Source organism: Pseudomonas sp. TWR3-1-1, assembly GCF_049896545.1.
GTDB classification, from domain to species: Bacteria; Pseudomonadota; Gammaproteobacteria; order Pseudomonadales; family Pseudomonadaceae; genus Aquipseudomonas; species Aquipseudomonas weihenstephanensis.
The window spans coordinates 1-56,132 of the sequence record NZ_JAFCUO010000005.1; the positions used below are offsets into that span (position 1 = coordinate 1).

General features: G+C 55.0%; 50 protein-coding genes, 1 tRNA gene and 11 pseudogenes (1 of these 62 running past the window's edge). 40 read left to right on the forward strand and 22 right to left on the reverse strand.

Going from position 1 to position 56,132, the window contains the following annotated elements:
• The 11 genes and pseudogenes from ACP7A4_RS12620 to ACP7A4_RS12670 all read left to right on the forward strand — a co-directional run.
• Window positions 1–1,066: RHS repeat-associated core domain-containing protein (locus ACP7A4_RS12620; RefSeq protein ID WP_426247155.1), on the forward strand; the 1,066-nt coding region annotated here is incomplete at its 5' end.
• A 1-nt stretch (window position 1,067) separates the two neighbouring features.
• The gene (locus ACP7A4_RS12625; protein ID WP_426247157.1) at window positions 1,068–1,430 is read left to right on the forward strand and encodes a hypothetical protein; all 363 of its coding nucleotides are present in this window, start codon (window positions 1,068–1,070) and stop codon (window positions 1,428–1,430) included.
• Between the two features lie 83 nt (window positions 1,431–1,513).
• Window positions 1,514–1,777 (forward strand): annotated as a pseudogene (locus ACP7A4_RS12630) (PAAR domain-containing protein).
• A gap of 55 nt (window positions 1,778–1,832) precedes the next feature.
• A pseudogene (locus ACP7A4_RS12635) lies at window positions 1,833–2,615 on the forward strand (RHS repeat-associated core domain-containing protein); the annotation flags it as partial.
• A 397-nt stretch (window positions 2,616–3,012) separates the two neighbouring features.
• Entirely contained in the window at window positions 3,013–3,603 is a 591-nt protein-coding gene (locus tag ACP7A4_RS12640; RefSeq protein WP_426247159.1) for a hypothetical protein, read from the forward strand.
• 56 nt (window positions 3,604–3,659) lie between these two features.
• Window positions 3,660–3,923, forward strand: a complete 264-nt coding sequence (locus ACP7A4_RS12645; RefSeq protein WP_048365530.1) for a PAAR domain-containing protein — start codon at window positions 3,660–3,662, stop codon at window positions 3,921–3,923.
• A 151-nt stretch (window positions 3,924–4,074) separates the two neighbouring features.
• Window positions 4,075–4,482: a hypothetical protein gene (locus ACP7A4_RS12650; protein ID WP_426247161.1), complete on the forward strand. Its 408-nt coding sequence runs from the start codon at window positions 4,075–4,077 to the stop codon at window positions 4,480–4,482.
• 173 nt (window positions 4,483–4,655) lie between these two features.
• Window positions 4,656–6,290 (forward strand): WG repeat-containing protein, encoded by a 1,635-nt coding sequence (locus ACP7A4_RS12655; protein ID WP_426247163.1) that lies wholly within the window; start codon window positions 4,656–4,658, stop codon window positions 6,288–6,290.
• A 101-nt stretch (window positions 6,291–6,391) separates the two neighbouring features.
• A complete protein-coding gene (locus ACP7A4_RS12660; RefSeq protein WP_426247165.1) occupies window positions 6,392–8,716 on the forward strand; it encodes a hypothetical protein in 2,325 nt (774 codons plus the stop codon).
• A complete protein-coding gene (locus ACP7A4_RS12665; RefSeq protein WP_426247167.1) occupies window positions 8,707–9,918 on the forward strand; it encodes a hypothetical protein in 1,212 nt (403 codons plus the stop codon). Before ACP7A4_RS12660 ends, ACP7A4_RS12665 begins: the two co-directional genes overlap by 10 nt.
• A gap of 133 nt (window positions 9,919–10,051) precedes the next feature.
• Entirely contained in the window at window positions 10,052–10,585 is a 534-nt protein-coding gene (locus ACP7A4_RS12670) for a DUF1266 domain-containing protein (RefSeq protein ID WP_238936056.1), read from the forward strand.
• Window positions 10,586–10,623: 38 nt separating this feature from the next.
• On the opposite strand, the gene ACP7A4_RS12675 is transcribed toward ACP7A4_RS12670, so the two are convergent.
• Window positions 10,624–11,043, reverse strand: coding sequence for a helix-turn-helix domain-containing protein (locus ACP7A4_RS12675; RefSeq protein WP_426247169.1), 420 nt, complete (start codon window positions 11,041–11,043; stop codon window positions 10,624–10,626).
• A gap of 79 nt (window positions 11,044–11,122) precedes the next feature.
• Between ACP7A4_RS12675 and ACP7A4_RS12680 the strand changes: the two genes are divergently transcribed.
• Window positions 11,123–11,608 carry a DUF2938 domain-containing protein gene (locus ACP7A4_RS12680; protein WP_203302652.1) on the forward strand — a complete coding sequence of 162 codons (486 nt, stop codon included), beginning with the start codon at window positions 11,123–11,125 and terminating at the stop codon, window positions 11,606–11,608.
• On the opposite strand, the gene umuC is transcribed toward ACP7A4_RS12680, so the two are convergent.
• Complete coding sequence (umuC, locus tag ACP7A4_RS12685; RefSeq protein WP_059763225.1) at window positions 11,605–12,885, reverse strand: translesion error-prone DNA polymerase V subunit UmuC; 1,281 nt, start codon at window positions 12,883–12,885, stop codon at window positions 11,605–11,607. The two genes, ACP7A4_RS12680 and umuC, sit on opposite strands and share 4 nt — an antisense overlap.
• Complete coding sequence (locus tag ACP7A4_RS12690) at window positions 12,875–13,303, reverse strand: LexA family protein (RefSeq protein ID WP_426247172.1); 429 nt, start codon at window positions 13,301–13,303, stop codon at window positions 12,875–12,877. Before ACP7A4_RS12690 ends, umuC begins: the two co-directional genes overlap by 11 nt.
• A gap of 153 nt (window positions 13,304–13,456) precedes the next feature.
• Here ACP7A4_RS12690 and ACP7A4_RS12695 point away from each other — a divergent pair, with 153 nt between their 5' ends.
• From ACP7A4_RS12695 to metC, 3 genes are all read left to right on the forward strand, one after another.
• Window positions 13,457–13,603 carry a hypothetical protein gene (locus ACP7A4_RS12695; RefSeq protein ID WP_426247174.1) on the forward strand — a complete coding sequence of 49 codons (147 nt, stop codon included), beginning with the start codon at window positions 13,457–13,459 and terminating at the stop codon, window positions 13,601–13,603.
• A gap of 9 nt (window positions 13,604–13,612) precedes the next feature.
• Window positions 13,613–13,828, forward strand: a complete 216-nt coding sequence (locus tag ACP7A4_RS12700; protein ID WP_426247176.1) for a helix-turn-helix domain-containing protein — start codon at window positions 13,613–13,615, stop codon at window positions 13,826–13,828.
• A 241-nt stretch (window positions 13,829–14,069) separates the two neighbouring features.
• Window positions 14,070–15,248, forward strand: a complete 1,179-nt coding sequence (gene metC, locus ACP7A4_RS12705; RefSeq protein WP_426247178.1) for a cystathionine beta-lyase — start codon at window positions 14,070–14,072, stop codon at window positions 15,246–15,248.
• Between the two features lie 18 nt (window positions 15,249–15,266).
• On the opposite strand, the gene ACP7A4_RS12710 is transcribed toward metC, so the two are convergent.
• Entirely contained in the window at window positions 15,267–15,728 is a 462-nt protein-coding gene (locus ACP7A4_RS12710) for an Lrp/AsnC family transcriptional regulator (RefSeq protein WP_426247180.1), read from the reverse strand.
• 234 nt (window positions 15,729–15,962) lie between these two features.
• Here ACP7A4_RS12710 and ACP7A4_RS12715 point away from each other — a divergent pair, with 234 nt between their 5' ends.
• A complete protein-coding gene (locus ACP7A4_RS12715; RefSeq protein ID WP_048365519.1) occupies window positions 15,963–16,343 on the forward strand; it encodes a RidA family protein in 381 nt (126 codons plus the stop codon).
• Between the two features lie 249 nt (window positions 16,344–16,592).
• A complete protein-coding gene (proP, locus tag ACP7A4_RS12720; protein WP_048365518.1) occupies window positions 16,593–18,098 on the forward strand; it encodes a glycine betaine/L-proline transporter ProP in 1,506 nt (501 codons plus the stop codon).
• Between the two features lie 71 nt (window positions 18,099–18,169).
• Here the strand turns inward: proP and ACP7A4_RS12725 are convergent, their stop codons facing one another.
• Together ACP7A4_RS12725 and ACP7A4_RS12730 are read right to left on the reverse strand one after the other, a co-directional pair.
• A complete protein-coding gene (locus ACP7A4_RS12725; RefSeq protein WP_426247183.1) occupies window positions 18,170–18,865 on the reverse strand; it encodes a tRNA (adenine(22)-N(1))-methyltransferase in 696 nt (231 codons plus the stop codon).
• 346 nt (window positions 18,866–19,211) lie between these two features.
• Window positions 19,212–23,693: a dermonecrotic toxin domain-containing protein gene (locus tag ACP7A4_RS12730; RefSeq protein ID WP_426247185.1), complete on the reverse strand. Its 4,482-nt coding sequence runs from the start codon at window positions 23,691–23,693 to the stop codon at window positions 19,212–19,214.
• A gap of 297 nt (window positions 23,694–23,990) precedes the next feature.
• On the opposite strand from ACP7A4_RS12730, the pseudogene ACP7A4_RS12735 reads away from it, so the two are divergent.
• A pseudogene (locus tag ACP7A4_RS12735) lies at window positions 23,991–24,271 on the forward strand (FAD-dependent oxidoreductase); the annotation flags it as partial.
• A gap of 854 nt (window positions 24,272–25,125) precedes the next feature.
• Here ACP7A4_RS12735 and ACP7A4_RS12740 read toward each other — a convergent pair.
• The gene (locus ACP7A4_RS12740) at window positions 25,126–26,226 is read right to left on the reverse strand and encodes a hypothetical protein (RefSeq protein ID WP_426247187.1); all 1,101 of its coding nucleotides are present in this window, start codon (window positions 26,224–26,226) and stop codon (window positions 25,126–25,128) included.
• Window positions 26,227–26,600: 374 nt separating this feature from the next.
• Here ACP7A4_RS12740 and ACP7A4_RS12745 point away from each other — a divergent pair, with 374 nt between their 5' ends.
• From ACP7A4_RS12745 to ACP7A4_RS12765, 5 genes and pseudogenes are all read left to right on the forward strand, one after another.
• Entirely contained in the window at window positions 26,601–27,395 is a 795-nt protein-coding gene (locus tag ACP7A4_RS12745) for an aminoglycoside phosphotransferase family protein (RefSeq protein ID WP_426247189.1), read from the forward strand.
• 224 nt (window positions 27,396–27,619) lie between these two features.
• Window positions 27,620–28,795, forward strand: coding sequence for a MerR family transcriptional regulator (locus tag ACP7A4_RS12750; RefSeq protein ID WP_426247191.1), 1,176 nt, complete (start codon window positions 27,620–27,622; stop codon window positions 28,793–28,795).
• A 47-nt stretch (window positions 28,796–28,842) separates the two neighbouring features.
• Complete coding sequence (locus ACP7A4_RS12755; RefSeq protein WP_059763235.1) at window positions 28,843–29,100, forward strand: YjhX family toxin; 258 nt, start codon at window positions 28,843–28,845, stop codon at window positions 29,098–29,100.
• Between the two features lie 14 nt (window positions 29,101–29,114).
• A pseudogene (locus ACP7A4_RS12760) lies at window positions 29,115–29,672 on the forward strand (HD domain-containing protein); the annotation flags it as partial.
• A gap of 3 nt (window positions 29,673–29,675) precedes the next feature.
• Window positions 29,676–30,182 carry a GNAT family N-acetyltransferase gene (locus tag ACP7A4_RS12765; RefSeq protein WP_426247527.1) on the forward strand — a complete coding sequence of 169 codons (507 nt, stop codon included), beginning with the start codon at window positions 29,676–29,678 and terminating at the stop codon, window positions 30,180–30,182.
• A 221-nt stretch (window positions 30,183–30,403) separates the two neighbouring features.
• Here ACP7A4_RS12765 and ACP7A4_RS12770 read toward each other — a convergent pair whose 3' ends face one another.
• Window positions 30,404–31,240 (reverse strand): MliC family protein, encoded by an 837-nt coding sequence (locus ACP7A4_RS12770; RefSeq protein WP_426247192.1) that lies wholly within the window; start codon window positions 31,238–31,240, stop codon window positions 30,404–30,406.
• A gap of 570 nt (window positions 31,241–31,810) precedes the next feature.
• On the opposite strand from ACP7A4_RS12770, the gene ACP7A4_RS12775 reads away from it, so the two are divergent.
• From ACP7A4_RS12775 to ACP7A4_RS12785, 3 genes and pseudogenes are all read left to right on the forward strand, one after another.
• On the forward strand, window positions 31,811–32,632 hold the full coding sequence (locus ACP7A4_RS12775; RefSeq protein WP_426247193.1) for an SDR family oxidoreductase: 822 nt from the start codon (window positions 31,811–31,813) through the stop codon (window positions 32,630–32,632).
• A gap of 213 nt (window positions 32,633–32,845) precedes the next feature.
• Window positions 32,846–33,187, forward strand: a complete 342-nt coding sequence (locus ACP7A4_RS12780) for a hypothetical protein (RefSeq protein ID WP_059763238.1) — start codon at window positions 32,846–32,848, stop codon at window positions 33,185–33,187.
• A gap of 355 nt (window positions 33,188–33,542) precedes the next feature.
• Window positions 33,543–33,641, forward strand: a pseudogene (locus ACP7A4_RS12785) (DNA adenine methylase); the annotation flags it as partial.
• An 18-nt stretch (window positions 33,642–33,659) separates the two neighbouring features.
• Here the strand turns inward: ACP7A4_RS12785 and ACP7A4_RS12790 are convergent.
• The 6 genes and pseudogenes from ACP7A4_RS12790 to ACP7A4_RS12815 form a co-directional block, all read right to left on the reverse strand.
• Window positions 33,660–34,208 carry a glycoside hydrolase family 19 protein gene (locus ACP7A4_RS12790; RefSeq protein ID WP_426247195.1) on the reverse strand — a complete coding sequence of 183 codons (549 nt, stop codon included), beginning with the start codon at window positions 34,206–34,208 and terminating at the stop codon, window positions 33,660–33,662.
• Window positions 34,165–34,815: pseudogene (locus ACP7A4_RS12795) on the reverse strand (phage late control D family protein); the annotation flags it as partial. The gene ACP7A4_RS12790 and the pseudogene ACP7A4_RS12795, both read right to left, overlap by 44 nt.
• A 118-nt stretch (window positions 34,816–34,933) precedes the next feature.
• Entirely contained in the window at window positions 34,934–35,317 is a 384-nt protein-coding gene (locus tag ACP7A4_RS12800) for a hypothetical protein (RefSeq protein WP_059763241.1), read from the reverse strand.
• Window positions 35,314–36,669 carry a hypothetical protein gene (locus ACP7A4_RS12805; RefSeq protein ID WP_426247197.1) on the reverse strand — a complete coding sequence of 452 codons (1,356 nt, stop codon included), beginning with the start codon at window positions 36,667–36,669 and terminating at the stop codon, window positions 35,314–35,316. The genes ACP7A4_RS12800 and ACP7A4_RS12805 overlap by 4 nt, the downstream gene beginning before the upstream one ends.
• Window positions 36,670–36,834: 165 nt before the next feature.
• Window positions 36,835–37,041, reverse strand: a complete 207-nt coding sequence (locus ACP7A4_RS12810; RefSeq protein ID WP_426247199.1) for a tail protein X — start codon at window positions 37,039–37,041, stop codon at window positions 36,835–36,837.
• Window positions 37,016–37,726: pseudogene (locus ACP7A4_RS12815) on the reverse strand (phage tail protein). The gene ACP7A4_RS12810 and the pseudogene ACP7A4_RS12815 overlap by 26 nt, the downstream one beginning before the upstream one ends.
• A 1,201-nt stretch (window positions 37,727–38,927) precedes the next feature.
• On the opposite strand from ACP7A4_RS12815, the gene ACP7A4_RS12820 reads away from it, so the two are divergent.
• The 3 genes and pseudogenes from ACP7A4_RS12820 (at window position 38,928) to ACP7A4_RS12830 (ending at window position 41,611) form a co-directional block, all read left to right on the forward strand.
• Complete coding sequence (locus ACP7A4_RS12820) at window positions 38,928–39,839, forward strand: bifunctional GNAT family N-acetyltransferase/nucleoside diphosphate kinase regulator (RefSeq protein ID WP_059763389.1); 912 nt, start codon at window positions 38,928–38,930, stop codon at window positions 39,837–39,839.
• Window positions 39,840–39,934: 95 nt separating this feature from the next.
• A pseudogene (locus ACP7A4_RS12825) lies at window positions 39,935–40,494 on the forward strand (DDE-type integrase/transposase/recombinase); the annotation flags it as partial.
• Window positions 40,495–40,549: 55 nt separating this feature from the next.
• Window positions 40,550–41,611 (forward strand): endonuclease, encoded by a 1,062-nt coding sequence (locus ACP7A4_RS12830; protein WP_256209855.1) that lies wholly within the window; start codon window positions 40,550–40,552, stop codon window positions 41,609–41,611.
• On the opposite strand, the pseudogene ACP7A4_RS12835 reads toward ACP7A4_RS12830, so the two are convergent.
• Window positions 41,604–41,850: pseudogene (locus ACP7A4_RS12835) on the reverse strand (AAA family ATPase); the annotation flags it as partial. The gene ACP7A4_RS12830 and the pseudogene ACP7A4_RS12835 overlap by 8 nt on opposite strands.
• Before the next feature lie 49 nt (window positions 41,851–41,899).
• Window positions 41,900–42,472 (reverse strand): nucleotidyltransferase family protein, encoded by a 573-nt coding sequence (locus ACP7A4_RS12840; RefSeq protein WP_426247202.1) that lies wholly within the window; start codon window positions 42,470–42,472, stop codon window positions 41,900–41,902.
• A 538-nt stretch (window positions 42,473–43,010) separates the two neighbouring features.
• On the opposite strand from ACP7A4_RS12840, the gene ACP7A4_RS12845 reads away from it, so the two are divergent.
• The 3 genes and pseudogenes from ACP7A4_RS12845 to ACP7A4_RS12855 all read left to right on the forward strand — a co-directional run.
• Window positions 43,011–43,211, forward strand: coding sequence for a DUF3077 domain-containing protein (locus ACP7A4_RS12845; protein ID WP_426247204.1), 201 nt, complete (start codon window positions 43,011–43,013; stop codon window positions 43,209–43,211).
• Between the two features lie 34 nt (window positions 43,212–43,245).
• A complete protein-coding gene (locus ACP7A4_RS12850; protein ID WP_426247529.1) occupies window positions 43,246–43,329 on the forward strand; it encodes a hypothetical protein in 84 nt (27 codons plus the stop codon).
• Window positions 43,330–43,471: 142 nt separating this feature from the next.
• A pseudogene (locus ACP7A4_RS12855) lies at window positions 43,472–43,633 on the forward strand (integrase); the annotation flags it as partial.
• 75 nt (window positions 43,634–43,708) lie between these two features.
• Here the strand turns inward: ACP7A4_RS12855 and ACP7A4_RS12860 are convergent.
• Window positions 43,709–43,782 (reverse strand) — tRNA-Cys (locus tag ACP7A4_RS12860).
• A 452-nt stretch (window positions 43,783–44,234) separates the two neighbouring features.
• Between ACP7A4_RS12860 and ACP7A4_RS12865 the strand changes: the two are divergent.
• A pseudogene (locus ACP7A4_RS12865) lies at window positions 44,235–44,667 on the forward strand (hypothetical protein).
• A 159-nt stretch (window positions 44,668–44,826) separates the two neighbouring features.
• On the opposite strand, the gene ACP7A4_RS12870 reads toward ACP7A4_RS12865, so the two are convergent.
• Window positions 44,827–45,390: a helix-turn-helix domain-containing protein gene (locus tag ACP7A4_RS12870; RefSeq protein ID WP_203302593.1), complete on the reverse strand. Its 564-nt coding sequence runs from the start codon at window positions 45,388–45,390 to the stop codon at window positions 44,827–44,829.
• Between the two features lie 15 nt (window positions 45,391–45,405).
• Between ACP7A4_RS12870 and ACP7A4_RS12875 the strand changes: the two genes are divergently transcribed.
• The 7 genes from ACP7A4_RS12875 (at window position 45,406) to ACP7A4_RS12905 (ending at window position 52,666) form a co-directional block, all read left to right on the forward strand.
• Window positions 45,406–46,413 (forward strand): DMT family transporter, encoded by a 1,008-nt coding sequence (locus tag ACP7A4_RS12875; protein ID WP_426247206.1) that lies wholly within the window; start codon window positions 45,406–45,408, stop codon window positions 46,411–46,413.
• A 180-nt stretch (window positions 46,414–46,593) separates the two neighbouring features.
• Window positions 46,594–49,512 carry a monovalent cation/H+ antiporter subunit A gene (locus ACP7A4_RS12880; RefSeq protein ID WP_059763249.1) on the forward strand — a complete coding sequence of 973 codons (2,919 nt, stop codon included), beginning with the start codon at window positions 46,594–46,596 and terminating at the stop codon, window positions 49,510–49,512.
• On the forward strand, window positions 49,512–49,856 hold the full coding sequence (locus tag ACP7A4_RS12885; protein ID WP_003446102.1) for a Na+/H+ antiporter subunit C: 345 nt from the start codon (window positions 49,512–49,514) through the stop codon (window positions 49,854–49,856). Before ACP7A4_RS12880 ends, ACP7A4_RS12885 begins: the two co-directional genes overlap by 1 nt.
• Window positions 49,853–51,538 carry a monovalent cation/H+ antiporter subunit D gene (locus tag ACP7A4_RS12890; protein WP_059763250.1) on the forward strand — a complete coding sequence of 562 codons (1,686 nt, stop codon included), beginning with the start codon at window positions 49,853–49,855 and terminating at the stop codon, window positions 51,536–51,538. The genes ACP7A4_RS12885 and ACP7A4_RS12890 overlap by 4 nt, the downstream gene beginning before the upstream one ends.
• Window positions 51,535–52,023: a Na+/H+ antiporter subunit E gene (locus ACP7A4_RS12895; protein WP_426247208.1), complete on the forward strand. Its 489-nt coding sequence runs from the start codon at window positions 51,535–51,537 to the stop codon at window positions 52,021–52,023. Before ACP7A4_RS12890 ends, ACP7A4_RS12895 begins: the two co-directional genes overlap by 4 nt.
• Window positions 52,020–52,298: a K+/H+ antiporter subunit F gene (locus tag ACP7A4_RS12900; protein ID WP_047273660.1), complete on the forward strand. Its 279-nt coding sequence runs from the start codon at window positions 52,020–52,022 to the stop codon at window positions 52,296–52,298. Before ACP7A4_RS12895 ends, ACP7A4_RS12900 begins: the two co-directional genes overlap by 4 nt.
• A complete protein-coding gene (locus ACP7A4_RS12905; protein WP_048364942.1) occupies window positions 52,295–52,666 on the forward strand; it encodes a Na+/H+ antiporter subunit G in 372 nt (123 codons plus the stop codon). The genes ACP7A4_RS12900 and ACP7A4_RS12905 overlap by 4 nt, the downstream gene beginning before the upstream one ends.
• Window positions 52,667–52,842: 176 nt before the next feature.
• Here ACP7A4_RS12905 and ACP7A4_RS12910 read toward each other — a convergent pair whose 3' ends face one another.
• The 4 genes from ACP7A4_RS12910 to tolQ form a co-directional block, all read right to left on the reverse strand.
• A complete protein-coding gene (locus ACP7A4_RS12910; RefSeq protein ID WP_059763252.1) occupies window positions 52,843–54,333 on the reverse strand; it encodes a DASS family sodium-coupled anion symporter in 1,491 nt (496 codons plus the stop codon).
• Between the two features lie 88 nt (window positions 54,334–54,421).
• Complete coding sequence (locus ACP7A4_RS12915) at window positions 54,422–55,180, reverse strand: TonB family protein (protein WP_426247211.1); 759 nt, start codon at window positions 55,178–55,180, stop codon at window positions 54,422–54,424.
• Window positions 55,177–55,623: a protein TolR gene (gene tolR, locus ACP7A4_RS12920; protein ID WP_426247213.1), complete on the reverse strand. Its 447-nt coding sequence runs from the start codon at window positions 55,621–55,623 to the stop codon at window positions 55,177–55,179. Before tolR ends, ACP7A4_RS12915 begins: the two co-directional genes overlap by 4 nt.
• 14 nt (window positions 55,624–55,637) lie before the next feature.
• Window positions 55,638–56,132, reverse strand: partial view of a protein TolQ gene (gene tolQ, locus ACP7A4_RS12925; RefSeq protein ID WP_426247215.1) — the 3' portion only. The gene runs 216 nt beyond the window's last position; the window shows 495 of its 711 coding nt (coding positions 217–711); its start codon lies beyond the right edge, outside the window; it ends in the stop codon at window positions 55,638–55,640.

The following is a 56,132-nucleotide window of genomic DNA, read 5'->3' on the forward strand; positions in this document are numbered from 1 at the left end:
AGACAACACCCTCAGCGTCGACTACGCCTACGACCCGCTGGGGCGGCGCATCCATAAATACTCCAACGCCCACCACAAGCATCGACCGGAAGCCGGCTCGCACTGGAACCAAAACGAACGGGCACGCAAACAACGCGAACTGGGGTGCGGCTTCACCCTCTTCGGTTGGGACGGCGACACCCTGGCCTGGGAAAGCAGCCCGGCCCAGGCCGATGGCACGGCGGGACGCACGGTTCATTACCTCTACGAACCCGGCACCTTCGTCCCCGTGGCACAGGCCATGCGGCATCAACCGATCCGCCTGTTGGCGCAGCCGAACTACGAAGGCGCCTACGACATCGACCAAGACCCGCTGTGGACGCACACGCCCCAAGCGCTACCGATTGACGTGTTGACCTGGTACCAGTGCGACCACTTGGGCACGCCGCAAGAACTCACCGACCCCAACGGCCAACTCGCTTGGAGTGCGCAGTACAAAGCCTGGGGTGAAATAAAAGAACAGCGTTCGGAATGGGCTCAGCGTGAGGGCCTGACCAACCCGATCAGATTTCAGGGCCAGTACCACGATCACGAAACAGGGCTGCACTACAACCGCTATAGGTACTATGATCCCCGGGTTGGGCGGTTTATCAGTAAAGACCCGATCAGTTATGCGGGTGGGTTGAATCTTTATGCGTATGCGCCTAATCCTACGGGGTGGGTTGATCCGCTGGGGCTGGTTCGGATCAAAAATGCAATCGAAGGAGACCGCCGCCATCAAGAGTTTAATGCCAAGATTAAGGAGAAATATCCGAATGCGACGATTCAATGTGAATGCTATTTGCGGGACGCTGCTGGAAAGTCAGTTAAAGATCCTATAACAGAAGAAAGGCGTCGAGTAGACACTGTCGTTATTGAAAACGGCAAGGCGCAAACTTTTGAGGTGACTAGCACAACGGCAGACAAAACCAAGCAAGTATTGAAGGAAACCAACATTCGCTCCGAGGGTGGTATATATATACGTGACAGATCCACCAAGGATTTGATTCCAGTTAACGGCGTATCAGAAATCGTGAGAATACCTTGATATGAACCATAATTACTCAGTTTGGGGAGCAGTAGAGTCAACAGTCTCAGCTTACAAAGTGATGAACGAAAGCGGTGAGATAGTTCCTGATGTTGAATCACAAGACATTATTAGAACCATGCTTATCGCTCTTAGGAGATTTTTTTCAGACAATGGATTGCTTACGACTAGTGCATTTGATGACAATGGAAACCTTATCGATCGTCACTATTATAAAAATGACTTTACCGAAGATGGGATTACTCTTATCAAACGTAAAGAGTCCGCTTGGCTAAAATCAAAGGCTGCAAAAAAAAAACCTCCCGACATGTCAATGCTCGAGAAAGAGTTAACTAAAATTCGCACCGAAAAGTTAAAGGGTTAAATAAAGATCGAGCATGACCTTTATTTAACAAAAGGACTTTATACATGTGAGCGGTTTAATTTCATGATCGTAAAGTCTGAGATGTGAAAGATATTATCCGCCTAGGCGATGCCACAACCCATAGTGAAACTGTACTTGAAGCTTTTCCAAACCCCGACCTCAACGGCAAACTCATTGCCGGGGTCGGTCACAAGGTCAGTTCCCCTTTGTGCAAAGGGATTTTCCCAATTGCCTAGGGCAGCGCGACTTACTCCGTTGACGGCATTGCCGTTGCACTCGTTGGAATGAAAGCAGCGTGTGGTGCCGCACTGATTGCCAGTGGCCCGAAAGGCGCAGCCAACCGTTGAACCGCAACACCGTTCTTTAAAAACTGAGCTGGTATGGATTGATATTTACTGTTAGCACAACTGCCAACAAAGCCAAATGCGCTGGGACCTGTTCGACCGTCTGGTGCGCTTTGAAGACAACACCCTCAGCGTCGACTACGCCTACGACCCGCTGGGGCGGCGCATCCATAAATACTCCAACGCCCACCACATACATCGCCCGGAAGCCGGCTCGCACTGGAACCAAAACGAACGGGCACGCAAACAACGTGAACTGGGTTGCGGCTTCACCCTCTTCGGTTGGGACGGCGACACCCTAGCCTGGGAAAGCAGCCCGGCCCAGGCCGATGGCACGGCGGGTAAAACCGTCCACTACCTCTACGAACCCGGCACCTTCGTCCCCGTGGCGCAGGCCATGCGGCATCAACCGATCCGCCTGTTGGCGCAGCCGAGTTACGAAGGCGCCTACGATATAGACCAAGACCCGCTGTGGACGCACACGGCCCAAGCGCTACCGATAGACGTGTTGGCCTGGTACCAGTGCGACCACTTGGGCACGCCGCAAGAACTGACCGACCACAACGGCCAACTCGCCTGGAGCGCGCAGTACAAAGCCTGGGGTGAAATAAAAGAACAGCGTTCGGAATGGGCGCAGCGTGAAGGCCTGAAAAACCCGATCCGCTTCCAGGGCCAGTACCACGATCACGAAACAGGGCTGCACTACAACCGCTATCGGTACTATGATCCCCGGGTTGGGCGGTTTATCAGTAAAGACCCGATTGGATATGCTGGTGGTGCGAACCTCTTCCAATACGCCTCAAACAGCACAGGCTGGATTGATCCTTTAGGCTTGGCACGAAAATGCCAATTAGGCACCTACGGGAGTCTTACGGGAAAGACGAATACCGGTGATGCCCTGGATGCTCATGAATTTGTACGCAATGAAGCACTGGAGCAAATGGGGTTGACACCCGAAGGGGTTCGCAATAAATCTAACCCATCAATTGCTATCCCTCGCGGTATGCATACAGATGTCCACCGAAATGAAAATGCTTTGGCAGCTTTGCATCTCAATGTTGGCCGCGACGAGTTCCAATTTGGACCAAATGGACTACCCTCCAAACGTCAAATGGACGTATGGCAAGGTGCGCTAAGGACCTCAGGCTTACCCGCATCACGTGCTAGAGAACTACGCAAAGAAGCTGAAAACTTCCTTACTTCTTGCCCATGCCCCTGCAAATAACGGAGTGCAGAAGATGTTTAATGAATTAGTTTTTATCGATGGGACTCCAAGTAACTCTGAACCCTACCTTGGAGGCGACCCTTATCTGCCGACTGCTTTAGCTTGGCCTAAAGGCTCAGAAGGTGGGCCATTACTACACCTTGCCACCTTTCCAGCAGCGTTCATCAACAAATATACAAACTTCAACCTAGACACACAGTTGGTCATTTCAATTTTTACGCCTTATTCAAAAACTTCTGACGACTACATTGAAACCACCATGACCGAAGGAGGCAAAGTGATTGCTTATAAGCCTTCCATGCTACAGATGGGTGCCTATGCAGACCCTATTACTCCTTCAAAAAAAATAACGGTCATTGAAAACCCCAATGAAGATAGCAATGAGAATGGCATTGCTAAAATAGGAGGAATTCCAGCATGGATTCAAGATGATGAGAACTTAAAAACCCTGGATTACGCCCTCCAAATAAACAGCTCACGCTTAAATAAAGCAGCCCCCTACCACAAAGGCATACTCGTCGGCGGCATAGGGTATTTGATGCTTAAAAAAAATATCTCTTGTCAAGATATCGATGCAGGGAAATTCTTAATTCAAACAAGTTAGACTTTAAACAACATGAACATTCTTAACTTTTTTCCCACTGACGTCGTGCCACCACAATGAAAGACATCATCCGCCTAGGCGACTCCACCACCCACGGGGGTGTCGTGCTTGAAGCTTTTTCCCGGACTGACCTCAACGGCAAACCGATTGCCGGTGTTGGTCATAACGTCAGTTGCCCGTTATGCAAAGGGGTTTTTCCCATTGCCGAGGGCAGCGCGACTTACTCCGTTGACGGCATTGCCGTTGCACTCGATGGAATGAAGACGGCTTGTGGCGCGGCGCTAATAGCCAGTGGCCCTAAAGGCGCTGTTAGCAGTTGATTGTGCCTTCGCTTCACGCCAGAAAAGCTCTGTACACCTGCCTTAAATCCGTTTAATACAGGTGTGCTTTCACCTGTTGGGTACTCCCGGATCCGGCAAAGATTCAACCCTCCCGCACGTTCACATTTGCATCAACTTTAATGGATTAAACATGAACCTCAAGTTTTCAACCCTGTTGCTGGCTACCACCGTTTCTTTATGTTCTGTCGTTCAAGCAGCTCCCGCACCTGCTGCGGGCATGCCCGATGCTGCAACCCTGAAGCGCATCTATGACAACAGCCGGTCAATGTCGGGCTTGATTTCGTATTGTGTCGATCAAGGTGTATTGACCAATGAAAGCCAGACCAATGCCGCAAAAATGGTGGATTACGTCACTAACATGCCGGCTACGTTCGATAAAAGCGCGGGGGACGCGATGGAAAAAACCGGCCGCCAGGGCATGACCCAAGGCAGTGATGGCAAACTTTCGAATATCAAAGAAACCCCGCAAGGCCTTAAAGGCTGGTGTACAAGCGCAGACCAAGCCCTGCGCCTAGGCTTGAAATCCATGCAGCCATAAACAGTACGAGCGCTCATTAAGACGTTTGTACAGGATGCTTCGTTTCGATAGCCCATGAATGCTCAGGGCTGTCGAACTCGATAAGGATCATCCGGATATAACGCATCACAAGTGCCCATTCACTTATTGATATGTGAGTGGGCATTGGCTTACCCCTTTAAGGATTTTTTGTCATGGATAGAATGTTCAGTGCCCGCCTGGCACCTTTGGCGTTTTCGTTATCTGCCTTATTTCTGGCGGGATGTAATGAAGATACCGCCCAGCCTGCTGCTCTCGCCTCGATGGTCATTCCAGTCTGTGTCAATGATGAATGCCTGGTACTGGATCAAAACGGTGCGATGTTGGTCAACGGCGATAATACGTATGCCGTGACATTGTCCATACCGCTGAATAACACGTTTATCTTTGCCGAAGACGGTCAATGGAATCTTGCCAATGCCAATGGCTCTCAGATCATTAAACCCAACTTCACGGATGGCCTGCGTTTGCTGACACCGGGTTATTTCGGTTTCGAACGTGATGGCAAGTTTGGCGTGATGGATCAGCAAGGTAATGAAGTTCAAGCGCCTGCTTATGATGAAATCTATTCAGGAGGTGACCTGCCGCCGGGCATGGGTCAGTACATCGTCTACGGGATCGACGAAAAGTTCGGCCTGCTTGGCGCTGATGGGCATGTTGTCACTGAGCCGCTCTTCGACTCTCTAACAACATACAAAGACATCGCGCTGGCCGGCGGCTGGATTCTTGCCGAACGTGACGCTCAGAATTGGGTGATTAACCTCCAGACGGGGGAAACCAAACAGGTCGGCTTCGATAAGTTCGATGAATATGCCAACGACCATTTCGTGGTCTCGCTCGGTAGCAAGAAGGGCTTGGCAGACGCGTCAAACAAGCTGTTGACCGACCTCAAATATTACTGGATGGGCATACCGGGCAATGGTTTGGTTGCGTTCAAGGAAAACCACGACAGCCTCTGCGGCTATCTGGATTTTCAGGGCAAGGTCGCCATTGCTCCGGCCTATGCAGAATGTGAGGTTTTTGGTCAGAAAGGCGCAATGGTTAAGCCCAAGACCGATGACGGCGGCAAGGGTAAATTCAGTTTCATCGCACGCACCGGGCAAGCACTGACTGAGCCGACGTTCGACTGGGTCGGACCTGCAGTGCATGCCCCGATGGGCATGTTCAAGAATGCCCCTGGCTATACCCAGACCGGCACGCTGCAAAATATGTTCGTGGCTTATTACGGCATTTTTGACACCGACAAGGGTATTGAACTGCTCAAGCCCGAATACGTGCAGGTAGGGGTTTTGACGCCTGATCTGTTTGTGTTTGCAAAGCCCGATTCGCCTACCAAAACCGTCACGTTTCTGGGCGCCGCCAATCAACAGCCCACGCTGGGCGTGATGAATGCCAGCGGCAAGGTGCTGATTGAACCCGGCCAGTATCTGCACATTACGCTGGACAAAAGTGGCCATTTTATCCGCGCCATGACCGAATCAACCCGCCAGACAAACACTGCGCTTTATGACCTGAAGGGCAAGCTCCTGGTGCCTGCCCAGTGGCAAGAAGTGGTTGTAGATGAAGCGCGCGGCGCGCTATTCGCTTACGCGCTGGAAGGTACGCCAAACGATGAAACCCGCAGCCTGCGAGCCTTGTATAGCCTCAACGGTACGCCAAGTTTTCAGACCCGCACGGTTGGCTGCGATGTGCAGCAAGTGATTGATGGCAGCGGCAAAGTAGTGTGGCCCACCGACCCGGAAAATTTCTGCGGCGAGCCAGAAGATGACGAGGCGGCTGACGCCCAATAACCGGATTAACCACCCAGCCGCCCTTGCTTGCTGCGCAATGGCGGCTTTGCTGTGACGCAGTTTGTTAAACAACGAAATAAGGTCAACACATGGAGTTGAGTGTGAACAATTTAAAGGCACTTACCGGCATCGCGCTGGACCAATTCATGGACCGTGTGGACGCTGAACGTCAGGAACACGATGCCGATACCGCGTTGGCGTCCCTGCGTGCTCAGCCGCTGAAGGCTGATTCTCTGGATGCCATCGACCGCCTGCATGTGTTGTGGGTGAACGCCGGGGATGCGCAGGCCGCCAAAGCCGTACTTGAGCAGGATGCTGCTGCGCTATTGCTGACCGTTCCTGGCGCGCAACAGCCTGAGCTGAACATGAATCTGGCTTTTTTGCGCTTGCGCCTGGCCAACTATTTGAATGAAGACAGCGCCATGCTTGAGCAGCTTGAAGCGCTGGCAGCGATGGCGACTCAAACGTTGGACTTCGACGTGGAGCATTATCGCCAGCACCGTCTTTTCGACGAACTGGAGTGCGGCAGCCTGGAGGTGGCGCTGCAAACCATTGAGGTGCGCCATCGCCTGGCAACTGCCAATCCTGATCGCGTTGCAGTGCAGGCCTGGGATCTGGCGGATCGGCATCAACGGCGTGCCGGGGTGCTGGCGGCTTATGAGCAACACGAACAGGCACGTGAGGCGGCATTACACGCCGTGACCGCCTTACGCACCGCAGGCGCCGATCAGGATGTCGATGCCGCCGACTGGGTATGGCTGGGGAATGCGCTGATCGAAATCATTCCTTTGCGCCTGGCAATGTTTGAACAACCTATCACCCAATTGACGGCACATTTACCCCTGCCTCAACAGCGCGAATGGGAAGTGCAAATGGCGCGTCTTGCTGCGCGTTCCAAATACGCGCAAGGCGAACTTGCCCAAGCACTGGAAATCTGTGCGGTGGCAACACTCAGCCTGGACTGTGAGGGAGGTCATAACTTCATCCACTGCCACTTACCGTGGCTGATGGAGAGCGGCCAGATCGACGCCGCTGGGCAGCGCGCATTTCACGACGTTTACGAACTGGGCAGCGAGCTATGGCCTGGCACTGTGCGCCTGGTGCATGAACGCCTGCAAGATCCCGAAGACCAGCGGGTGTGGTGGCCGTTGTGCGTGATGCGCGCGTGCGCCAGGCCTGAGGCGCTGCACGCGTTTATCGAAGCCCTGCCACCCCTCGATACCTGCAGCACTGCGCCCTGCCCCTTGCTCGCAACCCTATATCAAGCCACCGATACGGCACAGAGACTAAACGAGGTCTTTGCCCTGGCCCGTGCCGAAGCGCAACGGCGAGCACCGGATCATTACTGGATCAAGCGTCTGGCGGCAGTGCACGATGGCGAGGCCGGCATCATTGATGCCCCGGCCCAATTGGCCTTGTTGCTGGAAGCTGCCCACGCCGGCAATTTGCAAGACAACCGTACCGCTTTCAGCCTGTTTACAGCCCGCGTGCATGCTCTGGGGGTGATTGCAGCACTGCGACACCCTGCTCCCATTTTTATCTGTGGCTTGCATGCTTATAACTACGCGGGCCACATAGACAATCTGATCGAAGAACAGTCTAAAGGGCTACCGGCTACAGAACGTCAAGAAGCCAAGGCGCTGCTGGCAAAAGCTCAAATCCATGCCTACGAGCAAGGATTGGCGCACATGGAGCGTTATTTCGCCAGCGGCACCGGGCATCCCTTCAATGCCTGCACGCACCTGTACTCCATGCTGTGTAACAACCTTGCGATTCAGTACCAATGCGCCCACGAACCTAGTCTGCAAGAACGTGCCATCAACCTGCATCAGCGTGGCATTCAAGCCAGTCCGTTTGCCGAGCACTATGACGGCATCCTTCGGGTATATCGCGATCAGAATAATCACTCGGCCATCGTTGAGGCTGCCGAACAGCTTTGGCATTACGCCCTTGAGTTTGGCTACGGCCGTCATGAACTCGACCAATATATTTGTGACGTTGCCTACGCCTTACTTACCTTGAATCGTAGTGGCGAAATTCTGATCTGGATTGAACGCTTGCTCAAATGCCAGGAAGCACAGGGTATCAGCGATCAGCAATTGACGGCTAACGGGCTGATTTCACGCATGGTGCTGGCACGCTATCTGGCGCACAGCCACCCCGACAATGCATATGCCTTGTGGCTGCGCTATGCCCCTCAAGTCGAGACCGCGAATATGCTGACGCTGATGGTCCAGGCCGCCTCGATGTTCAAGCGTTTGGGACGCAGGGCCGAAGCCATCGAGTATTACCAGCGCGCGTTATTAATCCGTTCAACCGAGGCCGACTGGGCGAACCCGGACGCCTCAGCCATAAAGAAAAGCATTGCAGAGCTGCAACGGGCTGAAAGAGCAGCCAATAAAAGCTGGTGGCAGATATGGAAGTAGTGCCCCACCTGCACCACGGGGGTTACGCACCGCGTAATGCCTTAAATGCAGACGAGCTGAAACAGGGCATTACCGAGCGTAGCCAAACACGGGGCGATGAAACGTCGATCCGCGCATGGTTGCAGAACCACTTTTATCGCCATCTGGTAAGCAACTTTGAGCCTGCACAGCGTATCCACACTCAGGAAGATGCACTCACGGTACTGGGCTGCAGCCCGGCGCCGCGGTGGCTGAGCCGCCACTTCAATGAACAGGACAAGACCGTGCCACTGGTGTGGGTCGACCCCAAGGCGCCGCCCCTGCTGCAACAGGAAGCATTGCTGGTGGAGTTTTTGGCGTCGCGCAGCGGCACGCCACTTGAGGGCAAACTTGAGCGCATTAATTGCCCTCAGGCGCTGATGTTGTGGGAAAAAGAGCATGCGCAAATGGTCACCCGTACAGCGCAAGGCTGGCGTGCCAGTCAGCCTCAAGCCCTGCGCAGCGTGGTGACGTGTGGTGAGCATACGTGGGTTGAGTTGCTGCCAAAAAGCCCATTGCTACGCGCCGAAATGGCCTATGAAAGCTATGCCATGCGCCATTGCCTGGGGCAGTTCGCCGATCGCAAAGCGCTGACCGGAGGCTATGGCGAACACTACGCCCACGCTGCTGAGAACGGTCACATGCGGTTGTTCAGTTTGCGTGACAGCCAAGGCCAGCCGCACATCACGCTCAGCATGACGGTGCACGCGAATGGCGAAATGACCATCGAGCAAGTGAAAGGCAAACAGAACCGTGCGCCCATTGAACGCTACGTTGAGCCGCTGCTGAGGGGCCTGAACGCACTGGGCACTGATCAACAATCACCACCGGACTGTATCGCCATGGGGATTGTGCGCACACACGCAGGCTGGATGCGTATCGAGCAGGTCAGCGATGCCAGCGACCAGACCCGGTTGGTGGTGCGTTATCCGCACCTGTTTGCTCGCCTTGCGGCGCCTTCGGCCATGGTCGAATGGCTGGTTGCAGCCCGTCAGGTCGACCTGTTGCAGCACGTCGAGCCGCAAGCCGCCTCGGTTCGGTATGCCGTACGCCACGTGCTCGACCCCCTCAACCCACCCGATCTGTCGGATAACCGACACTTCAGCACCGAGGGTGTGCCATGGGTTGGCCTGTCTTCTGCGCACGCGGCGGGCATCATCGATTGGCAAGCAAAAACACGGTGAAATATTTGCGATGGTAACGATTCTAATTATTACGATTTTATGCCTGAGTTGGTGGTCGTTCAGAAAGCCGCGCGCTGTCGCAGCTTCGCCCTTCACGCAACGCAAACAGTGGGCGCTGACACTGTCCCAACCCATGGTCGACGCCCAGGGGTTGACGGGGTTCTATGACCCGGGCACCACCGCGTTTACAGACCAGACATTGGCGCAGATCAGAGGTCCACTTTTGCATCAATTGGGGTTTCGCAGCACCGCCACCGATGACGAAGTGCGTGCGCATCTGCAAGCAACCCTGGAGCGTCAGTGGTTTGGCCTGGACCTTGAGCATTTGTCGCCCGACGATGATCCTCGCGCAGCCATGGCCTTTGCCTGTATCCGCACAGCGTTTCTGATGCGCTGTGTGATGTTAATGACATGGCTGCCTGAGCAAACGGTTTGGCGCGTGCTGTTACTCAACGCCCAACGTGCACAGGATTGTTTTGCCAGTTGGGAGGATCTGGGCAAGGCGTTCATTGATGGCCGTCAGCAATGGGTAGCGGCCTTTCGGGCTGACCCTTTGGGTGAGCGTTTCAATGAAACGCGGTTGAATCAATTGCTGGCACCCAAGACAGGCGCATGGGCAGGCATGCCTTGGCGCGAGTTACCGGCCTTGAACCCGACGCCCGCGTGATAGCCCTACGCTCGTGATGACAAGGGGGCATTGCGGCCTTAAAAGTGTAAGGCGCCCGCAAGAGTATCCTCGCGCGACGCCTCTTTGAGGCGTTGCTGAAAGCTTGGACATTGCTCATGGCTGGCCGATGGGCACGCGGCCGCACGACGCAGTTGATCACGCACCGCGCTGACTTTATCCAATAAACGGTCCAGCTCGTCAGCCTTGCGGGTGAGCTGTTGCCGGTCAAGTGTCACTTGGCCATTTTCTGCCAGCATCGGGGCAATTTCATCCAGTGAGAACGTCAGCGATTGCGCGAGTGTGATCAGTGCAAGACGGTCCAGCACGTCTGCGTTGAACACGCGACTCAAGCCGCGTCGGCCTATTGAACGGATCAATCCTTTTTCTTCGTAGTAGCGCAAGGTCGATGCGGGCACCCCGCTACGCTTTGCGACTTCACCAATACCTAACGCTTTCATGCTTGACCTCAAGTCGACTTGAACCTGCACACTCACCTTTCAATTAACCCAAACGTCTGCCCGACAAGGGGAACCTGACATGAGCAGTGCTGAAATGATCGCCAGGATGGTAGGGATTGGCTTGGGGGCCACCCTGTTTATGGACCTCGTGGCCTGGCTGCGCAAGCGTCTTTTTTATGTGCAATCACTCGATTACGCACTCGTAGGCCGATGGTTAGGCCATATGGTTTCGGGCACGTTCAGCCATCCCTCAATTAACAGCGCCCGCCCCACGCGGCATGAGCGCCTGATTGGCTGGGGATTTCACTACCTGACCGGCGTTGTCTTTGCAGGCTTGCTGGTGGCGGCCGTCGGTAAAGATTGGCTCTATCAGCCCACGTTGGTTGCCGCCTTGCTTGCAGGCTTGCTTAGCGTTGCGGTGCCGTGGGTGATTATGCAGCCCGCGTTTGGCATGGGTATCGCGGCTGCAAACACTCCCAATCCGCGCCTGGCACGCCAAAAAAGCCTGCTCACGCACCTGACCTTTGGCCTTGGCTTATATGTGGCGGGCTGGCTGCTGGTTTAGTGGCAGGACACTTTCCACAACTGGTCCAGCCGAGTGGTGTAACTCTGACTCATCAGGTCTCGGCGCATGCCCCAGTCTGGATGACTCGGCACACTGGCCGCACGCAGCGTCCCCCTGCCCCAGCGGTTATTGATCTGGTCAAGGACGGCCATCACCTTGCTGGCTTCGGCGGGCTGGTTAAGGGCAAACAGGTCATCGGAAAACTCGCCCGGTTGGCGCAAGTCGAGCAGCATGACTTCGGCCTTGCTGTATTTGAATCCGGGCTGAAAAACATGCTCCACTGCCTCGACGGCGGTTTTAGTGAGCAGGCGCACGTCATCGGTCGGGTATGGCAACGTCACCACCACCCCTTTGGCGTATTTGGCCTCGTCGGGGTTGAACATCCCGGTACGAATGCTGACGCGCACCTTACGGCAATAAGACTTCTGTTCCCGCAGCTTTTGCGAGGCACGCATCATGTACGTCGCGACCGCTTCTTTGATCGGCGCTATGTCGCTCAAACGTTTGCCAAACATTCGGCTGCAACAGATTTCCTGTTTCGGCGGGTCGGGTTGATCCAACTCCAGGCACGGCGTGCCCGCCAATTCACGGGCGGTTTTTTCGATCACCACGCTGAATTTTTTACGCAGCATCCAGGGGTCGGCTTTCGCCAAATGCATGGCCTTGGTAATGCCCATGCCTTCCAGGTGCGCGCTCATGCGCCGCCCAATCCCCCAAACATCCGAAACGGGTGTATTGCGCAGCGCCCAGTCTCGCGAAATATCCGGGCACAAATTGACCACCCCACCCGTTTGCTCCTGCAAACGTTTAGCTGTGTGGTTGGCCAGCTTGGCCAACGTTTTGGTCGCCGCGATACCGACACCGACCGGGATACCGGTGCATTGCAAGATACGTGCTCGCAATTGCCGGCTTACCTCGGTGACATCTGTAATACCGGTCATGTCCGCGAACGCTTCATCGATGCTGTACACCTCGACGGCAGGCACTTGAGCCTCGATCAGGCTCATCACCCGTTCACTCATGTCGCCGTACAACGCATAGTTCGAGGAGAACGCCCGGATACCGTGCTGCTGCAGGCACTGTTTGATCTGAAAATAGGGCGCGCCCATTTTGATAAACGGTTTGGCGTCATAGCTGCGGGCAATCACACAGCCATCGTTGTTGCTCAACACCACAATCGGCACCTTGGCCAAGTCCGGGCGAAACACGCGCTCGCAACTGGCATAGAAGCTGTTGCAGTCGATCAGGGCGAACACCGGCTTGGGGTCAGTGACCATGAGTGCGCACCGTATGGGTGATCACACCCCAAATCGAAAGCTCATCGCCCTCCATGATGTAGCGGTTGGGGTATTTAGGGTTTTCAGAGATCAGGATGAGCGTGTTGCCCTTCTTCGACAGCCGTTTGCAGATCGGGTCGTTATTGAGCAGCGCCACCACCACATGCCCGTGGCCCGCCTCAATCGCGCGGTCGACCACGGCCAGGTCACCTGAAAAAATCCCCGCGTCCTCCATGCTGTCGCCCTCAATGGTGACGAGATAGACATGGGCCGCGCGGATATTGAGCGCTTGATCGAGGGAGATGTGCTTCTCGATATGGTCCGCTGCCGGTGACGGAAAACCGGCAGGCACCTTGAACGAACACAACGGTCGGCGAACACCACCTTCAGCCAGAGGACCCAAAACCGTGAAACCCATGACGCACGCCTTATCTGATAACTGTATAGACATACAGTAAACTGCGACAAGCGTTGCAGGTCAATTTATCTGTAGGAAATTTCGACGAGAGGCACGGCAAGAAGTGTCATGCCCTGCCGGGTAGGGCCCATGTTGAGCGTCAGGATCACCTTTATGCGTCCGCAAGGAGAGCGCTTGTTTACCTTGAGCTTTGGCCCCTCGGATCTGGTCGCCTTGTTCCTGGCGGCCAGTGTCATGATCGTTGCCCGCAGCTTGCACCGTGCATGCGTGTTGGCGCGCGAAAATCAGCAGTTTGTTTAAGAGGTAAACATGCCCATCGAAATCAAGCTGGACGTGATGCTGGCCCTGCGCAAGGTAAAGTCCAAGGACTTGGCACAGATCATCGGTATCACCGAACAAAACCTTTCGCTCCTCAAACAAGGAAAGGTCAAAGGCATAAGGCTGGCGACACTGGAGGCCATTTGTGCAGCACTGGACTGCCAGCCGGGTGACCTGCTGCACTATCGGGCTGATGAAGAGCGTTGATACGCAACATTGCCGATCACTGCGCTGCCCGCTCGCTGCCTATGCCAGCAAACGGGTAACCGCGCTTTGCGCTTGCACCCTTGACGGCTTCCATCCGGCCGTCCTGGCGGATTATCAACCTCAAACCTCATCCCACTAGAATTTAATTCTAATTAGTAATTTAAAAACCGAATAAAAAGCAAAAATAAACACGCAAAGCATCGGTATCATTTATCGACACTCTCAGCCAAGACTGACGACCATGCACGATGCCACCACTCACTATCTCCATTGCGGCAGAGACTCCGAGGCCTACGGCGGGTTGATCAATACCCCGGTATTTAGGGGTTCAACCGTACTGGCCAAAGATTTCAGCAGTTGGGAGGCCAGCAAAAAAGACGGCAACCCATACGCCCACTACGGGCGCTTTGGCACGCCGACAACCCGCGCCTTCGAAGACGCTATCGCCGAACTGGAAGGTGGCCACTCAAGCCTGGTATTCCCCTCAGGCCTGGCCGCTTGCGTACATGCCCTGCTCGCCTTCGTGAGTGCCGGTGATCATGTGCTGATCACCGATAACATTTACGGCCCGACACGTCACTTTGTCAGCACGGTACTGACGCGCCTTGGCGTAGCGGTGGAGTTCTTTGTGCCCAGCGCAGGTGCGAACATTGCGCGCCAACTGCGAGCCAATACGCGCGTGGTGTTCACCGAATCGCCCGGTTCGCTGACGTTTGAGGTGTGCGACCTGCCGGCCATTTGCCAGGCGGCCCACAGCGTGGGCGCCTTTGTGCTGCTCGACAATACGTGGGCCTCGCCGCTCTATTTCAAACCGTTCGAACACGGCGTGGATGTGTCGATACAGGCTGCAACCAAATATATCGTCGGTCATTCGGATGCCTTGCTAGGGGTCGCTACGGCCAACGAACGGGCATGGCCCCTGTTAAAAGCCGGCGCCCATGACTTTGGCCAAACCGCCAGCCCGGATGACCTGTTCCTGGCGCTGAGAGGCCTGCGTACCCTGCCCGTACGGTTGCAACGGCATTGGAGCAACGGCGTCGAATTGGCCAGCAGCCTGGCACACCATCCGTTGATCACTCGCGTCATGCACCCCGCGCTGCCTGGCGACCCCGGCCATGACCTGTGGAAGCGCGACTTTCTGGGTGCCAGTGGACTGTTCGGCATTGAGGTCAATACACAAGACCCGGTGGTATTGGCCCGCCTGTTCGACAACTTAAAACTGTTTGGCATCGGGCTTTCATGGGGCGGCTTTGAAAGCCTGGTCGTGCCCGTAGGCCAGCCTCAGCGCAATCATTGCACCCCGGCGCAGGGCTATCTGATCCGTGTGCATGCGGGGCTGGAGCACATCAATGATTTGCAGCACGACTTCCATCGTGCGCTGGACATCGCGCTCAACAAGCCTTGTGTGGCGGTCGCCTGAGGCTGACCGATGGAACCGTCAGGGTGCATAGCGCAGTGGCAGGCTCGTCGAGTACTTGATCTGCTCCATCGAGAAACTCGAGCTGATGTCCGACAGGCCCGGTATACAAATCAACTGTTTGTAGACCGCGTCATAAGCGGCGACATCAGGCACTGCCACGCGCAACAGGTAGTCGGTATCACCGGCCATGCGGTACACCTCCAGCACTTCTTCGATCGCAGACACCGTGGCATGAAAACCGTCAAGCCAGTCCGGGTTGTGCTGGGTGGTCTTGATCGACACGAACACGATCACCCCCACGTTCAGTTTTTTACCGTCCAGCAACGCAACGCGGCCACGAATAATGCCCGCCTCTTCGAGTTTCTGGATCCGGCGCCAGCAGGCCGTGGTACCCAGCCCGATTTTTTCGGCGATATCACCTACCGCACGCGTGCAGTCAGTTTGCAAGATTTGCAGAATTGCCTTATCCAGCTTGTCCATGAAAAGTTGAGGCCTTATGCGCAGGAGATGAAGAAACAGCCCGTGGAAACCACGGCATATTCCGACACTCCACCCGCAGACGCTACCGGACTTTTGCGTACCAGGCATCAATCAGGCCGCCTGAACAAGCTTCAAATAACCGTCGCAGACAGATGCAGCAGCGTCTCATCGGGTTTTTAGAGCATTCAGACGTCTGTACACTGGCCCGCCTTACACCCCAGACAAGAGTTCCCCATGACTACCCCTGATCTGACCTTTATCCCTGATCCTGACCCCGCCTCCATTTCGTCTGATGTCGCCTGTTTTGCCGGCGTACTGGTGTCTACCCAGATCCCGACACATGCCGATGGCAGCCTCGAACTGGGCGGTATCACCGAACAGAGCGAATGCACGCTACAGGCGCTAAAAGTTGCACTGGAGCGGGCAGGCAGTTCAATGGAGCGCGTTATGCACCTGACCATTTACCTCACCGACATGGCTGACCGGGCTGCTTTCAATGAGGTGTACAAGCGTTTCTTCAGCCAACCATGGCCCGTTCGCGCAGCGGTGGGCGTTGCCTCCCTGGCAGTCGCAGGCATGCGCGTTGAAGTGACTGCCATGGCCGCCAAAGGCTGATGGTGTAACTCAGCGCACGGGCATGGTTTTCTGGCCGCTCTGATAGCAGATGCCTCATCAAGTCGAGGACATTTAAGGTCCGGAAAGAAAAAACGCCCCGTGGTGAATTTTTTCGTGTCTCCATGTATCTGATCCCCAAGAGCGAGTGCCATCACTGCGATGGCATTCAGCGCGCGCAAAACGCGTCTACCCTTCATACGACTGGGTCAGCGGTTTGGAACGGACAGAACAGATAGAAGAGGGACACGCATGATATCTCGCAAGAAAAAGGCCAAGCCCATCGGGTTGAAAGACATCACCATTGTCGACGACACCAAGATGCGCAAGGCAATCACCGCTGCGGCATTGGGCAACGCAATGGAGTGGTTTGACTTCGGCGTCTACGGTTTTGTCGCCTATGTCCTGGGCAAAGTCTTCTTTCCCACTGCGTCCCCCAGCGTACAAATGATCGCCGCATTGGCGACCTTCTCGGTGCCCTTCTTGATCCGGCCTTTGGGCGGACTGTTCTTCGGCGTACTGGGCGATAAGTACGGGCGGCAAAAAGTCCTCGCCGCGACCATCGTTATCATGTCGCTCAGCACCTTCGCCATTGGCTTGATCCCCTCTTACAACTCGATTGGCATCTGGGCGCCGATCCTGCTGTTGCTGGCGAAGATGGCCCAAGGCTTTTCAGTGGGCGGTGAATACACCGGTGCTTCAATCTTCGTCGCCGAATATGCACCCGACCGTAAACGCGGCTTTCTCGGCAGTTGGCTGGACTTCGGCTCCATCGCAGGCTTCGTGTTCGGCGCAGGCGTGGTGGTGCTGATTTCCACCGTCCTGGGGGAAGAAAAGTTTCTTGAGTGGGGCTGGCGCGTGCCGTTTTTCCTGGCTTTGCCACTGGGCATGATCGGCCTGTATTTACGTCACGCCCTGGAAGAAACACCGGCCTTCCAGCAGCATCTCGAAAAACTGGAGCAAGGTGATCGTGAAGGTCTGGCCGCAGGCCCCAAGGTGTCGTTCAAAGAGGTGGCCACCAAACACTGGCGTAGTTTGATGACGTGTGTCGGCGTGGTCGCCGTGACCAACGTGACCTACTACATGCTGCTGACCTACATGCCGAGCTACTTGTCACACAACCTGCACTACAGTGAAAACCACGGTGTGCTGATCATCATTGCGATTATGGTCGGCATGCTGTTCGTGCAGCCACTGATCGGTTTTGTGAGTGACAAGATCGGTCGCCGCCCGTTCATCATCAGTGGCAGTGTGGGGTTGTTTTTCCTGGCTGTACCCGCGTTCATCCTGATCAACAGCGGCAAGCTGGGATTGATCTTCGCCGGGTTACTGATGCTCGCCGTGCTGCTCAACTTCTTTATCGGCGTGATGGCCTCCACACTGCCTGCGATGTTCCCCACGCACATTCGCTACAGCGCACTGGCCAGCGCCTTCAACATCTCGGTGCTGATCGCAGGCTTGACCCCGACTGCCGTGGCCTGGCTGGTAGAAAGCACCAACGATCTGTACATGCCTGCTTATTACCTGATGGTGATCGCCGTGGTGGGCCTGGTAACGGGCATCACCATGAAAGAAACCGCTAACAAACCGCTACGCGGCGCCGCGCCGGCAGCCTCTGATATTGAGGAAGCACGCGAGTTGCTCCAGGAGCATCACGACAACATCGAGCAGAAAATCGAAGACATCGACGCGGAAATCGCCGATCTGGAAGCCAAGCGCAAAAACCTGGCACAGCAGCATCCGCGCATCGAAGAGTGATCTGAGCCGAACCCGAGAGCCACGCACGCTGTGTCATGTGAATGAACAGCGTGCGTTATTACGCTTTAGGTTCACGTGAGCAAGTCAGTGATCCACCGCATGTATTGCTCTGTTTCCTGGATTTTTTCACGGGGGACTGCCTGGCGCGCCAGGCTCAAGCTGGTCAGGGTTTTGTGTTTTTGCTGTTGCATGCGCTGCCACTTGGCCAGAAACAACGGGCTGCGCGCTTGCATGAGCAACGGCCCGAAGTACAGCTCTTGGGCGGAGTAACTCACCGGCCCGCTGCGCTCGGCGACGATTATTTCGTAAAAAAAACGGTTCTCGCGCAGCAGCTCCTCGCAGAGGATGCGGTAACCGTTTTCCATCAGCCAATGGCGCAGAGGCTGTTCACCGCCATTGGGCTGCAAGATCAAACGCTCCTCACCGCTGAGTATTGCCTTGCCGTGTTCGAGGATATCGCGGATCGTCTCGCCCCCCATTCCGCAGAGAGTGACGACAGTGATGGCGTCTTGGGCTTCGATCGCTGCCAGACCATTGGCCAGGCGCACAGTGATGTGTTCATTCAGGCCATTTTCACGCACGGTGCGGGTGGCCGCATGGAACGGCGTCAGCGCCACCTCGCCTGCTACGGCTGCCACGATGGCGCCGCGGCGCATCAAAGCCACTGGCAGATACGCGTGATCGGAACCTATGTCCCCCAAACGCCCGCCCGCCGGGACGTGCGCCGCCACGCGCTCCAGGCGCACGGACAATGTGTGTTCATTCAAACGATGCTTCCTTTTGACCACGACTGCCCGATACCTCGGGCATTTATCAGTGGGCGGCATGATGCGTGGAGAGGCTTACAGGGTAAAGCGGTGAAACGCGTTGAAGTCAGGCTTGAATGCCTAATCAGCGTGTTCGCCTTGAAGCCGGGGATAGAGGTCAAGCACTTCGGCCGCGGTGAGTGTCGAAAACCACAGCGCCGATTCCCCGTCGTTCACATGCGCAACCAGGCGAGGGAACGCCGTTCCCGGATTGTAAGTTGAGCATTCCGAGCCTGTTTTCAATGCAACATCACCGAACGCAGATACAGGGGGCGCACCCCCTGAGAGCCGTATCCAGATCCCGTTTTTAAGCTAAAGGATCAGACAACAGGCTACCTGCGCCTTGTGATTCAGGTTTTCTAAGAGTCAGCCCGATCCCCCGCTTGTTTATGTCCGTAACGCCTGACATATCAATCGTATAAATATGGGGCGCTTCTTTATAAAAAACGGCGCCCTCCGGCACGTGATTCAAATTAAGTGTGAATGCTTTTTCTACGCAGCTCCAACGGGGTGCACCGATCCGGGTCCGGCCAAACACATCAATCACATGTTGCGGATTGCCTCTCATCTCACCAGGCGCAATATCCGTGAAGTAAATGACATGTTTATATTGCTCGGTGAGCGCCCCTCGACCAGAAGGGTTGCTACTGCTGTAGGGGAGGACATTGCCTGAACCTGTCCCGCGAAGCGCTGCGTATTTATCATTCGTTAAATAGTGGTAGGCCTGCGGAAGATCTGCCTTGGCGATTTTAACGCGCTGGAAAGTGGCTGGGGCTGCCGGTCTTGCCCGCCTGGCCGAAGGCGCTGCTTCATGCGTATCGGATGCCGGGCGGCGTCTACTGGTCTGTGGTGCAGTGGATGGCTGAACTGGCGCAGGCAAGACAGGTTCTGGCAGAACCGCTGCCACTCGACTTGCGGCCGCTCCTTGAACAGCCTGCGCCGCTTTCAAAGCCGCTTCATGCTTGCCTTTATAAACCGGGCTGGTAAAAGAACTGCCGACCGCGTTTTGTTGTAATACTTTTTTAATGGCGGCATAGCTATCGCCGCCGTCCCTCAGCGTATCGACATACTTGATTTTCTGTTCAGGGGTCAGCGTTTTCATGCCCGCAACGTTATCCATGATGGGGGACAACTCTTTGAGGGCCTCCGACGACCTTGCATCCAGGCTCTGACGGGCGCAGGTCACTGTTAAAGGGGTCGATTTCATACCGGCAGAAGCTCCATCCCCCGCGCTCTGACCAGGCCCGCCCCCCCGCAGCCCTGCATGCTGCTGAAGATGCCAACGGCCATCCTCCCAGTTAACCCTGCGCGAATCTGCCCGGTTATTCGGCGCATAAATGATCCGTTCCCCCTGCTGCACAGCTGTTTTTACGTATTGCCCCTCCAGCTTCAGATAGCCCTGCGCACCTTGTTGATAGAGGCCGCGCTCCTTGTTGGTGACTTGAAGCCCCTTGGGGTCAAAGCCTTTAATCACATACCCCCTGACCTGCGGATTGAGCAGCCGTGGCAGCGACGACAGTGGCACGTTTGCCTTGATCCCGCGCCCAAGCCTGCCGCCACGCGACAATATGAACTCTGCCCCCCCGTCCTTGAGCACGTTACCCAGACCGCGAAGAAAATCTCCGGCCCACTGGTTAAAGCTGCCCCCCTCGCCCTTTATCGACGATAAAGCGGCCCCCGCCACCATCATGGGTAGCATTGCGCGCGCCAGAATCCCTCCTGCACGGCCAGCCGGAAACATGGAGACCATTTCTAAAAACAGCAAAATGGCTTTTTTTCGAGCTTGCTGCGCCGCATCGCTGTCACGTTCAGCGTTCGACACGGTCAGCATGTCCGCTGTTTTCAGCGCACTGCTCATCTGTGCCTCGTGCTGGGCTTTGAGCAGGTTGCCTGTCACCTCTACTGATGCGAGTTTTAACCGAAAATCTTCAGCGGACCGGTGTTTAAGCGGTTCGAACACGGACTGTATGGCCGTTGTGATTTTGTTACCCGGTACGGGGGCAGCCTCCTTCGGCGGCAAGCTCCCAAGCTGCGCCTCTTGTAGTTGGAGCGGTAACTGCGAAATCAGCCAGCGGGTCATCTGCGGCGTGGCGGTCAGCGACTGCGCGACAGCATTATTCAGCGCCTCAACCGTATTGGCATGCACCTCCCGGAAAACCTTACCGTCTGGTGCGCCCGGTGTGTACAGCGTCAGCGACGGACGACTCCCCAGCGTCTTCACCCCGAACGCCACCACGTCCTTTAGTACATCCTCTCCCCACTTAAGCTGGTGAGCCACCACTGCATGGCCATTGACCAGCGCCCGCCCCTGCGGCTCGGGACTGTCCAGCACCGCCAGCACCTGTTTAAGCCCGGTTTTCTCACGGTCATGCGTCAGATCACCCGAGATATGGGCGGCCAAAACTTCTGCCCTCATCTGCTTGCCTTTGAGCTCCATCCACTGCGCCTGCTGCGCTCGACCCGTAACTCCCAGTGATTGCACGAAGCGGCTGCCCACATCAGCCGTTTGCACAACATCTAGAATCTGCGCATGACTCAGTCCCCCCTGCTCCTTATGGTTAGGCGCATTGCGTTCGCCCGGCGTCAGGTTGGAGATGGCCCAGTCCGTCAACGAACGGGTGTCGTAAAAAAAGTCCTTTATAGAACTCAGTAGTACGTTGGGTGAGATCGGCGAAGAATCGTCAAATTCATTAAGGTTCAACGGCTGATCATCGACACTCAAAAGAACATGGTCCGGGTCAACCTGCGGGTATTTCTTCTCTGCGATGATCCGCGTCAGCTCTTTATGGGTCCAGGCCTTTATGGTGTCTGGGGTGGCCAGTGTTACCGGATCAGGGGGCAGAGAAGCCGTGTTTGCCACTGCCTGTTCCCACTCTTGGGCGGCCGCCAACCAGGCTTTTCTGTCCGGGTCGGTTACGTCGGGATTGGCGTGCAACCAGGTATTGAGTTTTTTCAGATTCACCTGAAATTCACGCTCATCCGTCACACTGGCAAGATCCAGCCATGAACCCACGTCCGATGCCGCATCCAGCCTGCTCAGCCAATCCTCGCAGGTTTCATCGCCAGCGGGGCCCTCTGCCAAGGCGCCCGTCACGTTGGCCTTCTGCATCTCACGTATCTCCCCAACCATATGGGTCAGGAAACTCCCTGCGACAGGAACGAGTTTCAGCTCGCCTGCCCCGCTCTCATTCTTTGCCAGATGAGCGTTGAGCGCCGCGCAATCAGCAAATTCCTCCAGTGCGCGCCCTGGTTGCCACAGCACCAGTCGGCCCGGATCAGCAATGCTGTCGTGCTGTGTTATCACGCAAGAACCCGGTAACGGCATGCCGCTGTCCCACCCTTCAGGCGTATAACTGAGCGAATACACACCGGGGCGACTGGGCTCAGCCATTTTTGCGCGTGACTCCACGTCAGGTGACGCCAGAGCGGCTGTCACCTGCTCGTGCGCCTGTGAAGTCAGCGCGCCGTCCTGCAAAAACATATTCGCCTGCGCACCCAGCTGCTGCTGCAACTGTGTAGCCAGCCAGTCGCTGACGTTACGTCCCTGGGAGACACCGCCAGGTTTATCCCAGAAAGCGTTAAGTGCCCGACCCAACATAGACGCCGTGCCGGACGATGCGGCATCAACCAGCAGTTTTTCAATTTTCCCTTTGGCATCATTGCTGTTCAGACCTGGAGCGAGCGTTGTTACGCTCCCCGTCTGGCGCAGGATCTCAACGTCCCCCATGTTTAAAAACACATCGCGCAGATTGAGTTGACCGGCTACTGCTTGCCAGTAGAGATCACTCAGCGCAATTGTCTTACCTTCATTCTGTGAGCCGGTCTCATTTTTCAAGAAACGCACCGACAATTCATCCGCTTTCAGGGTGCCCACATGAGAAGGAAAGGTGTTGGCAAACCAATCATTCAAATGCCGCGACGCCGTATCGCTGGCCCGCGGCACGGTCTCGTTCAAACGAATCATCTCTTGCTGTGAAGCGCGCAGCTGGGTGATGAACGGCGCTGCAGGATCTGCCGGTGGAACTGCGGACTGAGCGCTGGAACGGGGTACAACCGGCAGTGGCAGGCTTTCTTGCACTGCACGGCGAACACGATGGGGGGAGGATGAAGAGATGGCGCTCAAGGCCGATGGCCCGGTTAGAAAAGCAGTCAGTGTCTGAGCCAGATGGCCTGAACGATCGTGCGAGCCTGAGGCAACTGCCGGAGGACGATATTGAAGACTCATGGCACCGCCGTCATGCAATGATTTTTCCATCTTCAATACCTTCATCACCGCTTCACGCAAGGCGTTCACTCTTCTCTCAACCAGAGGCGGGGAAGCGGCCATCCTTGATAGGTTCCCTGCAGGCTGACGGCGCAGGTTAAGCGCCAATGCCAAAGACAGCGCGCTGGCATGCTCCCTGAGCTGTCCATATTCAGACTGGGCCTTGCTCATAAAGTCTTTGGCGGCACGATGGTGTTCTTTTCTTGGCTGATGGGCGTTTTCCTGCAAGTTCTCAACGCCCCCCAGAAAGGCAGTGCTCAAGCGCTCGGCATCGGGCGCCATGGCGCGAAGACGCATCAATGATTGGGCCAGCATGCCTGCACGCCCACTGGCATTGTCCTCACCGGTAATGTCGTGAAGCTGGTGGGCTAACGCGCGAAGTGCTTGAGTACTTCGAATCAACTGACGGCAATTATCTGTGAGCTTTTTAAAGTCTCGCAGCTCTTCGGCAGACGGCGTGACAGACGCGTCTGTTTGCGGAGTTAAATGCGCAGGTGCAAAAGCAGAAGAAGACGATAGTTTCAAGCAGACCCCCGGTCAGCAAAGGTGTATCTCTATTTGATTTACAGAGGAGTGGCGACGGGAGTGGGGAAAGTTCACCGTCGATAATTACACAGTCGTTACCCTATAAATCAGTGACGCCGCTACATCAGAGTGCCTCACCAACGCCCGATCTCGCGCAGTAGGACGCGCACATGAACAGGTGTCGTATGCAGGGTTGCTTAGCTCAGGCACAGAGCCGGTTCAGCGCTCTCAGTTCGAAATATCGCACACAGCAATACTCCGGCAGCTTGAAGTTGAGGTACTGCATTTCTTCTCTCTGTGGAAGTCATCATCGTTGATCGGGGCGAAAAGATCGGGGTATCCCTGGGTACTGATATCAGCCAGTCCATCGCCCAAGCCTGCGAAGTGCCGAAAGTGAAATGGCGCTTGAAATCATCCGTCGTGGCGGTCGATGACAGCGGTGTGACTCTGGATGATGGCCATCACATTGAGGCCAAAACCGTGATCTGGACCACAGGCGTGCGGGCTAATACGTAACCGCGCAGAACCCCGGCGAACGCGATTTGCTGGGGCGTTTGCTTGTGGACGCCAACCTTCAGTGATTGGCCTCCCCGAAATGGTCTATTCCTGTGCGGCAACTAGAAGGCTGTAGAAGAGATGTCCTGAGCCCCACCAGTGATAACAGAAATTCGCCGCCTGACAACGTCTGCGGTCTTAACTTCGATCTCTCGCTCTACGAGGCTTCCCCCGCCACACGCTCCGCTGTAGGTCGAACCTAAATTATGGCGCCCTGCTGGCAAGCCAAACCTGGTCACCCCCCCAGAGGCGAATTCAGTTGCAAGCGTATCGTCTATATATAAGCGGTAGTGACAACCAGCCCCGTACAGACTGCCATCGCGTACCACAACAATCCGAGCATCACTGTGCCCGCCAAATGCATACAGCCTTTTCGCTGGAACAGCATCTGCCCGGTCAGAGGACACTGGCGAACGCCCACAACCCACCAACATTAAAAATGCACAAGCTGCGATCAAAACGCGCATGTTCGTCCCTTAGTGGTGCATCGCTGACTGTGTCAGCTCGCCTAAATCTGTGAAAAGTATCAATCTCAGACACCTCGCTGGCCAAAGGATCTAATAAGCGAGCTCTGGATCTAAAGAGCACGAGAAAAGACCGCAACCTGGCTACCCACTGAATCGATCAGCATTGTTGCCGTAAAGAGGGCATTGATTTCCTCCAACCCATCCTAATGTTTCGCAAAAAAAGATTAGGCAGCAGCCCTCCTCTCTCACGCATCAGCCTAATCATTCAGGTGATACCCAAGACGGCTTAAAAAGTACTTGAATTCTTTTTGTGTGAGCATGAATTTTTGACATCGCAACTATCAGTCGCCCTCACACGAATTCAACTATTTAAATCGAAGAGGACACCTCAACATTGTGTGATGAGATGATCACGACACGTTCCCATGATAGCCGCCCGTCCCTTCCCAATCGGTGCGGGCACCATTGGAAGGCCCGACCAGTTCACCCTTTAAGTTCTCGGAGTAAAGCTCTTTGATATTAATGCCATTCCTCTCAAGAATAGGGCGCTCTTTGGCATTCCATGTATTGGCAAGATACGTGGCGTCCTGATTAAAAGGGTCATTCTTTGAAATAGCATGGACCGCTACAGTTTCGCCACTTACCTGATTGGCATAGCGCATGGACAAATTATCCCAGAGCATGTTTACGGCGGGCGCCTTACCCGTAGGGATAGAGGAAGTAGCACCTGTTTTGTCCATACCCGTTTGCTTGAGCATGTCGACGCCTAGACGGCTCACGCCCTTTTCAATCAATGCTTTGTGCGGTGCATACCCTGGAGGACTTGCATCAGTTGGACTGGCATACTTGAAACGTTCTTTCAGATACAAAGAGCTGTCCGACTCACCGCTGTAGTTGTCCAAGTGATGGCCACCTTCCGTCATTTCTAAAGTAATACCATCAGTCTTTCGAGCAATAGACTGTGCTGTCATCACGGCGGAGTGAATCACCTTGCCATTGCTGAACGTATTGCCACTCCAAAAATGCGACTTGTCGGGGGGAGTTGACACATCAGCCGTCGCGGTAAAAGCCCCCAATGCCGATAGCTCTTTGTTACGTTCCATTATAATTTCAGCCGCGCTTTTGAGCATCGCGGTGCCCTGGGGAGCAGGTTGTTCTCGTAACAACCTGAAATCGCCCTGTTTTTTATCGGCCGCTTGACCATGTACTTTGGCCACTGCCGCTCCGGCTCCATCGTTGCCTTTCATAAGTTCTAGACGCGTCAGATTTAGAGGCAATCGCAGTGAATCGCCTGAGCCAAAATCGTTAATCTTTTCTCGATAAGAAGGGCGAATATCAGGTAAGACCGTCGTGGAATGATTGTCTGAAGGGGTTGAGGTACTTGATTTCGCCTCGGGATTACGGCTCTCACGATTGATGCTCCGGTCGTAGTACGAGCCTGGAGTTCCCATGGGCGCAGATAGCTTCATATCCTCTCCTGTATCATTAACCATCAAAAAAGTTTCAGGCATACCAACTTTCGTAGCGGATCAACCCAACAAAAGAATATGTGACAAAAAAGACAATAAAGTTCCAAACAGAACCCATTACTACTTCCGACTCATATGCCACAAGATGTAAATATCTGTTCACCCCTTACCTCAACCCCAAGGTATCTATTAAGCCCTCCCTAATGATGCTAAATCGAAGCAGCATAAATAGTCAGGGTTACTCGTACTGTGGTGGAGTCAATCAACCAGGCCTCCAGATCAATTAATCCCTGCGCGTTGAGCTTGATGGGTAGTTGCTCAGTATCTGGTCAAACGCTGGCAGAAGCAGACATTTGTCCTTATGTCAAAAGCATTCATAATGATTGCTCCCGCAAGAGCGAAAAGTTGATGAATTTATGTTTGATCAATACTTGAAACGATGGGCGTTGACCCTCGACGGTGATGCTTTCGTCTCGCTGAATGGCCATCTACTTCCTGTTCGCTACCACGGCACACCCGCTATGCTCAAAATCTCGCCAGAGCCAGAGGAGCAAGCTGGCAATCGGCTCATGGCTTGGTGGGACGGTCAGGGAGCAGCGCCCGTGTTGGCACATGATGGCGAAGCCTTGCTTATGGAGCGCGCGAGCGGCGTGCGCTCGCTCATGGACATGGTGAACTGCGGCCAGGATGACGAAGCGACTCGTATTCTCTGTGCTGCGGCAGGCCGCCTTCACACACCACGTACACAACCGGCTCCTGCTTTAGTTCCACTGCTGCAACGGTTTGAAGCCCTATGGGGCGCAGCGGCAACCCACCAAGGCGTCTTTGAGCAATCTGCAAAAGCCGCTCGCGAGCTCTTGTATGCCCCCCGCGACGTAGGGGTACTGCATGGTGACATCCACCACGCCAATGTATTGGACTTCGGCCCTAAGGGGTGGCTCGCTATCGATCCTAAGGGGCTCTATGGTGAGCGCGGTTTTGATTACGCGAATATTTTCTGCAATCCAGATAGCCAAAGCGCTTTGGCGCCAGGTTGTTTTGCGCGTCGGATCGAGATCGTGAGACGGGCCGGTGACATCGATCACCGCAGATTATTGCAATGGGTACTCGCGTGGACCGGCTTGTCAGCTGCCTGGATGCTCGAAGACGGCATTGAACCGTCTACCCCACTTGAGGTGGCGAAGCTTGCAACGTTGGCACTCGGGTTGTGAGTTTTACGGTAGGGGCCTGTCAGAATAATTTTCTGTGAGCTTTGGGCGGATGAGGTTGTTTGATGGCTGCTGACTGCGGCCAAGAAGCGGACATTCAAAGTAAAAGCCTCTCCCGACCAGCGCTGACGTTGTCGCAAAGAAAAAAGCTCCTTCAGCGAATTTACCCCTTTACCTGTCTACAGCTTCATAGTTTAGGGTGTACGCCATAGAACGAGGGACTGGTGATGTATCGCATTTCCGAGCTGGCGCTGAAAGTAGGTTTAAGTCGCTCTACGCTGCTTTACTACGAAAAGTTGGGGTTGATTTCATCCAAGCGGCAGGCCAATGGTTATCGCGCCTACTCAGAGCATGACCTGCAACAGTTGAAGTTGCTGCAGCAGCTACAAGCAGGTGGCCTGACTTTAAAAGAGTGCCAAGCGTGCCTGGACACGCGCATAGACCGGGCATTGTTACTTGAACGATTACAGTCTCTGGAACAAGAGATTGCGCACAAACAACAATCCAGAGATCTGCTCGCAGCAATGCTTGGGAAGGCCTCCATGCGTGGCTGGCACCAAGCTTTGGAAAGCCAAGCTCCTGGAGCTCATTTGGCCTGGTTGCTCAAGCAAGGTTTCAACGAAAAGCAGGCACTGCGTTTGAAGTGGTTATCAAAAGATATGAATGAGCATGACCACTATATGGCCGATTTCGAGCGAATCTTTGATGGTTTGGATCGCTTGGGACCGGGTTCTGCTGAGGATACATTGGCGGCCCTGAGTGCGTTACCCGCTGTGCCAAAGACGTTGTTGGACATCGGTTGCGGCCGTGGGGTGAGCACACTGTTATTGGCACAACATACCCAAGGGCTGGTCACCGCCGTGGACAATGATGAGTACAGCCTGGCACACCTGAGGGCAGCCGTCACAACCCATGCAGTGGAACATCATATCCGGCTACTGTGCGCCAGCATGACCGCGCTGCCATTTGAAGCTCGTTCGTTCGATGCCATTTGGGCCGAGGGCAGCGCGTACATAATGGGCTTTTGTAACGCCCTCAAAAGCTGGAGACGGTTTATCAAGCCACAAGGCTTCTTGGTAGTCAGCGATTTGATATGGCTAACCGATAGTCCGCGCTCTGAGGCTTCATCGTTCTGGCAGAAAAACTACCCTGATATGACGACGCTGGAAAATCGAGTTTCCAGCATTACATCGCAGGGTTATCGAGTCGTTTGCAGTTTTCCATTAAGCCGCCATGCGTGGGAAAACTACTTGAACCCTCTGCGTGAAAAGATTGCAGAACTGTGCGCAGAAGACTTTTCCTCAAAAGCCCTGGCAGACATCAAAGACGAGATTGATATCCACGAGCGCTTTCTGGATGACTACGGCTACCAGTTCTTCGTGTTGCAGAACAACGGCGCCTAGCATCGAAGCAGCGCTCACCATGTCCTGACACTTATTGGATTGACACCATGAATATTTCAAAATTGGAACAACGGACGCTGCACGTCCTCGCAAAAGGCGGCCGCATCTCTCACCAGCGCGACGCGTCAGGCCGGGTCAGAGCGGTCGAATGTTATACCCGAGAAGGCCATTTGCTTTGCGACTGCACGCTGAACGTGTTCAACAAACTCAAGGCCAAGCGTTTACTCAAGTCCATAGACGGCCAGCCTTATCGAGTCAACCCATCAGGGTTGCAGGCGGTGCGTCCGCAACTGGATAACCGTTAATAATCGGAGTTGTCATGAATATTGAAACGCTGCATGGGCGCCTGGAATTCCTGCGGGAGTCCGAGCGACTAAAAAGCGTACTCAGAAGTGCCCACACTTCAACGGGGCGCCAAGAAAGTACCGCCGAGCATAGTTGGCGACTGAGCCTGATGGCTATGGTTTTCGCTGACGAGCTCAAAGGCCTTGATCTCTTGAAAGTGCTCAAACTCTGTCTTGTTCATGACTTGGGTGAAGCTATAAACGGAGACATTCCCGCCGTGAGCAAAAACGACTTTCCGCACAAAAGCGAGCAAGAGCGTGCTGACCTCTTACATCTGACTCGCACACTGGATGACGGCGCGCGGGTGGAAATACTGGCGCTCTGGGAGGACTACGAAAATGCTACATCTGCTGAGGCCGTAGCCGTCAAAGCACTCGACAAGCTTGAGACGATCCTGCAGCACAACCAAGGCATCAACCCACCTGACTTTGACTATGCGTTCAACCTGACCTATGGCAACCAGTACACAAAAACCACTGCCCTTTTCAACACGCTACGGGGCCTAATCGATCGAGACACCAGAGAAAAACTCAATATGAATTTGAATATCCGCAATGAGCAACCTGAAGACATCAAACCCATATCAGCACTGACTGCTGCGGCATTTGAGCAGGAGCCACATTCCAGCCACACCGAGCATTTAATTGTCGATGCACTACGCCAAGCCGGGCAATTAACAGTTTCGCTGGTTGCAGTGGAGAATGATGAAATCGTTGGGCACGTCGCCATTTCCCCTGTCACCGTGTCTTCCGGTGCTGCGGGTTGGTATGGGCTAGGGCCAATATCCGTGGTGCCTGACCGCCAGGGTCAGGGTATTGGTTCATCCCTGATGAAAGCCGCTCTTGCCGAGCTACAAGGCAAAGGGGCATGCGGCTGCGTCGTACTGGGCGATCCGGGCTACTACGGTCGCTTTGGCTTCAAACCTTACGCTGGTTTGGAGCTACCTGGAGTTCCTCAAGAGTACTTCCAAACGCTGTCTTTTGGCGGCAATTTGCCAACAGGCACTGTGCGATATCATGAGTCTTTTGACGTGGAGGGGTGAGTCCTGAGCGCTGTCACGTTCATCCTGACAGCGTTTGGCTAACCTCGCGGGCTTTGCCGATGGCGATCACAACGCTTCGAGTGAATTACAGCCGCTCGTAGCAAGCCGCACGGGCAATTTTAACTTCCTCCTTTGGCCGGTTGCGTTCTTTCACGAAAGCTGGCTGAGGCCACTTGCTAGCTTTCGCTAAAAAGCAATTACCCAACTGACTGGATCGTTGCTCAAGGCTTTCTTTTGCAATGTAATTCGGGCGCTCCGTATCCCCAAGTGATTGTAGTTTCGCCCTGATGCTCCCAAAGCGTTTCATTGCGTCCAAGGTACTTTGCGCCACTGCCACTTGGCTGCTGGTACATGAGCGATAAGCTGTCGCCACGCTCGGCGATTAATGTCGGTGGATCGGTTTTGAAGAACATGACAGCAACCTCACTGGCAGGATTGCCATCGCATTCGTAATAGACAGGGCCGGTTTGCGCTACCAATCGGTACCGTGCTTGCAACTCGGCGATGCGGCGCTGGTACTCCATGCGCAAGCATGCAGCAACGTCATCACTTTTCCTGCAGTCGTCACGACCCTTTATCCACCCACGTTGTTCTGCTTTAAGCCGGGGTGGATGCTCGTTGACAGCCTTGACGCTCGCGCCGGCATACACTTGCGACAGATTGCGATCAAGCGCGGATAATTCCTTGTCCTCACATATCATCGCGTCGATAGCGCCAGGCTTAACCTTGGCGCAATCGTAAGAGGGGCCAAGGGTCACATTGACTGTCGACGATTTCCCCTGACCGTCACCGGTCGCCTGAACCCCATTGATATGCTGATCAATGTATGTGCACCACTGATCGGAGCTTCGCTCAGGGACATTCGCCCCATCGCGAACCCCTAATTTGAATTCAATCACCGACTTCCATTCATCGGAGCCTATATCCGGCCCATGCCCTTGCTCGTCAGTGGTATGCAGTATCTTATCGATCGATTGAAACCATGGGTAAGTGCATATCGATTGAGCCTGAGCAACGCCTGTGGCGCTAACCAACAACAAAACCAGATATTTGCTCATGGGTGGCTCCTTTAGATTAAGCCGTTGCCAAACACCAACTAAAACCTGACTCATCCCCGGAGTCCGGTTAATCATATCCGATTTAGCGGAGGTTCTAAGGCAGTTGTTGACCGGCATGTCCCTGCTGCGGAGTGTCGATAGCAATACTTATCGAGCGACCGCTATTGGCCGATTCTGTTGAAAAAAGTATTCATCTGAGATTTTGGCAGAACACTCAGGACTCGGATTTCACGTAGCAGCGTTCACAAGAGGTGTTTTTACACATCAACATTCGAACGTTTTGGGCAAACTGACCTTTTCAACAGAATTGGCCGGAAACAGATTACCCGGACCATAAGGCAAGCGGCACCAGCCACCCTCACAGGGCTCCAATGCAAGAAATAATGAATCGCCCCTCACTCACAATAGCGTTTCTCGATTGCCCAATGGCTGACCCTGCCTGGCCCAGCTTTTCAGGTTTCGCTGCATTCGGTTATGGATTAGCCTCTTTGCCCAGCGTGAGCATGGGATAGGGCATTGCCTCATTATCATGGGTTCTGAACACGCCTCATCATGGAGATATCATCATTTATGGAAAATATACTGGTTTCCAAGACAGCGGTCGTCACCGGCGCGGCACAAGGCATCGGCGCAGCCATTGCAAGGCTCTTTGTGCAAGAAGGTTGCTTCGTTTACGTCACTGACATTAACGACGACCTTGGTAATGCGGTTGCAAGCTCGTTGGGTAGTAGCGCCTGCTTTCTGCGTCTGGATGTGCGGCGTGAAGAGGATTGGCAACGATTGGCCACGCAGATTTCAAATCAAGGCCGCAATTGGAATATCCTCGTGAATAACGCGGGCATCACCGGATTCGAGAGCGGTGCTGAGCGGCATGACCCGGAACATGCAAGGCTGGAAGATTGGCGTTCCGTGCATCAAACCAATCTCGACGGAGTATTCCTCGGATGCAAATACGCCATTCGCTCCATGCGCCAGTCAGGAGCCGGTTCCATCATCAACATTTCCTCTCGTTCCGGCCTGGTTGGCATTCCAGGGGCCGCAGCGTATGCGTCGTCCAAAGCTGCCGTTCGCAATCACACTAAAACGGTGGCGCTTTACTGCGCCGAACAAGGACTGAGCGTTCGATGCAACTCGATTCATCCGGCGGCCATCCTTACTCCCATGTGGGAACCCATGCTAGGTAGCGATGCCGGTCGCGAAGAACGAATGGCTGCGCTGGTTCGAGACACTCCGCTCAGGCGATTCGGTATGCCTGAAGAAGTGGCCGCTCTGGCCTTGTTGCTCGCGTCGGATAACGCTACGTACATCACGGGCAGTGAGTTCAATATTGATGGTGGTCTGTTGGCTGGGACGGCTGCGACTCCGGCAGTCCTGGACGACAGCGAAACCTAGGGCGTTAAGATCGCGCCTACGAATGACAGTTTTTTGACCGATAACTGCCTATCTTTAACGGCAGCTTTCGGCCAAAAGAAGACGTTCGCAAAGCCGTAGAAGTGCGCTTGCTAAATCCTTACACTTGAAGCCGACTACAACAGCGCCCCCGACACTCTCCGAGCAGTTGTTGATACGAACTGTGCTTAATTGATCCTTCTTGAGGTGGTGAACATGCAAAAATTATGGAGGCGCTACTCGCAATTACTCGACAAGGATCTCAATGCCAAGATCTTCGACAATTTCAAAAATATGGTTCTGTGCGCGCTTCTGTTTGCAGCGGGTACGAACGCTTTGCACAGTGATCACAAGCTTTTTATGAGTATCACTGCCACCAACCTGGCTGGGTGGGGAGTGATCACCATCTCTGGATTACTGATGCTCCTGAACGTCAGTGATGGCATTCGCCGTCTAGCCCAACTCCGCTATCACCTCGTCTTTCAGCTTTTGATAGTCCTCATCTATATATTAATTTCCGCACGGGTTGTGGAGATGGTCTGGAGCTTCCGCGCGTAACGGATGGAACTTTCCTGGTCCTGAGATTTGAAGTGACGCACGCCTCTGCGAGAATGGCCGATTAAATCAACGGTCCCCCCTCATAACATCAAGAGCCAGAGTACATTCAACTCCGCCCCAGTCGCCCGAAGCATGGGAGCTGTCAGATACCTAGGAATCGAGGTCGATTAAGCCTTTGAAATGGCGACAAAGTCGGACGGCTGATTTTTTTCCCTGCGACACTATCGTAAGAGTCTTAAACAATGTCCGCTTTTGGCCAATAGCGGCCCTTCGTCACAAACCTGCTACAGGTTTCAAGTCTACTAACCTAAAATAACCCTCCCAAAGCCTCCGGCTCCCAATTCATAACAATCAGTTCCGCGTGGTGCAGAACCATTTGGAAGAATTCGTGCGTCAATTTAAATGGGCTCTCAACTCACGGCAGATATTCGAGCGGCAAAAAATGCCCCGCCCCACTTCACCGCATCGAACTTCACGCCAACACCTTGAGCGCGCGGTCGTACAGCGCCTGACGATCCGCCGCCCCGTTCTGGCCGCCGTTGATGCGCCGGGTAAAGGTGTAGAACTGACCCCTATCAGCCAAGGTGTTGAGCCCCCTGCTCGCCCAAAACCACGCTGCTGACATGCAGGCATGTTGCGGCTTTTCGAGCAGCTCGGGATGGTTGACCAGATCAAGGGCCAGCGCTTCGCCACATGTGATGTAGTTGGCCCGGCCGGTGATTTGGATCAGGCCACGGCCGCGATACTTATGCCCGTCGCCGTCCGCCTCGGGCGTATTGCCCAAGCGCCTGGCCAGTGAGCCGGTGTCGTATTTGCTCAGGTACTGAACGCTGCCCAATTCGCGCACGTAGCGAAACTGGCCGGACTCGTGGCCGATCTGGGTGATAAAGGCGGCGATGCGTTTTGTGCCGACGATCTGGAAGCGGACCATTGCGGTGTTTAGCACAGGAACAAAAACGCCGGCTGTTTGGCCGGCGTTGGGTGAACACCTGCTCCACCGAGTCCACCAGGTACTCGCCATCGAGCCCGACCTTGAAGCCTTGGGCATTGATGGTCCGTTCATCAAACAAATCAGTTCGCCCGGGCATTTCCAGACGCACTCCGGCGGTCGAGCGATTGAACGCGGCCAGCCGCGCTTTGGCGGCCTGTTCGCCGGCGGATTTGTTGGGATAGATGTGGCGGTCGGTGTGTACCGGCGGCAGACCATCCGGGGCTTCGTCGTTGTCCAAGGTGACGATGGCCAACTTGCCGGTTTTCTTGTCCTGGTGCTTGGTGCTGACCGCCTTGTGCGCGCTGCGATCACCCAGCCGGAACTGCCAGAGGCTGACGTCGCTACGTGTCAGGGTGATGGTGCCCAGCGCTGTACCACTCGCGCTTTGTCCTCCTTCGCGCTGCATCACCAGCAGATGGCCGTCCGCCACTTTGGCGGTGCCGCTATAGCCGAGGAACACTTCGATGCTGGCTCCACGGCTGGGTAATGATACGGCGCTATCACGGTCATCGATGCGCAGTTCAAAGTCGTCTGACTCCATGCCGGGTTTGTCAGTGGTTCGCAGTAAAAGCAGGCGGTCGTTGATCAGCGTGGTGATGTCAGCACCGTCTGCGACGATACGAAAGATGGGGGTCATAGGCAAATTCCGGATAATAAAAAGCCCACGCTGAGGTGGGCTGTAGATGTGTATGCTTCATGTGTTAAATACGAGCATTTAGGGAAATTTAAATCCTAGCCTTCGGTTAGATTTATGATCATTTTAGTAAGCCAGACTTTCCAATCATTGCCAGCAGCACGATGCTTATCATCAAAACAATAATACCCCACTGCATGACAACCAACTTTCGCTTGAGCATTATCGGAAAATTTTTCAAATCCTCAGGGCATAACTCGCCTCTTTTTAGATAAGAGCTTGGAAACGTTAGAACCCCTGAAATGCCGCCAATCAGCAGAAGCCTCCCCCATGGCCCACCGTGCTTAAGCGGGGAGCGCACCATGATTGCAGTACAGTTTTTCAAACATCCCAGTATCAAGTCTATTTGGGTGTAAGCCGTATGCAAGACAATAGCCAAGCATATGAGCAAACTAACGATAACGATGACACCCAAATACCCGACTATTAATTCGGCAGAGTTCATTTCGCGCTCTCGTAAATAACTTCACCACCTATTTCTCCAACCATCCCTCCAGCAAAACCACCGAGAAAAGATCCGGCCGCAACGACGACGATCCCACACACCAAGCCACCAACCCCACCAGTCGCGACTGTAAGCCCAGCACAAAGACCTCCACCAATAGCTCCTGACAGTAAATATCCTCCCCCCGCGCCACCCGCAACAGTGCCTAAAAATCCACCCGATTCAGTAAATCTGATCTTCCTGCACTTCTCTGTTTTTCCTGCCGAGCAAACATTCTGGACCTTCACGTATGAGGCTCCACCACCAATGCCTGTTCCAATCCAACCACCATATTTAAGATACTTGGCCGCTTTGGACACGCCCTCAATATGCGTTGCATACCCAGGAATATGATCTGCCCCCCCTGCTGCCGTCCAGCGATGAATCAAGCTACGACTGGATATACCCAGGGCGCTTTCCAAATTCGGATGATCAGGGAAGCCAATACTTTTTCGGGTAAGCGCTGTGAGATGGGAATCAAGCTGGGTTAAAAGGCGTTTACGCTCAGCAAAAAAATCAGGCGAGTTTAAATTCCCATTGGCCTCAAATGTTCTGACATGCAGCGCTTCGATATCTTTAAATAAGTGCTTTATGTCATCCAGGTGCTTGGCAAACATCGCTTCACCGACCCCGATAGAAGTTGACCCATAGCCTGTGAACGTTTGAATTTCATTCCGATGCTGAACCATGAAGTCAGCTTCTTCAGGCGTCATCTCTTTAATAACGGCATTAGCCTTGGCCGCAACTTGCATCAGCATCGCTTCTTCACGCGTGCATTGCAGGTTATTCGGGTCGCTCAATACGATCATCGTACCGGCGTTGATGTTGCCAAGGTTTGGATTCAGCGCTTCGAACTTACTCATCACGGTGGGATTTTGTACCGAGAATAAAGCCGCTTTTAACTTTTCGCCCGTGGTGCTCTTAGGGACGACATAGAAGCCAGGCTCTTGCGGTTGCGGTTTGAAAATCGGTTCAGCTTCCGGCAACGGCGGTTTTTCCTGCTCAACAGGCATATGGAAACTGCCCGTCCAACCGCGTCCGGTGATGTGGGAATACTCGTTGAATGTGTCTTGGCTCAGCGGACTGAAGGGATCGTCTTTAACCAATAAAATGTCGCCCGCTTCTACGGCGTCTACGATTTCTTCATGGGTTAATTGTCGGCCGTACGTTTCGATATCAAACAGGCTTAGCGTAGGGAAAGGCGTACATAAAGCGTCTTCGACTTCAAATTTGGCAAAGAAAGGGGCTTCGATCTCACTGAGACGAACCCCAAGTTCTTCTCGGGCGTCTGCATAAATCAGGCGCATGTGCATGTCGTATTTTCCTTAATCACCAGGGCCGATTAAGCAGCGGCCCGTTCCAGGTCAATCCATTGAAGTGCGCGGACTGTATCGGCCAGTTCGGCCAAGGGTCAATAAGACCTTTCCCATGATGACGGAAGCCCTATCTCTTTTGTTCGTCGATGAAGCACTAGAAATTCAAGCCCACAACATCACCACCTCATCACTCGGCACCGGCAAATCCGGCAAGTGAATAACCAGCCCGGCCTTGAACGGCTGAACCTCATCGGCCAGCCCTTGGTTGGCATCGAGCACGGCCTCGACCGTGCCGTTGAGGTGGCCGTAATAGTTCTGGCAGATCGTGTCGAGCACGTCGCCGCTAGCTGTTCTGCAGGTCGTCGCCATAGCGCACAAACTCCAAGGTAAAACCCTGTTTACGCGGGATGCCGCCTTGCAGCAGGGCGCTTTGTTCTTCTTCGATGTTTTTCAAAGACCAGTTGCCCAGTACCTCGCCATAGCCGGTGGTCAGGCACAGCAGTTGGAGCTGGGCGCCGATGCTGGGCAGGGTGTCGCGTTATTTGATGCCGCCTTTGAACCCGCCAAAAATCGCGCCCGTGAGGGTGATGCGTTCTTCGCCCATGCCCACCGCTTGTTGCGCCGGGCGGCGGCTCAGTCGCACTTGCGAGGCCCAGCGGTATTCGCTGGAGCGCTTGAGTTCGTCGAACGCGGCGGTGTCCAGGTTGAAGTAGAACGGTGTCGATCCGGGCTTGAGCGGTTGCATGATCAGCAAATGCGGGAACGGCTTTACCGCTTCGGCGGCCGGAGTCGCGTCTGCACCCAGCGCGCCGGTGGGCACGATGCTGGCCGCCTGCTCTTTGAGCACGCCGAGGCGCTCCTCGATCTGCGAGGCTGCGCGGGTGGCTTTGTTGTAGGTGGCCACCACCGCGCCGACCTTGGCCTCTGCGGCGTTAACACCGCGCATCAGACGTTGCACCTTGGCCCCGACCGCAGGGCCCATGAACGGCAAGTCGCTCAGTTCGGCGGCGGCGCCGCAGATTTCACTAATGGCACCGTTCACTGGTCCGAGCATACCGTCGAGGCTGCGGCGCCCGGTTACATCAATTCCGGGGAACAGTGAAAAAATGAACACTTCTAGAAAAACAAGATCTTACTAAATACAACAATACTCATAAAGTCATGATCAGGCCCGAGTGTATCTCGTGGTAGGGGATTCATGCCTGGCATCATGCTCAACCCTGAAGAGGCGATACCACTTCTAATAACAAGTAAATATGTGATCAAAAATACACATGAAATTAAAATCCGCCTATCCACTCCATCCAATAATGACAACACCAAGAAGAATGGGGTTATTGAATACACCCTCAAGATGGCGTCCCCAACTTAATATTTAAGCACCCGAACCCCTTAGCAGACTTAATTGCTATATATATCGCACAAATACTTCAAAATAATCAGGACAGAGACATTTCGGGCTATGGCGTGATATTAGTAGCACAGAATCTAACAAGTAACACAAAACTTCCGGACACAGATCTACATGCGCAAGACTGGTCAGTTTGCTATCCGCGAATGAGTGGCCTTCAAACAGTTTCTCCAGCACACCGAAGGCAACCTAGAGCTCTCAGGATTTCTTTAGCACTGCCTCGTCGTACTCAACGCGGGCCTTGATCGCTATATCGTCCGCCTGCAGATATGGAAGGCTAACAACAGATGCCCCGATTTTCCGGCCGTACCATTTGTCAGGGGTGTAAACAGCGCCAAAGACACTGCCGCCAGGGTGATAAAACTCGCTTTGAGAGAACCCGGCATTCGACACACGGGTGTGCTGAATGGTCTTGATAAGGCTGGCGGTCAATGTAGCCGACAATTACAGCGTCAACTACGGCCTTCGTATCACGAGCTACTTGTTCAGACATTTTCTGCGCCTCAGAACGAAAAAGCCCGCGAGTTGGCGAGTCTTGGAATAGATCGGCCCCGATAACACACCCGGCTTGGCGCTACGGGTGTGGCAGGGTCGAAAACGAAAAAGCCCCGGCCAATGCCGAGGCTTGAAGTTAGAAATTTACAGATGTTGCCCCCAGTAACAACCCAGCATCCACGTACATTTGCTGGAGCCGTTCGCGGCGATCCACTGGGTCTACGGCTAGACCGGTAAAAGTCCGGTCGCTGATAGGAACTACTCGCGATATGTCTTAAAATAGCCGGTTGCCGAAGAACCGTCATGACCATGAAGGGCTTCCATCCTTAAACAAATAAGTGTGATTAAGATGAACAAGCCTTTCATTTCTCTGTGCCCTGAAATTACTCGTGCACACGCGCTGAAGCTGATGGATTGGTTGGAGGATGAACGCGTCACCTGCTATCTGAGCGATTCGCGTCATGTCTCCCGCTCCATCGAGCAAGCTATTGATCGTACTCAATTGCCGATCCTTACCCATCTATTCAACAGGGGCGGTCGATTCTTCATGGCCTATGACCGGCATGACGCTCCGGTAGGCTTTGTCCGTCTAATCAAGACCGACTCAAATTGCGAGATAGTTCTGGTCATCGGAGACAGCGACAAATGGGGCCGAAACCTTGGCGCCCGCACGATCCGCGAGGGTATGAAGCTGGCCTTTCTCGACATGCGGGCAAAGAAGCTCATTGCCAAGATCCACCCGGACAACGCGCGCTCGCTGAAAGCCTTTCTGCGCAGCGGCTTTGTACTTGAGAGCGACACGCCGACATTAAAGTCATTCTCGATGACGGTAGGGCGCTATCTCCAGCTATTGCGAGAAGGCACCGTTGGCGATTCTACGAGGATCTACATCACTGAAATTGACAAGGCCAGGCTCGAGAGTCTAATCGCGCTCGAGGAAGGCCCGGCCGTTGTTGAACTCGAACATGAACTTGAGCGAGCCATTGTCGTCAAGCCGCAGCAGGTGGCTAGCAATGTAGTTACGATGAACTCCAGGGCCTTGCTGCAGCTGGATGACGAAGAGATCGAAGTGGCCTTGGTCTATCCTGAAGACGCGGACACCAACGCAGGTAAGCACTCCGTACATTCCGACATCGGCGCTGCCATCTTGGGCTATCAGGAGGGTGACGCCATCGACTGGAAGATATCTGATCGAACCCGTCGGATTGAGATCAGGAAAGTACTTTATCAGCCGGAGGCTGCGGGCGATTTCCACCTATGATTTCGCGTACTGCTAAGTGTTCGCCCATCTAGCCCAAAGCCATAACCCTCAAAAAAAGAACGCCGAGCGCTGCGACTGGAGATGCAACCTACCCGTGCTACTTCGCTCGGCGTCTCAGGCGCCGCACACCGGATGTAGAACGCCTTTGATTGCGCAGTCGGGTGAACGAGTTGTTCACCCAAGGCCGGAGTGCTCCAGGTAGCCGTAGCATCATGGCCATGATGCAGGACGACGGCGAGCAGATCGGGCGATTCAAGGTGCGCAGCCTGATGCGCGAACTGGCGTTGGTCAGCAAACAACCTGGATCGCATGCTTACAAAAAGGCGACAGTCGAGCGGCCCGACATTCCTGATATTTTGAACCGCAAGTTTGAAGTGCCCGCTCCTGACCACGTCTGGTGTGGCGATCTCACTTACACCTGGGCTCAAGGGAAATGGCAGTATCTGGCGGTTGTGTTAGGTCTTTTTACACGCCGTATTGTGGGTTGGACATTGTCGGGGAAGTCGGATGCCGCATGACGGTCCAACAAGCTCAGCGGGATATCAGCCATTTTTTGATGCACCGGTACAACAGAATTCGACCGCACCAATTTAATGGTGGGCTGCCATCGGCTCAGGGCGAGAAAAAACTTAACCTCGTGTCCGGGATCAGTTGATCCACTACAGATCGAGGAAGATCATGAACTCCAGCAAGCTATTGATGACTTGCTTGTGATCAAACGAGCATCACCCGAGAGGGGCTTATCTCCCCAGATTGCACCCATTCAACGATTCGTTGAGCGTGAACTGCAGCGTCTCGAAAGCATCAAACCAATTCGTAGTGACCGAAAACAAATAGAGCCCCTATTATCAGACCTGTTTCGCTCAGTGTTGAAAGAAACGTGGGATGAAAACCAAAAACTGAACCAGCCAGATCAACACCGAAGGCACCGCATGCCCGCCCCCATTGCTCGCCCCGATCTTATTTATGAATACCCGGCGCACTTGCGCGCTCAGGTCGAGGCGGCCCCGCGAGCACCCGGGGTGTATTTCTTTTATGCTGAAGGCGACGTGATACCGCTCTATATTGGCAAAAGCATCGATATTCGCAGTCGACTGCTTTCTCACCTGCGCACTTCCGCAGAAGCCAGGATGTTGCTCCAGGCACAACGGATCGAGTACCGGCAAACCGCAGGCGAAATCGGCGCCCTACTGCTTGAATCGCGGCTGATCAAAGAGCTGCAACCCCTGAAGAACAAGCGACTTCGTCGGCAGCAGCGTCTGTGCTCGCTACGAATTCGCGACGGGGTGCTGGAGATCATCGACACGACAGAAATTAGCCACGGGACCCAGTTGTACGGACTTTTCCGTAACCGGCGCATGGCCACCCAAGCGCTGATGTTGATTGCGGACGAGCACCGCCTCTGCCATTCCCTGCTGGGCCTTGAAAAAACAATGGGCCGAGGCTGCTTCAGGGCTCAAATAGGTAAGTGCGCCGGAGCCTGCAAAGGCGAAGAAAGCAATGAGGCGCATACCAAGCGCTTGTTGAATGCTTTAGAGCGCTGGGCCGTGCATCACTGGCCCTACCCTGGCGCAATCGCATTGCACGAGCGGCATGGAGAATTCGAGGAGTACCACGTTGTGGAGAGCTGGCGTTACATAGGGACCTATGCCAGCGAAACTGAGGCCAGACTGGCACCCAGGCTGGCGGGGCAAGCATTCGATGCCGATTGTTACAAGATCCTGGTACGCCCCGTACTGCTTGAAAGCACGACCATCATCTTGCTGACGTAGCGGATTTGTTAACGCAATCCACAATCACCGTTTGCCCAAGACCGAGATTAGCCAGCGCCAGTTCCTACGCGACCAAGCAACCGCTACAGCCCATGTCTCGGCTTAAGACATCAGCATCCCGGATTGCCTGCTCAATTGTATCGATGCGCAGAATGATAGACAGCACCTGCATTCGCAGCCACGCCACGTGCAATAGTCGTTTTGCCAGTACCTGGAAGGCCGCTAAAAACAATAAGCATGCAATTTCCTCTGCCTGAGTAAAAAGCCATTACCAGCAGTATCCAGCCATCAACCTTGCGCGCTGGCCCCCAAGATCCGTAACCAAGGCCAGCGTGCCTGATAGCTTCTGGCTTTGGGCACGAACAAGTCTGGCTGGAGATTGAGAGGGTTGGGACGTAGCAGCCCCTGCCCGACATCATCCAGACCATATGGCGCATACACCTCGCCCGTCTCAGGGTCAAAACCAATGCACGTTCCGGCAACAAGGTAACGATCAACACCGTCCCTGGCAGACAAAAGCGCAGGGTAAACCCTGCCAAACCGCTCGCCGTACCACAGATGGACCCGGGCCTGATTCTTGATATCGACCTTGACGCCCACGTCTTTGAACAACTGCTGGGTCTCAAGAATGACTTCGTTCTCTGCCTCCCAGGACAGATCCGTATCGAAGTAGAAAATGTCGTAGTCCTTCACACCCGCTGCGGGTGACAGACCCGACTGATGATTCCAGACGGCCTGAAAAAGGCAGCCAGCTGTCAGCATGCACTGGCTCAGGCCCAGAGAAGGCAAGCGCGACACTATCTGTACGTTAACTGGATTGGTCATGGCGATATCGACCAGGGTTTCGGGAGTCAATTGCACTGTCGGTCCTCTGGGTTCGGTATGGCACACATCAGTCAGCCCGTGATTAGGCGCCAAGCAAAGTGATAACCCAAGGGACAGAGTTGATCAAGAAATCTTGGGGGGAGAGTCAGCATGCCTGCGCAGTTGCACTTTTGAAACCTGAGCGCAGCACATTCAGCGAACGGGTTTAGCGGCCCGAGTCCATACAGGCGCACAGCGCCACCATTACGAATGCAGGCGTTTTTTTTTCGTCCGCATATTCGTTTATGGCGGTTGTGCGTGGGAGACCTTCGGGTCTGCCGGGGTCCTGTATGCCCGGTCCGCTAACCTGCGCACAGCTGCCACCCTTATTCGTTTAGCGGCGAACCGTGGCAGCTCCTCACATACAGGAGTACGGCCAGATGCACACTCTCAATCCGTTCGGAAATCGCGTAACTGCTTATCCAGTGAAGACTCTCGCCATTCTGCCCAACCGTGGCAGGCTGCCAGCTAGTCACACCCTCAGCAACATCCATATGCCCAACACCAGATCCCTTGCTGTAGAAGGAGGTGACCTATGAATTCCTCACCTTTGATTTATACAGTTGGCGGAGCATCATTCGGCAAGTGCAACGTTCAGAATCAGCGCCTGTTTAATGTTAATACTGGCGTTTCAGGGGAAGAAGCTCTGCAGCATGCATCTCTGCTTTTGAACTGTGTGAACACGCGCTCGCTTCTGTGGACTATGGACGATGGTAACGAGGCAATGAGGCAATGAGGCAATGAGGTGGGCTTCGCACTATCTCAGCGAGATGGCGAAAACGATCATTGATGATGTGACTCTGGGGCTTCCACAGTTTGAGAATGGAATTCATGACTCATCACTAACCCTTTAGTAATTGCCAGACACTCGACTTGGCCAAGATATCTGGTTGGCTGAGCTATATGACCATACGGGGTGGGACGGGACGGAAAGCAACACATCCCTACCCTCACACTGCTGCTAATGTGGCCATTAGTGAAGGAAAACCAGCAGATGCGGAAAAGGTTGCTCAGTTCGACTTCAAGGACATTCGCCCGAAAGCTGCCTCAGAAATAACTGATATTGCTGATGCGAGCCTACTGCTAGGACACTCAAAACAGGAGATAACCAAGCGGGTTGGTCGGCGTGTCGGCGCAATCGCGAAACCCTCAAAATAAAATAGTTTCGGAACTCCTCACTTTCCAGCAGTCAATAAAAAACCCCGTAGACCTGAATCTACGGGGTTTTCAATATGGAGGCCGAGGCCGGAATCGAACCGGCGTGGGCGGATTTGCAATCCGCTGCATAACCATTTTGCTACTCGGCCATTTGCAGCTGATATCTCAGAAAAACATCAGAAACAAAAGGAAATTTAATCATGCTTTAGGCTGCAAGCATTTGATTCTTCAGCAGTTCAGGCTGTGCCTCGTGCTGATGGCGCGCATTATGTACCAGAACACGGATGCTGGCAACCCCCTGAATTCTAATAATTTTTAGGGGCTACCCTATGGCTGGGAATGATTTGCGGCCGGTTATCCCTCTCCAACGTTAAAAAGGCGCGGCCGTCATGTTTGAGGATTCGACTTTCAAGGTTTTAACTAAGGGGTGATGCCCCTCTCTCTCAAATAAAAGCACCTTTAGCCATATTGGAAACTCCTACAGAACGCATCATTTCTGCCCTCGAGCATTGAGGATCCGGCTGACTTCAACGTTCGGGCCACTCCAGTAAAGTCTCGCCGCCGTTAACGAACGGACTGACGCATTTATTGGAGCTTCAAGATGAAAAAAATATGGATGACTGCCGCAGTTGTAGCAGTAGCGTTGCTAACCAGTGGCTGCATGAGCCACAACGTAAGCCAACCAAATGCACCGATCGCTGGCAGTGTCACTGCCGATCTGAAAGCAAACATTGAGGTAGGTGGTGAAATTAAAGGCCAATCCTCTTCGAACATCCTGTTTGGTGTGTTGAAGATCAGTGGGGACAGTGAGTTCGCAGACGGGGTGACCTATGGTGGTCAGGCTTCAGCCTTCAGCTTGCCAGATCCCGTATCGGCCATTAAGGCCGCTGCCGCTTACAAAGCCGTCAAAGATTCAGGCGCGGATTTGATCGTAGCCCCCCCGCTACGCGGTCTCTGTTGAGGATTACTTCATCTTCAAGACAGTGAATGTCACTGTGACCGGCAATAAAGGTACGATCAAAAGCATCCGTTAAGCCGTAACTCAGTCTGCCTGCTGTCAAGAGGCTGCTTGAGCTGATTCCCCAGTCAGTACATACCCGGTCGTGACAGGTTAACCTAATGGCCTGTAACCACTGCGAGCGGTCACACTGGAGCAGTTGGGCTGGACGGGGCGCAAGCCCCGTCATCTGCACCTATATGACAACATTGCGTACAAAGCGCACCACGCAATCACTTTCATTGCGATAAACGTGAGGCTGGTTGCTGGCGTACATATAAAACTCGCCCGCATTGAAGCGTAAGGCCTGGTCGTTGATGATCAAGGTCAAGCATCCCTCAAAGACATATAGCTGCTCACTCCAACCTTCAGCATCCGCTTCCGAAAAGTACGCTTCTCCCGGCTCCAGGCGCCACTCCCATAACTCCACTTCCCTGGTTGCAGAGGCCTTTGCCAGCAAGACGGCCTTGCTGCCCGCGATAGCCCCGGTCCATGCAACTTCATTAATGCGACTTGGGTCTGGAGAACCCGGCGCCTGAATCAAGTCGCTGAAAGCCACATTCAGGGCTTCAGCCACTCGATCCAGAGTGCTGAGGCTGACATTTTTCTCGCCCGCCTCTATGGCAACCAGCATGCGCCGACTCACGCCGGACAAGTCGGAAAGCGCGCTTTGGCTAAGCTGCGCGAGCAATCTCAGGCGTCGAACGTTTTGACTGACGTGCTGGAGAACCGAAGCACGCTGTGAATTTTCTTTGGGCACTATATTGCTCACTTCATGGGACTGCGCAGTATACTGCTCAGCGTTGGCGCATTGTGCGTCGCCCTCCCCGTAACGTGCAAGGTCGTGACATCTTTGAAAGCTTTTAGTCTGCAACCTTTAACTTCACGCCTCAGCAAAGCTGAATGCGTGCTGATCCTGATTACCATGGTTTGGGGGGTAACCTTTTTACTGGTGCAAAACGCCCTGACGGCCAGCGGCCCCCTGTTTTTTGTAGGGCTGCGCTTTGCAGCGGCAGCCCTCATGGTTGCGCTTTTTTCATTGCGCAGTTTGCGCGGCATAACACTGTTCGAACTCAAGGCAGGAATGTTTATCGGCGTGGCGATCATGCTCGGTTATGGCCTGCAAACGATTGGTTTACAAAGCATCCCAAGTAGTCAGTCGGCCTTTATTACCGCGCTTTATGTCCCTTTTGTACCGCTGCTGCAATGGTTAGTGCTGGGGCGTCGCCCGGGCCTGATGCCAAGCTTGGGGATCATGTTGGCATTTGCAGGGTTGATGCTGCTGTCTGGGCCCAGCGGCGCGTCGCTAAACTTTAGCTCCGGGGAGATCGCCACATTAATCAGTGCTGTCGCCATAGCGGCCGAGATTATTCTGATCAGTGCTTACGCCGGTAAAGTCGATGTCCGACGCGTAACAGTGGTGCAATTAAGCACAGCCTCCATTCTGGCGTTCATCCTGACCGTTCCGACTCAAGAAGCCGTTCCGGATTTTTCGTGGCTATTGTTAATCAGTGCTGTGGGCCTCGGTGCCGCCAGCGCCGTGATACAGGTTGCAATGAATTGGGCGCAAAAGAGCGTTTCTCCGACACGCGCTACCCTCATTTATGCAGGCGAGCCGGTGTGGGCCGGTATCGCCGGACGTCTTGCCGGTGAGCGATTGCCCGGTATTGCATTGCTTGGCGCAGTATTGATTGTTGCAGCAGTGATCGTGAGTGAGTTAAAAACAAAGGGTAAAGCAATCGAGGAACCCGATGAGAAGCAAGGCGATAAAGCCTGCGACTGATTCCAGTTCTCTGACACACAACGTAAATACTCATACTCGGGAGCGCTCATACAAGGATGAAGTTGGGCAAACCCTTCAACGGTTCGTACACATTTTGTAGGATTGAGCCGCAGCATGGCTGTTGGTGATCCCCTGCTCGCCACGTATGATCGCTCACAAACTCCTGCAGATTAGAAGCCTATGTCCCTGATAGTTCTACTGCTTCTGCCCTTTATCGGCAGCTGTCTGGCGGCTGTTTTGCCGCACAACGCGCGTAACAGTGAATCACTGTTGGCCGGTCTGATTGCACTCGTTGGCACCATTCAAGTCGCGATGCTCTATCCGCAAATCGCCCACGGGGGCGTGATACGTGAAGAGTTCATGTGGCTGCCCAGTCTCGGCTTGAACTTTGTTCTGCGTCTGGACGGGTTTGCCTGGCTGTTCTCGATTTTAGTGCTGGGCATCGGCACACTGGTGTCGCTGTATGCCCGCTACTACATGTCCCCCGAAGACCCTGTACCGCGCTTTTTCGCGTTTTTCCTGGCGTTCATGGGCGCGATGCTCGGTCTGGTGCTGTCAGGCAACCTGATTCAAATCGTGTTCTTTTGGGAACTCACCAGCCTCTTTTCATTCTTGCTGATTGGTTACTGGCACCATCGCTCAGATGCTCGACGCGGCGCCTACATGGCGTTGATGGTCACCGGCGCGGGGGGACTGTGCCTGCTGGCAGGCGTCATGCTGCTCGGCCATGTCGTCGGCAGCTATGATCTGGATGCTGTGCTGGCAGCGGGCGATCAAATTCGCGCCCATAGCCTTTATCCAATCCTGCTCACACTCATACTTATCGGCGCCCTCAGCAAAAGCGCACAATTTCCGTTTCATTTCTGGCTGCCTCACGCAATGGCGGCACCCACCCCCGTTTCGGCTTACCTGCATTCGGCAACCATGGTCAAGGCGGGGGTTTTTCTGCTGGCAAGGCTGTGGCCTTCGCTCTCGGGCAGTGAACAATGGTTCTGGATCGTCAGTGGTGCGGGGGCCTGCACCTTGGTATTAGGTGCTTATTGCGCCATGTTCCAAAACGATCTCAAAGGTCTGCTCGCCTACTCGACCATCAGCCATTTGGGCCTGATCACCTTGCTGCTGGGCCTGAACAGTCCATTGGCCGCAGTCGCCGCTGTCTTCCATATCCTCAATCACGCCACCTTCAAAGCGTCATTGTTCATGGCCGCGGGCATCATCGACCACGAAAGCGGCACGCGAGACATTCGCAAGCTCAGTGGCCTGTTCAAGCTGATGCCGTATACGGCGACACTGGCCATGGTCGCCAGCGCCTCGATGGCGGGTGTCCCCCTGCTCAACGGTTTTCTGTCCAAAGAAATGTTCTTCGCCGAAACCGTGTTCATCAACTCCACAAAATGGGTTGAAATCGCACTGCCTGTCATCGCGACCGTTGCCGGTACGTTCAGCGTGGCCTATGCCTTGCGCTTTACGGTCGATGTGTTCTTCGGCCCACCCGCGACTGACCTGCCGCACACACCGCACGAGCCGCCGCGCTGGATGCGCGCCCCGGTAGAGCTGCTGGTATTCACCTGCTTGATGGTCGGCATCTTCCCGGCGCAAACCGTAGGCCCGCTGCTTGCTGCCGCCGCGCAACCCGTCGTGGGTGGCGAACTGCCCGAGTACAGCCTGGCCATCTGGCATGGCCTCAATGCTCCAATGATCATGAGCCTGATTGCCATGTCGGGGGGCATCCTGCTCTACGTGCTGCTGCGCAAACAGCTCAAACTCGATCGTTTTGCCCTTCCGCCGTTGATTCGCTACTTCAGTGGCAAGCGTTTCTTCGAGCGCAGCCTGGTCGTCATCATGCGCGGGGCACGGCGTATGGAGCGTCGCCTCAGCACCCAACGCCTGCAAAGCCAGCTGTTCCTCTTGGTATTGGCGGCCGTGATTGCCGGTTTAATCCCACTGATCTACAGCGGCCTGAGCTGGGGCGACCGCCCCAAAATCCCGGGTTCAATCGTGTTTGTCACCCTGTGGTTGATGGCCATTGCCTGTGCACTGGGCGCCGCCTGGCAAGCCAAGTATCACCGTCTTGCGGCCCTGACCATGGTCAGCGTCTGTGGTCTGGTGACGTGCGTGACCTTTGTATGGTTCTCGGCGCCCGACCTGGCCCTGACCCAACTGGTGGTCGAAGTCGTGACGACTGTCCTGATTTTGCTTGGTTTACGCTGGTTGCCACGCCGGATCGAAGAAGTCTCGCCACTGCCCAGCTCATTGCGTAAGGCGCGCATTCGTCGCCTGCGTGACTTGCTGCTGTCTGCCGTTGTGGGTGGCGGCATGGCCCTGCTGTCTTACGCGATGCTGACCCGCCAGACCCCTAACGACATTTCCTCGTTCTACCTCAGTCGCGCCCTGCCTGAAGGCGGAGGAAGCAATGTGGTGAATGTGATGCTGGTGGACTTCCGGGGCTTTGACACCCTGGGAGAGATCACCGTTCTGGTGGCCGTTGCCCTGACTGTGTTCGCCTTACTGCGCCGCTTCCGCCCTCCCAAAGAGAGCATGGAGCTGCCCGCCCAGCAGCGTCTGCTGGCCAAAGACGTGGTCACCGACCTGGTGAACCCGCGCAGCGCCAGTGACACTGCGCTGGGCTTCATGATGGTGCCTGCGGTGCTGGTGCGCTTGTTGCTGCCCATCGCGTTCGTGGTGTCGATGTACTTGTTCATGCGTGGGCACAACCAACCGGGCGGCGGTTTCGTCGCCGGGCTGGTGATGTCGGTGGCGTTTATCCTGCAATACATGGTTGCCGGTACGCAGTGGGTTGAAGCTCAGATGAGTCTGCGACCGCTGCGCTGGATGGGTACAGGCTTGTTGTTCGCCACCGTCACCGGCTTGGGGGCGATCGGTTTTGGCTACCCGTTCCTGACGACTCACACCGCGCACTTCAGCTTGCCGGTGTTGGGTGATATCCACGTGGCCAGTGCATTGTTCTTTGATATCGGCGTCTACGCCGTTGTGGTGGGCGCTACGTTGCTGATTCTCACTGCGCTCGCTCACCAGTCAGTACGGGCGCACCGTCCAAGCCAGCAAGCCGCTGCACAATCCAAGACAGGAGCCGCTTGATGGAAGAAGTCATTGCTATTGCTATCGGGGTGCTCGCGGCCTCTGGCACCTGGCTGGTGCTACGCCCTCGTACCTTTCAGGTGGTCATGGGCCTGTGCCTGCTGTCTTACGGGGTCAACCTGTTCATTTTCAGCATGGGCAGCCTGTTCATCGGCAAAGAACCGGTGATCAAGGACGGCGTCCCGCAAGACTTGCTCAACTACACCGACCCATTGCCTCAGGCACTGGTGCTCACTGCAATCGTTATCAGCTTTGCCATGACCGCGCTGTTTCTGGTGGTCTTGCTGGCTTCGCGGGGCCTGACCGGTACCGACCACGTGGATGGCCGGGAGCCTAAAGAATGAACCTGATGCCGCATCTGATTATTGCGCCCATCCTGCTACCGCTGCTCACCGCCGCGTGCATGTTGCTACTGGGTGAAAAGCACCGCCCCATGAAGGCCCGAATCAACCTGGTGTCGACCCTGATTGGCCTGGCCATCTCTGTGACCTTGTTGCTCTGGACCCAGCAACAAAGCGCACCGGCTTCGATTGGCGTCTATTTACCGAGTAACTGGCAGGTGCCGTTTGGCATTGTGCTGGTGGTCGATCGCCTGTCCGCCTTGATGCTGGTTCTGACAGGGGTGATCGCCAGTTGCGCGCTGCTGTTTGCGATGGCGCGATGGGACCGGGCCGGTGCCAGTTTCCATGCCCTGTTCCAGATCCAGTTGATGGGGTTGTACGGTGCGTTTCTGACCGCAGACCTGTTCAATCTCTTCGTGTTCTTTGAAGTGTTGCTGGCCGCCTCTTACGGGCTGATGCTGCATGGCTCGGGCAAGGCCCGCGTGTCTGCGGGTTTGCATTACATCTCGATCAACCTGCTGGCTTCCTCTTTGTTCCTCATTGGCGCGGCTTTGATATACGGCGTCACCGGCACGCTGAACATGGCCGATCTGGCGCTGAAAATCCCGCTGGTGCCTGAAGCCGACCGTGGTTTGCTGCACGCCGGAGCGGCCATTTTGGCCGTCGCCTTTTTAGCCAAGGCCGGCATGTGGCCGTTGAATTTCTGGCTGGTCCCGGCTTACTCCTCTGCAAGTGCGCCAGTCGCTGCGCTGTTTGCCATCATGACCAAAGTCGGCATCTATACCGTTCTGCGCCTCTGGACCCTGCTGTTTTCAGGTCAAGCGGGCGCTTCGGCGTACTTTGCCAGTGACTGGCTGATCTACGGCGGCATGGCCACCATTGTGTGTGCCGCCATCGCCATTCTGGCCGCACAACGACTCGAACGCATGGCCAGCTTGAGCATTCTGGTCTCTGCCGGGATTCTGCTGTCGGCGGTGGGCTTTGCACAGCCCAACCTCACGGCCGCTGCCCTGTTTTACCTGGTCAGCTCCACCCTGGCCCTCAGTGCCCTGTTCCTCTTGGCTGAACTGATCGAACGTTCACGTTCTTCAAATGAAATGCTCCTTGAAGATGACGTCGGGCAACTGCCCAGTTTGATGGAATCGCTCAACCCGCCGCGTGGCACCAACCTGGACGATGAACAAAAAGCCGTGGTGGGGCAAATCATTCCCTGGACCATGGCCTTCCTCGGCTTGAGCTTCATTGCCTGCGCGCTACTGATTATCGGCATGCCGCCACTGTCCGGGTTCATTGGCAAACTGAGCCTGCTCAACGCACTGCTCAACCCGATGGGACTGGGCAATGCCAGTGACGCACCTGTTTCTACCGCCGCGTGGTGCCTGCTGGCACTGTTGATTCTTTCCGGGCTGGCGTCGCTGATTGGCTTCTCGCGCCTGGGCATTCAGCGCTTCTGGACACCCCTTGAGCGGCCATCCCCTTTGTTGCGCCGCTATGAGTGCATTCCTATCGTGGTGCTGCTGGGGCTGTGCGTCGTGCTGACCTTCAAGGCTGAACCCCTGTTGCGCTATACCCAGGCCGCGGCAGACACGCTGAATAACCCTGAGCGCTACGTCATGGCGGTCATGGGTTCACGCCCTGTGCTTAGTCCTGAATCGAAAGCGGCCATGCAAGAGGTGCAACCATGAAGCGCCTGTTCCCTGCGCCGTGGCTGTCACTGGCATTGTGGTTACTGTGGTTACTGCTGAACTTGTCCTTAAGCGCGGGCAATCTACTGCTGGGCGCGGCCCTGGGGTTTCTGGCGCCGCTGATGATGGCTCCGCTGCGCCCGCTGCCGATCCGCGTCCGGCGCCCCGGCGTGATCATCAAACTGTTCTTTGTGGTGGGGCGTGACGTTATCGTCTCTAACATCGCGGTTGCGTGGGGCGTCTTGAATGCGGGCAAAAGACCACCGCGATCCCGGTTTATCAAAATCCCGCTGGACCTGCGTGACGCCAACGGCCTGGCAGCCTTGTCGATGATTACCACCGTCGTACCGGGCACCATTTGGTCGGAACTGGCACTGGACCGCAGTATCCTGCTGTTGCACGTGTTCGATCTGGACGATGAAGCGCACTTCATTGAGCACTTCAAGTCCACCTACGAGCGCCCACTGATGGAGATCTTTGAATGAGTGCCCTGCTCTCCAATGCCATTTTGCTGAGCCTGTTCATCTTCAGCCTGGCCATGGTCCTGACACTGATCCGGCTGTTCAAAGGCCCCTCAGCACAAGATCGAGTCCTTGCACTGGACTACCTGTACATCGTGGCCATGTTGATGATGCTGGTGCTAGGCATTCGCTATGCCAGTGACACGTACTTTGAAGGTGCACTGCTGATAGCGCTGTTTGGCTTTGTCGGATCGTTTGCGCTGGCCAAATTCCTGCTGCGCGGTGAGGTGATCGAATGAATTCAATCAGCGAGTTATCCCTGTGGATTGAAATACCGGTAGCGGTGTTGCTGGTGCTGAGCAGCCTGTTCGCCCTGTGCGGCGCCATCGGCTTGTTACGCCTCAAGGACTTCTTCCAGCGCATGCACCCGCCTGCGCTGGCATCCACCATCGGTGCCTGGGGCGTGGCACTGGCCTCGATCCTGTACTTCTCGGCGCTTAAATCCACACCGGTACTGCACGCCTGGCTGATCCCGATTTTGCTGTCCATCACCGTTCCGGTAACTACGTTGCTGCTCGCACGTACCTCGTTGTTCCGCAAACGCATGGCAGGCGAAAACGTACCGGCAGAAGTCAGCAGCGGTGGGCGCAGCGAAGGTGGCAGTTAAACGCTTACCCACATTCTTGTAGCCGTTGCCCAATGCATCGCCAGATTGCGCAGTAATCACCAACCTGAACGCTGCGCAGTATCGGATGTAGCGGGCGGCATGGTTTTACGACCACCCAGCCGCCGGGTACAGCCTTCGGCAGCGGCGACAAGAGACGCTAGACGCTGCCGCAGGCTTTACATCAACCCCAACCACTTCCAGTACGTCGCGCCAAAGCCCAGCATCAACACATACCCCACAGCGGTAACAATCAAACCCACCTTGGCGAATTGTTTGGCGGTGAAGGTTTGCGTGCCCAGGCACACCATGTTTTGTGGCGCATTGATCGGCAAGATAAAGCCATAACTGACTACAAAACCCAGCAGCATGGTCATGCCCAACCGATTGAATTCACCCGGCAAGGTTTGCAGCACTGCAATCAAAATGGGTAATAAGGCCGAGGTCAGCGCGGTTGCACTGGCAAATCCCAAATGGATCAAAATCAGAAACGCACCCAGAATCGCAAAGATACCCAGCGGCCCGACCTGATCAAGCCCCGTGTGCGCCACCACCTGCACCCCCAGCCATTGCCCGGCCTGGGTAGTGAGCAGCGCAGTCCCCAAGCTGATGCCCACCCCGAATACAATCACCGTGCCCCACGGAATACGGGATTGCACGTCTTTCCAGGTCATCACCCCATACCGCGGCAACAGTAAGAAAACCAGGCCCGCATAGGTGGTCGAGGTGGTGTCAAAGCTGTGCAATTTGCCCTCGGTCGCCCACGCCAGCAACAGAGCAATGGACACCGCCATCAAGCGTTTTTGCGGGGCCGTCATCGGCCCCAATTCGCGCAATGATTGCTCCACCGCTTCCTTACCGCCCGGAATGCTGTCGCTTTCAGGCGGCAGCATTTTAAGCACCACAAACAACAACACCGCTGACATGATGATCGCCCACGGCGCCCCGGCAATCAGCCAGTCGATCCAGCTCACACGTGCGCCCAGCATCTTGTCCATAAAGCCCACGGTCAGCAGGTTTTGCGCCGCCGCCGTTTGAATCCCCACGTTCCAGATGCTGGTGCCTTGCGCGACCACAATCATGATCCCGGCGGCGATGTTGGAACGCTTGTCCACACCGAACGCCAAAATCACCCCCATCATGATCGGCACCACGCAGGCACTGCGCGCCGTGGCACTGGGCACCACCAGGCTGAGCAAAATGGTGACGGCGATAGCCCCGAGCAGAATACGCCGGGTACTGGTACCGATTTTGGACAGCGTCACCAACGCGATGCGCCGGTCCAGACCGGTATGGGTCATGGCCGCCGCAATAAACAGCGCACCCGCCACCAACGCCAGTGCGGCATTGGAAAAGCCGGTCAGGGCCATCGTGATCCCAGCCGACGTACCGTACAGTTTGGACGGATCGTCCAGTGTCGGCGCCATACCGATCAAAAACGCCATCAGCGACGTGATCATGATCGCACTGGCTTCGTACGACACCGCTTCGGTGATCCAGACCACCACCGCAAAGGCCAGAATCGCCAGCATACGGTGGCCTGCGACCGGTAAATCTGCCGGCAGTGGCAGCAACAAAATGCCGACCATGACCACAACAGCAATCACGAGACCCAAGGGCAATTTCAATTTCGCCGTCGTCGGCTCCGGGGTGGTTGCGGGCACATTCATGGCCATCTCCTAATGCATAAAATCGCCTGCAGCATAGGTCAGGATCGAGGCTCGGGCTTTGATGTTTGTCAGCTTGGGGAGTGATGCACTACTGAATTTTGTAGTGGAAGGTGTTGCGAACGCCCGGCACGCTCACGGCCTGCCCATCCACCACGCGCGGTTGATATCGAAAAGTGGCGGCCGCCAACAGCGAGGGACGCATAAACATCGGGTGGCAGTTGCCGACCACCTTGGGATTTTCGACCTTGCCTTGGGGGGTCACCGAATATTCCACCGTGCAATCCCCTTCAATGCCTTTGTCGAGTGCCCGTTGCGGGTAGTCCGGTGCTTCTTTGCTGATCGGCAGGTATTGGCGGACATCGGCCACAGCAGCGGGCTGTTGAGTCCGCTGCGCGTTAGCTGCCGCCAGCCGTGCCTGCTCAGCACCTCGTTGTTGCGCGTGTATGAGTGGCTGCGCCTGCTGGGCTTGAAGTGCCTCCTGAACTTGCTGTGTCTGTTTTCGCTCCGCCACCCGTTTGCGCGCCAGCGCGGCCTGTTCGAGTTTGCGCACCTGGAGCTGCGGATCAACGGGCGCAGGTTTGACCTTGGGCGGAGCTTCAATCACTGGCACGGGCGCCTCGACCGCCAGCGGTTGCGCAGCCGGTGCAACCTGAGGCTGTGCGGGCAAGGTAATCAAACGGGTTTTCAACACTGAGGGTGCGTTCACGGGCGCAGGCTCCAGCGTCCAGCCCACCACCAGCAACGCCACTATCGTGCCATGCAGCGCAACCGTCAGCGCCCATGCCTGACTGTTGCGCCTCCACCACTCCCATGCCACAGGCCGCACGTCCATCACGGCAACGTTCATTGCGCCGCCTCGGTCACCAGCCCCAGGTTGCTGACGCCGCCTTGCTGCAAGGCGGCCATGGCCTTGACCACGCTGCCATAACCGGCCTCATTGTCAGCGCGGATGTACACCTGGGTGTCGCCGTTTTGAGCCACCACCTGACCAATCTTGGCCTGCAACTCTTCAAGGCTGACAGCGCTGTCGGTCTGGTGTTGGGTGTCCAGCTCACGGCCCAGGTTCCAGTAATAGCCACCGTCGGCCTTCACCGACAACGTAAGAATGCTCTGCGGCTTGTCATTGACCAACGCCTCGCTGGCCACTTTGGGCAGTTCGATTTTGACCCCCTGGGTCAGCATCGGCGCGGTCACCATGAAAATCACCAGCAATACCAACATCACATCGATGTAGGGCACCACGTTCATTTCGGCTTTTGGCCCGTGTTTGCGTTGTGGTCGAGCAAGCATGATCAAACTCCCTGTCAGGCAGCAGCCGCCATGTTCCGAGAACCCGCATGCAGGCCTCGGTACAAGCGCATTTGTACTTCGTTACCCAAGCTGTAATAGCGCGTCAGCAAAGTCTGGGCCCGGGAAGAAAACCGGTTATAGGCAATCACTGCCGGAATGGCCGCAAACAAACCGATCGCAGTGGCAATCAAGGCTTCGGCAATCCCCGGCGCCACCGTCGACAACGTGGCCTGCTGTACCTGAGACAAACCGATAAAAGAATTCATGATCCCCCACACGGTGCCAAACAGGCCGATGTAGGGGCTGACCGAACCGACCGTGGCCAGAAACTGCAAGCCCTTTTCCAGCCGTACCTCCTGTTCACTGATTGCTACATACAACGCCCGTTCAACCCCTTGCATCACACCCTGCGGGTCAATGCCGGGCTGTTGCTTAAGGTGCGCATATTCGTTGTAAGCAGCGGCGAAAACCTGCTCGGCGCCTGCGTCTTCATGCCGGTTGTCGCGGCT

Excerpts from the sequence above, each read along its gene's own strand:
- ACP7A4_RS12675 (WP_426247169.1), bottom strand. The coding sequence starts at position 11,043 with ATGAAAGCGTTAGGTATTGGTGAAGTCGCAAAGCGTAGCGGGGTGCCC.
- ACP7A4_RS12700 (WP_426247176.1), top strand. The coding sequence starts at position 13,613 with ATGCCCATCGAAATCAAGCTGGACGTGATGCTGGCCCTGCGCAAGGTA.
- ACP7A4_RS12695 (WP_426247174.1), top strand. The coding sequence starts at position 13,457 with ATGCGTCCGCAAGGAGAGCGCTTGTTTACCTTGAGCTTTGGCCCCTCG.
- ACP7A4_RS12810 (WP_426247199.1), bottom strand. The coding sequence starts at position 37,041 with ATGGCGACGACCTGCAGAACAGCTAGCGGCGACGTGCTCGACACGATC.
- ACP7A4_RS12905 (WP_048364942.1), top strand. The coding sequence starts at position 52,295 with ATGAATTCAATCAGCGAGTTATCCCTGTGGATTGAAATACCGGTAGCG.
- ACP7A4_RS12790 (WP_426247195.1), bottom strand. The coding sequence starts at position 34,208 with ATGGCGAGTACCTGGTGGACTCGGTGGAGCAGGTGTTCACCCAACGCC.
- ACP7A4_RS12665 (WP_426247167.1), top strand. The coding sequence starts at position 8,707 with ATGGAAGTAGTGCCCCACCTGCACCACGGGGGTTACGCACCGCGTAAT.
- ACP7A4_RS12875 (WP_426247206.1), top strand. The coding sequence starts at position 45,406 with ATGGGACTGCGCAGTATACTGCTCAGCGTTGGCGCATTGTGCGTCGCC.
- ACP7A4_RS12780 (WP_059763238.1), top strand. The coding sequence starts at position 32,846 with ATGCAAAAATTATGGAGGCGCTACTCGCAATTACTCGACAAGGATCTC.
- ACP7A4_RS12895 (WP_426247208.1), top strand. The coding sequence starts at position 51,535 with ATGAAGCGCCTGTTCCCTGCGCCGTGGCTGTCACTGGCATTGTGGTTA.
- ACP7A4_RS12820 (WP_059763389.1), top strand. The coding sequence starts at position 38,928 with ATGAACAAGCCTTTCATTTCTCTGTGCCCTGAAATTACTCGTGCACAC.
- ACP7A4_RS12745 (WP_426247189.1), top strand. The coding sequence starts at position 26,601 with ATGTTTGATCAATACTTGAAACGATGGGCGTTGACCCTCGACGGTGAT.
- proP (WP_048365518.1), top strand. The coding sequence starts at position 16,593 with ATGATATCTCGCAAGAAAAAGGCCAAGCCCATCGGGTTGAAAGACATC.
- tolR (WP_426247213.1), bottom strand. The coding sequence starts at position 55,623 with ATGCTTGCTCGACCACAACGCAAACACGGGCCAAAAGCCGAAATGAAC.
- ACP7A4_RS12775 (WP_426247193.1), top strand. The coding sequence starts at position 31,811 with ATGGAAAATATACTGGTTTCCAAGACAGCGGTCGTCACCGGCGCGGCA.
- ACP7A4_RS12890 (WP_059763250.1), top strand. The coding sequence starts at position 49,853 with ATGAACCTGATGCCGCATCTGATTATTGCGCCCATCCTGCTACCGCTG.
- ACP7A4_RS12740 (WP_426247187.1), bottom strand. The coding sequence starts at position 26,226 with ATGCCTGAAACTTTTTTGATGGTTAATGATACAGGAGAGGATATGAAG.
- ACP7A4_RS12715 (WP_048365519.1), top strand. The coding sequence starts at position 15,963 with ATGACTACCCCTGATCTGACCTTTATCCCTGATCCTGACCCCGCCTCC.
- ACP7A4_RS12670 (WP_238936056.1), top strand. The coding sequence starts at position 10,052 with ATGGTCGACGCCCAGGGGTTGACGGGGTTCTATGACCCGGGCACCACC.
- ACP7A4_RS12750 (WP_426247191.1), top strand. The coding sequence starts at position 27,620 with ATGTATCGCATTTCCGAGCTGGCGCTGAAAGTAGGTTTAAGTCGCTCT.
- ACP7A4_RS12755 (WP_059763235.1), top strand. The coding sequence starts at position 28,843 with ATGAATATTTCAAAATTGGAACAACGGACGCTGCACGTCCTCGCAAAA.
- ACP7A4_RS12915 (WP_426247211.1), bottom strand. The coding sequence starts at position 55,180 with ATGAACGTTGCCGTGATGGACGTGCGGCCTGTGGCATGGGAGTGGTGG.
- ACP7A4_RS12710 (WP_426247180.1), bottom strand. The coding sequence starts at position 15,728 with ATGGACAAGCTGGATAAGGCAATTCTGCAAATCTTGCAAACTGACTGC.
- ACP7A4_RS12885 (WP_003446102.1), top strand. The coding sequence starts at position 49,512 with ATGGAAGAAGTCATTGCTATTGCTATCGGGGTGCTCGCGGCCTCTGGC.
- ACP7A4_RS12640 (WP_426247159.1), top strand. The coding sequence starts at position 3,013 with ATGTTTAATGAATTAGTTTTTATCGATGGGACTCCAAGTAACTCTGAA.
- ACP7A4_RS12625 (WP_426247157.1), top strand. The coding sequence starts at position 1,068 with ATGAACCATAATTACTCAGTTTGGGGAGCAGTAGAGTCAACAGTCTCA.
- ACP7A4_RS12850 (WP_426247529.1), top strand. The coding sequence starts at position 43,246 with ATGGCGAAAACGATCATTGATGATGTGACTCTGGGGCTTCCACAGTTT.
- ACP7A4_RS12770 (WP_426247192.1), bottom strand. The coding sequence starts at position 31,240 with ATGAGCAAATATCTGGTTTTGTTGTTGGTTAGCGCCACAGGCGTTGCT.
- metC (WP_426247178.1), top strand. The coding sequence starts at position 14,070 with ATGCACGATGCCACCACTCACTATCTCCATTGCGGCAGAGACTCCGAG.
- ACP7A4_RS12900 (WP_047273660.1), top strand. The coding sequence starts at position 52,020 with ATGAGTGCCCTGCTCTCCAATGCCATTTTGCTGAGCCTGTTCATCTTC.
- ACP7A4_RS12765 (WP_426247527.1), top strand. The coding sequence starts at position 29,676 with ATGAATTTGAATATCCGCAATGAGCAACCTGAAGACATCAAACCCATA.
- ACP7A4_RS12845 (WP_426247204.1), top strand. The coding sequence starts at position 43,011 with ATGAATTCCTCACCTTTGATTTATACAGTTGGCGGAGCATCATTCGGC.
- ACP7A4_RS12880 (WP_059763249.1), top strand. The coding sequence starts at position 46,594 with ATGTCCCTGATAGTTCTACTGCTTCTGCCCTTTATCGGCAGCTGTCTG.
- ACP7A4_RS12655 (WP_426247163.1), top strand. The coding sequence starts at position 4,656 with ATGGATAGAATGTTCAGTGCCCGCCTGGCACCTTTGGCGTTTTCGTTA.
- ACP7A4_RS12690 (WP_426247172.1), bottom strand. The coding sequence starts at position 13,303 with ATGGGTTTCACGGTTTTGGGTCCTCTGGCTGAAGGTGGTGTTCGCCGA.
- ACP7A4_RS12650 (WP_426247161.1), top strand. The coding sequence starts at position 4,075 with ATGAACCTCAAGTTTTCAACCCTGTTGCTGGCTACCACCGTTTCTTTA.
- ACP7A4_RS12800 (WP_059763241.1), bottom strand. The coding sequence starts at position 35,317 with ATGAACTCTGCCGAATTAATAGTCGGGTATTTGGGTGTCATCGTTATC.
- ACP7A4_RS12645 (WP_048365530.1), top strand. The coding sequence starts at position 3,660 with ATGAAAGACATCATCCGCCTAGGCGACTCCACCACCCACGGGGGTGTC.
- ACP7A4_RS12680 (WP_203302652.1), top strand. The coding sequence starts at position 11,123 with ATGAGCAGTGCTGAAATGATCGCCAGGATGGTAGGGATTGGCTTGGGG.
- umuC (WP_059763225.1), bottom strand. The coding sequence starts at position 12,885 with ATGGTCACTGACCCCAAGCCGGTGTTCGCCCTGATCGACTGCAACAGC.
- ACP7A4_RS12910 (WP_059763252.1), bottom strand. The coding sequence starts at position 54,333 with ATGAATGTGCCCGCAACCACCCCGGAGCCGACGACGGCGAAATTGAAA.
- ACP7A4_RS12805 (WP_426247197.1), bottom strand. The coding sequence starts at position 36,669 with ATGCACATGCGCCTGATTTATGCAGACGCCCGAGAAGAACTTGGGGTT.